A 57,671-nucleotide genomic window follows, 5' to 3' on the forward strand; every position below is an offset into this window, starting at 1 on the left:
CTACTCTTTTTATTATATCATTAATGAAATCACGCTCAATATATAATTTTTTTTTACCTATTTTTAAAGTGGAAAAATGGTCACTTCTTTCAATTTCTTGTTCAATTCTTTGATTATCAGTATTAGTACAAGAGCGAACTCCATTCTTCAGTAGAAAATACACATCTTTTTTATTTTTTATTTCATCATTACTTAAATAATTTAATAGAAATTCATAAGGTAAGACGTTAATTAAAGGTATATTAGACATAACCATCACCGAATCATTCATCATTAATATAGTAATTATGATGCTATATTATTCAAATAGCTTTCAAAAATGATAGTTATAACTACTTTATACATATCAAAAAACACTCGTAATAAAAAATTCCGAGTGTTTTTTTGATAATATAAGTCTCTACTATTTCGTCAAATCCAAAGACCTAATATATTCATCCATTTCAGTTTTTAAATTATCAGACTTAGGGCCAAAAATTGCTTGAATACCGGATCCAACCACCACAACACCAGCCGCTCCCAGTCTTTTCAGCTCATCACGATCGACCTTATCAATCTCTTTTACACCAATACGCAAGCGTGTAATACAAGCATCTAAGCTACTGATATTATCTTTACCACCGAAAGCAGCGACTAAAGATTGTCCCATCGCACTTTTATCCGCTTGTTTCGCGTTTTTATCTTCTACTTCTCGCCCTGGGGTTTTCAGGTTGAGTTTCACGATTAAGAAACGAAAAATAGAGTAATAAGTTATCGCATAAAGTATACCAATAATTGGGAATAGATACAGTTTACTGCTATTGCCACTCAATACGATAAAGTCGATTAAGCCATGAGAAAAACTTGTACCGTCACGCATACCTAACAAGATACAAATAACAAATGCTAAACCGGCAAGAATGGCATGAATAACATAAAGAATAGGTGCTACGAACATAAATGAGAATTCAATTGGCTCTGTGATCCCTGTTAAAAAGGCAGTCAATGCCGCAGAAATCATGATCCCACCAACTTTTACACGGTTTTCAGGGCGTGCTGTATGCCAAATAGCAATGGCTGCCGCGGGTAGACCAAACATTTTAAATAGGAAGCCACCTGATAACATCCCCGCAGTTGGATCACCTGCCATATAACGTGGAATATCACCGTGGAACACTTGTCCTGCGCTATTTACATACTCACCCACTTGCATTTGGAATGGTACATTCCAGATATGATGCAGACCAAATGGCACTAACGCACGCTCAACAACACCATAAATACCAAATGCAACGGCTGGATTTTGATACGCTGCCCACTCAGAAAAACGTTGAATAGCAGTACCAATAGGAGGCCAAATAAAGGATAAAAGAATACCGACAAAAATCGCAATCAGACCAGAAATAATAGGTACAAAACGTTTACCTGCAAAGAAGCCTAAATACTCAGGAAGTTTAATACGATAAAAGCGGTTAAACATTGATGCGGCAATAATACCAGCAATGATCCCACCTAGTACCCCCGTATCAGTTAAACGTTGTATTTCAACACTATCAGGAGATAACCCTAAGACCCAAGGTGCCACCACCAGCATGGTTTTTGACATGATGCCATAGGCAACGACGGACGCAAGAGCTGAGACACCATCATTATTGGTAAAACCTAACGCCACACCAATAGCAAAAATCAGTGGCATATTAGAGAAAACCGAGCCCCCCGCTTCTGCCATCACTTGAGAAACAGAGACAGGGATCCATGATAGTCCCGCAGACCCAACCCCTAGTAAGATACCGGCAATAGGCAGCACAGATACCGGTAACATTAAGGATTTTCCAATTTTTTGTAAAACAACAAATAGGTTTTTAAACATCAAGCAGACTCCCGAATATGGGTTGTATGTGTTATAAGTTTTTTATTTGTTTAAAGTTAAGGTAGGTTTATTCAATTAACTTATCTAATAATAAGCTCTATTTATTTTACATCATAAAATAAATCCATTATTGAATATATGATAGCTGTCACGTTTCAGTTCATATCTTTTATCAATAAAAGTAACTTTTTATATTACAACCAGTTATTGAGGAATAAATATTGCGCAAACTACCAAAACTTAAGTAAATAAGTCTTGATAGTCACGACAGGTAAGCAATATTCAAATATCAGAAAGTACAAAATGGTGAGCTAAATCCTCACCGAATTGCTCTAATTCGGGCTTTAGACCACGCCAGCCAAACTGATTAATCAGATGTTGCCATGGCAGATCCCACTTCGCTGTTAAGTTAAGTGGTTGTTGAGTGATCGGATGAATTAAGTTTAGCTGACTTGCGTGTAACATCAAACGATGTGATTGAAAATGATTTACGACCCCACGATTTTGTCGTAAATCGCCATGGGCTGTATCCCCAATAATAGGGTGACGAATATGAGACATATGACGGCGCAATTGATGCTTACGCCCCGTTTCAGGACGTAATTCCAATAAGCTAAAACGCGATGTTGGATAGCGCCCTATCGCCACTTCTTTTTCCACTTTTGCAAGTGGCACACAATGCGTAATACAGTGTTGAATTTTAGGAGGTTGAGAGGCAAATTTGTCAGCGATTTTGTCATGCTCTTCAACAAGTGGACTATCAATTATCATTGGCCCTTCAACATAGCCACGCACAACTGCATGATACACTTTCTCCATTTGATGTTGTTCAAAACAGACTGAAAGTGTTCTTGCAACCTCGGAAGAGAGCGCCATTAATAGCACTCCGGATGTGGGTCTATCTAAACGATGAACAGGAAAAACATGCTGACCAATTTGATCTCTTAATGTTTGCATCACAAACACGGTTTCATGCCTATCAAGCCAACTGCGGTGAACAAGCCAGCCCGCCGGTTTATTCACCGCCACAAGATATTCATCTTGATAAATAATATCTAGCATCATTGACCTTATTGCTTAAATAACGCATCAAGTTCACGAAGGTGATTGAGTAAATCCACATAATCACGCGTCTCATCGTCCTTAAATGCTTCTTCATAATAAGGTGCGATAGCAAAAGCCGTCGGCAATGCCATACCACTGTCAATAAGAGAAGATAAACGAGGGATCAGAACCCATTGCAACCATTCATGCGCCTCCATTGTATCAATACAAAAAGGCTCTGAGCTTGCAAAAGCCTCATCATTAGGCGCATCCAATTGCCATAACCCTATGTTTTTCATCTCTTCTTCAATTAATAACAGTCTTGCTAAAATGTGTTGTTCTGAGGTCATTGTTTATTCCTTACATAAAAACAGAATAAGCATAACATTGGGGCTGAAAGAGTGAAAAGCAAATAGAAAATAAAGGGGCCGTAGCCCCTTTAGACAAGAAGATATGATTATCTAATATAATACCTGCATCCTAGCAGAACCGTTTTATTGTCATCTGTCATCCATGATGATGAAAGTCTATATCTTGTATTAATGGAAATATCCTATTTCCTACATCCTTGATTACTTTCTTTATCACGGTTACCAAATAATCCCTTAGTTGGCGGAGGTAGAATGCCAATAATTGGTTAGTGAAACAACCCACAAAACAAAGGTAATCAATAAAGAAAAACCATCACGAAAAACAATGTATGATTAATCCATTGAAATTATTTAACAAACAAAAAAAGCATTACGCAATATTTGCATTTAGTAAGCTAAAGATGCTCTTTTTGTAAGATATATCTCACAGAAAAAATAGCTAAATGATTACCTTACTTATCAAAAACAGGGGTTAATTTTGTTAAAAATAGTGATAAATTATCTGCAAGCACTTCCCTTTTCTTTTGACCAAAAGTTTCTAGTATTACTTCACCTGAAAGATTACATACAGAAATAATATCGTTTTCAGACGCTGTTGTACCGATAAACAAAGTCGGGGTAAGCTTCAATCGTTTTTGTGTCACAAGATGTCCGATCATGTTCTCTTGTAGGCGAATAAAATCCTCTTCACTCCAAATTTGAAGCAGAGTAAAGTTGAGCGAATCAAAACGGACTTGCATATCACCAGCATATTGCGTAATAAAATAGTCATGTAATTCAGGGCGAATAATAATTCCCATCGCTTTTTCAACTTTTTCTAATTTATCTCGACCCTTAAAAGGCTGTGGTAACCAATAAACCACATTATCTCCGGTACGAGAAATACAAGGAGAAGGAACACCATAAAGCTCATGGCTGGCAGGAGGAAACCCTGACTCTTGTTGCCATAAATCAACATAATTTTGCGTAAGCTGTTTTAATTCAGTGGAAATATCATTCATCGTTATCATCGTCTGTAGGCATAAAAAAGAGAAATATATCCCTTATGTTACCTGATAATACCGGTAATTTTGAGCGCCAATAATAAAGCGTTCATATACTCTTGATATTTCGCTAGTATAATCACGGCTCTTTCCATTTTTTGATGACATTAGGATATCGATTATGTCTTTATATCAGGGAGATAAGGCTCTCGAAGCACTATCATTAGGCAAAGAAACACAATACCACACACACTATGATGCGAGTCTATTACAAGGTGTACCTCGTCGCTTAAATCGAGATTCACTCTCTTTAACTGCTGACAATCTACCTTTTCATGGTGGTGATATCTGGACAATGTATGAGCTATCTTGGCTCAACAGCCAAGGCTTACCTCAAGTGGCTATTGGCCATGTAGAATTAGATGCAACGACAGAAAATCTCATCGAATCAAAAAGCTTTAAGCTCTATCTCAATAGCTTTAATCAAACTCGTTTTGAAAATTGGCACATTGTTGAAGAAACATTACTCAAAGATTTAACTGCTTGTGCTAAAGGCAGGGTGCATCTAACGCTTTACCCACTTTCCCATTTTACCTCACAGCCTATTGTCGATTTTGTAGGAGAGTGCATTGATAACCAACCTATTGAAATTGATAATTACCAATTCGATAGCCAATGGTTAAACGGATCAACAACAGATACACTGGTTGAGGAGACGCTTGTTAGTCATCTGCTAAAATCAAATTGCCTGATCACGCACCAACCTGATTGGGGATCTGTGATGATCCAATATAAAGGCAAAAAAATCGACCGTGAAAAACTACTACGCTATCTTGTATCCTTTAGACAGCATAATGAATTTCACGAGCAGTGTGTTGAGCGAATATTCCACGATATTATGACATTTTGTTCACCAGACACATTAACGGTTTATGCAAGATACACTCGCCGTGGAGGATTAGATATTAATCCTTGGCGTAGTAATTGTGAGTTTGTTCCAGAAACTGGTCGCTTAGCCAGACAATAACGTGAATAATGCCTGTATGTTAATATGATCTATGTTATACAGAGATCAGTTGCACTTCAGTTTGTTATTTCGGGAGAAAAAGGAGTCCTACGTGATAACTCATGTCAGCCCATTAGGTTCCATGGATCTGCTTTCACAGCTAGAAGTTGATATGCTTAAAAGAACAGCCAGCAGTGATCTTTATCAACTGTTTCGTAACTGTTCACTTGCAGTTCTCAACTCTGGTAGCCTTACTGATAGTAGTAAAGAACTGTTATCTAAATACCAAGATTTTGATATTAACGTACTGCGTCGCGAACGTGGTGTAAAATTAGAGCTAGTTAATCCCCCAGAAGATGCCTTTGTTGATGGAAAAATTATTCGCTCTCTACAAGCAAACCTATTTGCTGTACTGCGCGATATTTTGTTTGTGCATGGGCAAATAACCACGGCAAAACGCGACCTACATTTAAACCTTGAAAACAGCGCCCATATAACAAACACCATTTTCTCTATCTTACGTAATGCAAGAGCGCTACATATCGATGAAGATCCAAATATGATCGTTTGCTGGGGTGGACACTCCATCAATGAAACAGAGTATCTTTACGGTAGAAAAGTCGGTAATGAATTAGGGTTACGCGAACTAAATATCTGTACTGGGTGTGGACCTGGAGCTATGGAAGCTCCCATGAAAGGCGCAGCAGTGGGTCACGCTCAACAACGTTATAGAAATAGCCGTTTTATTGGTGTTACAGAGCCATCAATCATCGCCGCAGAGCCACCAAATCCTCTGGTTAATGAACTTATCATTATGCCAGATATTGAAAAACGTCTGGAAGCTTTTGTTCGTATTGCCCACGGCATTATTATTTTCCCAGGGGGCGTAGGAACCGCAGAAGAGCTACTCTATCTACTTGGTATTCTGATGTCACCAGAAAACCAAGAACAAGTACTGCCACTGATTTTAACGGGTCCTAAAGAGAGTGCAGACTATTTCCGAGTACTCGATGATTTTATTGTTAATACCTTAGGTGAAGATGCACGACGTCATTATCAAATCATCGTCGATGATGCGGCTGAAGTGGCTCGTATTATGAAGAAATACATGCCATTGGTAAAAGATAACCGTCGTAGCACAGGGGATGCTTACAGCTTCAATTGGTCAATAAAAATTAATGCGGACTTACAACATCCTTTCGAGCCAACTCATGAAAATATGGCATCACTTAATTTAAGCACGCATCAATCTCCTGAAAAACTGGCGGCTGATTTACGCCGTGCATTTTCCGGTATTGTCGCAGGTAACGTAAAAGAAGTGGGAATGAAGGCGATAGAAGCTCATGGCCCTTATAAAATTCACGGCGAAAGCGATATTATGCGCCGTATGGATATTTTATTGGCGGGTTTTGTCGAACAACATCGTATGAAACTACCTGGTGGTAGTGCTTATCAACCTTGTTACGAGATCATCAGCTAATTAATTATGGTACATTTGCTGATCATTGATGCATTAAACCTGATCCGCCGTATTCATGCGGCATCAGGTTCTTCATGCCTGACAGTGTGTGAACATAGCGTGAATCAATTGCTTAATCACACACGGCCTACTCACGCGGTTGCTGTTTTTGATGAAGATGATAGGGAAAATAGCTGGCGCCATCAGTTATTGCCGGAATATAAAGCAGGCCGCTCGCCGATGCCCGCTGATCTGCACCAACAGCTTCCAGAAATTAAAGCAATGCTACTTAACTTAGGTATAAAAAGCTGGCATTCAGGAGGCGATGAAGCGGATGATGTGGCCGCAACTTTGGCAACAAAAGTCGCTCAAGCCGGACATAATGTGACCATTATTTCAACAGATAAAGGTTATTGCCAATTACTTTCCCCTGCCATACGTATTCGTGACTATTTCCAAAAACGCTGGCTCGATCTTGAATTTATTAATCAAGAGTTTGGTGTTAAACCGACACAATTAACTGATTATTGGGGATTAACAGGCGTTAGCAGCAGTAAAGTTTCCGGTGTCCCCGGTATTGGCCCTAAAAGTGCAACAGAACTTTTGCAACTTTATCCTAATTTAGAGTCACTGTATCAACACATTGATGAAGTGCCAAAAAAATGGCAAACCAAATTGAGTGATAATAAAGAAGTTGCTTTTATTAGCCGCCAAATCACCACACTTCGTACTGATATTCAGTTAAACGGTAATTTACAACAGTTACGTTTAAAATAGTTTAATCAATAAAAAGGCTAACGCTCTGTAATAGAGAATTAGCCTGTTAATGATTTACTCATCAAAAGATGAACTTAACTCTATGAAGTTAAAACTCGCGATCAGGACGATAAGCAGCCCAGATATTTTGGATATGTACCGTGATCTCTTCTCTGTCATGATACAAATGCTTAGCCTGAATTTTAGCATTAATGCCTTTCTCAGCTAATTCAGCTCTAATTTTATCAAGGATATGCGCAACTTCTTCATAACGCTTTTTCATCGGTAATTTTAAGTTGAATATTGCTTCACGACACCATTCATTAACTATCCACGTTGTCATTAATGCAGCCACTTTGGCAGGCTTCTCAACCATATCACACACCAGCCAAGTAATATTCTTTGACGTCGGCTCAAACTTAAAGCCATCAGCTTGATGGTGGCGCACTTGTCCTGTTTCCATTAAAGAAGGAGCCATAGGACCATTATCAACGGCATGCACCATCATGCTACGTTTAACTAATTGGTAAGTCCATCCTCCGGGACACGCCCCAAGATCAACCGCACTCATCCCACTGGCTAAGCGCTCTTCCCACTCTTCATAAGGAATAAAAACATGGAACGCTTCTTCAAGTTTTAAAGTTGAACGACTTGGTGCATCTGCTGGGAATTTTAAGCGGGGGATCCCCATATAGAATGGCGAATTATTAAAGCTATAGGAATAGCCCACGTAACAACATCCCGGAGCAATAAAAAAGACATGGATCACCGGACGACTATAATTTTCAACTTTTAATAAGATCTTTTCTTTACGTAATTGATTACGCAAAGGAACAGTGAATTTACGGCAAAATTTTAATAACTCTTTGCTTTCATTGGTATCAGCGACTTCAACACGTAATTCACCTGCTTTTTCTGTACTACCTTTTAGCTGGTCAATAATGGGGGTAATACGATCTTCTGGTGGTAAGTTCTTTAATAATTCACCACAAACAAATAATTGGCGTGCAAAGATAAGCCCTCTAAAATCCACATCACGAGCAATTTTATCTGCATCACCTTCTTGATAGCATTCAAAAATGACGTAACCACTTCCCTCTTTCACTCGAGAAAAGCCATAAACACCTATTTGTCCTGCCTTATCCGTTATCTCCGCCGCGCACTCTTTTTCAAAACCAGGGCGACAATATAATGCTACTTTATTCATGGCGAGATGCCGGTGTCCTTAGACGCAAAGCGCCAATAAAAATTAAAATCCAACCAATAAGAAAACTAAATCCACCAATTGGCGTAAAATAAGATAATAACCTAACCTGTGTTAGCGCCATACAATAAAGGCTACCACTGAAAAGTAAAATGCCTAAACCAAAGAAAATACCTGCCCAATAAAGCCATAAAATGGTTTTGCGCATTAATATCGCCGCTAACCCTACAAGTAGTAAAGTATGTACGATTTGATAACGCATAGCTAACTGAATATATTCCCAATGCTGTGGCGATAAATGAGGGGCTAATTTATGGGTAGCGAATGCCCCAAAAGCCACATAAAAAAAACCACTGATTGCGGAAAACATAAGCAATGTACGACTATTCACTGTTTATTCCTTCCTGTTAGGAGCTAATTTACCTAAACAAATATTAAGAAGTTGCCAGTAATCCTAATTTTTCCTGTTCATTTGCCGCTTGAGATAAAATCCATTGACGGAAAGCAGCAATTTTTCCTAATTCAGCCTGACTATCTTGGCAAACTAAATAAAAGGCATTTTTACTGACAAGCACATCTTGAAAAGGCCTAACTAATCGACCTGATTCAATTTCACTGCGAGCCATAACATTATTAACTAATGCAACACCTTGTCCATGTACTGCAGCCTGTATCACCATAGAGCTATGGCTAAAGATAGGCCCTTGTTGCACATTAATCTGGTTTTGGATCTCCAATTGACGAACATAAGCTTGCCAATCACGACGCGATGTATCATGTAACAGTGTATGATAAATCAGATCGGACGGGGTTTTTAGTGGTTTTTCACCTGTCAGCAAAGAAGGAGCACAAACTGGAATTAAATATTCGGCGTAAAGACGATCAGTACGCAATCCAGTCCAGTTCCCGCGGCCATAAAAAATAGCCACATCCACATCATCAGCAAGCTTATCTTCTTCGCGATCAACCGCCTGAATACGAACATCAATCCCCGGATAAGCCTGATTAAACCCTGATAACCTCGGTACTAACCACTGAATAGCAAAACTCGGCGACAAGCTCACTGTTAAAGCCCCTTTTGCGCTTCGCGCAAGTAATTTTCTTGTCGCTTCATTAATTGAAGAGAAAATTTCTTTGATATCAAGATAATAACTTTGACCTTCTTCGGTCAGTAACAAAGAACGATTGCGTCTTCTAAATAATTTTAGTCCAAGAAATTCTTCTAATGTTTTAATTTGATGGCTAACCGCTGCTTGAGTCACGAATAATTCTTCAGCCGCTTTAGTAAAACTTAAATGACGTGCTGCCGAATCAAAAACTCTAAGGGCATTTAGTGGAGGTAAACGTTTAGACATATTCTGTTGTGAAACCCCTATTTTGGCTGTTGGTAAACCCTAACGTTAGTTATTAGTTTTTTTTATGCGAAGCATTATAATTTGTCCCTTGATGATTAGCCAGTAAATACCTATAGTACTCGCACTTCCTAAGCCGGAACGAAAAGTTGTGTAGTAGCAATACTGCAAAACTTTTGGCTTTGTGGTTGTGATGTTGTGTTTGCAAGTTGTCTGGAAATTCCAGACTTTGTAGCTGATGCTACTGTTTTTTTTCACTTCCTGTACATTTACCCTGTCTGTCCATAGTGATTTTATAATGCACCGCCAAGGCGGTGCTTTTTTTATATATAATTTTACTCTAACTTCGTAACGCTGACGGACTGCACATCCTATTTTTATGCTAAATGCGCACCTACTTAGCTATTATTATGCTAAAAAAGTGTAACATCTTTTCCCCATAGGCAATAACAGCGCTGAGTAGATAAACATCTATTCCATTTTCGATGCTATAAACAAGCTCACCTTTATCGTGTTACCATAAAAATCTATCGCAATTCACAGTAAACAAATTAGCAATTTCATTATAAATAAATATTATTAACCGTATAATCTCGCGGTTAGATTTTTACTTACTATAACGGCGTTTTCTAGACTGACTAACACAAGCTCATTATGAAACCATTTTCCCCTACTGTTTTTCGCCAACAATTTCCTGCTATTGAGGAAAATATTGTTTATCTTGATAGTGCGGCTACCGCATTAAAACCTGTAGCTATGATTGAAGCTTCAGATGAATTTTATCGCCATAGCTCAGCGACGGTTCACCGTAGCCAATATCAACAAGCTAAAAAGATGACACAACACTTTGAGCAAGCACGTCAGCAAGTCGCTCAATTACTTAACGTCGCAGATAGCGATACTATTATTTGGACGCAAGGCACCACAGGCTCACTTAATCTTATTGCTCAAGGCTATTTCCGCCCACGATTACAAGCCGGTGATGAAATTATTGTTAGCGAACAAGAGCATCACGCCAATCTTATTCCTTGGTTAATGTTAGCAGAGCAGACTGGGGCCAAAATTATTCGCTGGCCGATTGAAGATAACTTTTTACCTTCAATCGCCACACTGACGACATTACTTACGGCAAGAACAAGAGTAGTGGCAATAAGCCAAATGTCGAATATCACCGGTGCACAAATCGCCTTAGATAAAGTTTCTCAATGTGTACATCAATATGATGACTGTTTACTCGTGGTTGATGGTGCACAAGGCATAGCTCATCATGCAACGGATATCAGCGCCCTTGATATCGATTTTTATGCTTTCTCTGCCCATAAATTATATGGTCCCAATGGCCTTGGCGTATGTTATGGAAAGCGCGAACTTTTAGAAGTGATGTCTGCGTGGCAAGGGGGCGGAAAAATGTTAACCACGGCAAGCTTTAACGGTTTTGTACCCGCGGCTATTCCTCATCGCTTTGAAGCAGGCACCCCTAACATAGCTGCTGTAATTGCTTTTTCAGCAACATTAGATTGGTTACAAACGCAAGATATGGCGCAAGCCAATCAATACGCCTTAACTCTGGCAGATAAAGCACAGGCGCGTCTTGAGCAACTGGAGGGTTTTATCAGCTACCGCGCGCCTCATTCACCGGTACTCGCTTTTAATTTTGAGGGTATTCATCACAGTGATTTAGCGGCATTAATCGCGGAACAAGGTATTGCTTTACGCACAGGGCAACACTGCGCACAACCCTTAATCGATGCTTTAACCATCTCTGGCTGTTTACGCGCTTCTTTTATGCCATATAATCAACTTTCTGATATTGATAGGTTAGTTGATGCGGTTAAATTCGCACTGTCCTTATTAAAAGATGAAGATTAAATATGAGTAATAATACACAACACCCTTTTGGTCATGACATTACCTTAGATGGATTATTTCAAGACTTCCAGAAATCTAAATCATGGGAAGATAAATATCGTCAATTGATCCAACTTTCAAGAAAATTACCCGCATTACCTGATGAATTAAAAACAACAGAAAACGAAATCAAAGGGTGCGAAAATAGAGTATGGCTAGGTGTTGAGTTAAACAATGACGGCAAATACCATATTTATGGTGATAGTGATGGGCGAATTGTAAAAGGCTTACTGGCGGTTATTTTAACAACAGTTGAGAATAAAACAGCACAAGAAATAGCCAATATCGATATATTAGCTATTTTTGAACAATTAGGATTGGCTAATCAAATTAGCCAATCACGCACTGATGGTGTCAATGCCATTATTGCGCGATTAACGTCGCTCACACAGACATCTCAACCCTAACAAGTCAATGTGTACAGCTTGTTGTATGGTGGATCAATACGCTTAAATGCTCCAAAGTGCAACTAGGTGACTAGTGCGATTGAGCACCATCAACATCGCTACAACTTGAAGTATCACGAGTACTATTCTAAATAATTTAAGGTGTAGCTAGGCGACAAGTGAATGAGTCGCTAGGAGCATACATCAGTATGTGACTAGTGCGAATAAACACAGTCAACAACGCGACAACTTGAAGTATCACGAGTACTACTCTAAATAATTTAAGGTGTAGCTAGGCGACAAGTGAATGAGTCGCTAGGAGCATACATCGACTAGTGCGAATAAACACAGTCAACAACGCGACAACTTGAAGTATCACGAGTACTACTCTAAATAATTCAAGGTGTAGCTAGGCGACAAGTGAATGAGTCGCTAGGAGCATACATCAGTATGTGACTAGTGCGAATGAATGCGGTCAACAACGCTACAACTTGAAGTATGACGAGTACGTTGCGCCTTAGCTAACATCTTCTTTAATACATGAGAAACGGCAATAAAACCAAAGGAAGCGGTTACCATTGTCACCGCGCCAAAACCCGCTGAGCAGTCCATACGCTTGACACCATCGGCAGTACTTTTGGCCGCACACACCGTACCATCTCCTTGAGGGTAGACTAATTGCTCGGTTGAAAAAACACAATCTATGCCTAATTTACCTTTGCTATTTTTCACAACATTAAAATCAGATTTTAAACGCTCACGTAATTTAGCGGCTAATGGATCTTGAATGGTTTTCGCTAAATCGACGACTTGGATTTGAGTTGGATCAATCTGTCCGCCTGCGCCACCAGTGGTGATAACAGGAATTTTATAGCGACGACAGTAAGCTAATAATGCGGCCTTTGGTCTAACACTATCAATAGCATCAATCACATAATCAAATGAGTTTTGCATCATTTCTGCCACATTATCAACCGTAACAAAATCATCAATACAAGTAACTTTGCATTCAGGATTAATTTGCAAAATTCGCTGCTTCATCACTTCACATTTAGGCTGGCCGACATGCTCTTTTAGCGCATGAATTTGTCGATTGGTATTGGTGACACACACATCATCCATATCAATTAACGTAATAGCGCCGATCCCACTGCGAGCTAAGGCTTCTGCAGCCCAGCTACCAACGCCACCAATGCCGACAACACAAATATGTGCCTGAGAAAAATAATACAGCGCTTGTTGTCCATAAAGACGGCCAATACCAGAAAAGCGTTGCAGATAGGAGTCTGATAATGAATTTTGCATAATGCGATAACAACCTAGATAGCAGAAATAATCATGGCTATTGTTAATCAATAGCCATGGCGTTTGCTCATTTTACCGTTAATATGACAATATAAATAGTCAATCGTTTTACTGTATGGGGTTCAGTAAGGTGGGTTGCGATTTTTTTAATACCCATACACGTCCATAATGATTATAAAAACCCGCCATTTGTCCGGCTTCTTTACCAATACCATGATAAATATCGAAATGATGTCCTTTAATGGCTCCCCCCACATCCAAAGCAACCATTAAACGCATTTGGTATTGTCCAGTAAACTTACCGGTATTATCTAAAATAGGGATTTCCGCTAATAATACGGTTCCTGCGGGGATAATACTTCTATCAGAAGCCACTGACGCTTTAGCAATCAGCGGAATAGCACTTGCCCCTCTTACTGGCGTAAAAGGTTCAGGTTTAAAGAAAACGAAAGAAGGGTTCTGTTCTAATAATTTTCTGACTTCTTGTTCACTATGCTTATCAGCCCACTCTCTAATTGCCAACATTGACATCGCTTCTTTTTCAACTTCACCATTATCAATCAGCACTTTACCAATACTGCGGTAGGGATGACCATTTTTCCCAGCATAACCAAAGAAGGTTAAAGGTTTACCATCACCATAATCGACATAGCCACTGCCTTGCACTTCCATCATAAAGTTATCCATGATGGAGTTACTATAAGCGGCAATTAAAGTGGGGCTTAAAGCACCGTTATAGATAGCCGCTCGTGAAGGCAATTTACCACGCACTTTGGCTGGCATACGGTAGAGCGGATATTTAAAGTCACCTTGTGGCGTTAAACGTGCTTCTAAAACAGGGGTATAATATCCGGTAAATTTTACATTCCCATAATTATCTTCCCCTTCCATTTGAAAGGCTGCGATATTAAATTGACGTAATTGACGCGTATCTGCCCCTGAGCGTAACCAATTTTCCACTGCTTGATAAGTATCTTGATTACTATTGTATAGACGTGAAGATGTTTGATTTATTTGGTTAATTTGTTCAAGGTAATCTGAGCCATTAATGGGCTTGCCTTGCGTATTTGGCGAGTTAACTTCAATAAGATCTTGCTTAAGCTTACCATCTTTATACTGTTGCCCCTGATCTGTTGGACGATGGCAGCCTGTTAAGGCAAGCGCTAATATCCCCAAAAGCAACGATTTTCGCCAAGTAACCATTTTTTACTTATATTCCTACTTTAAAAAGAGTTGATGACAAGAAAGATACCAAAGCCCAATCAAGAAAGATATCGATACAGAAGTGGTTGCGGTTTTTTTAATTATCGGCTTCACCATTTAGTGTGTTATCTAAAGTATAACTGTCTAAAATTACACCTCTATGTATTATTTCTGACCGTTTTTAAAAGAAAATGGCAAAAATTACATAAAAAACTTGCAAGTTATCAGATCCTGAGTATAGTGCCCCTCTGTGGAGACGCGGGGTGGAGCAGCTTGGTAGCTCGTCGGGCTCATAACCCGAAGGTCGTTGGTTCAAATCCGGCCCCCGCAACCAATTCACAACATACGCAGTAAGTTAAAATTTATAGATTCAGTCGCGGGATGGAGCAGTCTGGTAGCTCGTCGGGCTCATAACCCGAAGGTCGTTGGTTCAAATCCGGCTCCCGCAACCAATTTCTATAAATATTTTCGGACGCGGGGTGGAGCAGTATGGTAGCTCGTCGGGCTCATAACCCGAAGGTCGTTGGTTCAAATCCGGCCCCCGCAACCAATCCTTTCCTAATTTTATTTTCTACAAATTCCCATTAAATACTCTCTTAATCCCTACTCTATTTACAATAACCAATATACTCCCTGTTACTGAGTTATGATTTAACTTATTGGATAAAAAATAATAAGTTGTTACCTCTAGTAGAAAATAACTATTTATTTCCCACTAGAAGTCTCAAAAATAAGTTGTAGTTGTATGTAGTTGTATAGCGAGATCAGCCTCGATCAGCTAATGTCAGTTCCCCACCATTAGCAAAATAGGCTTTAATACCTTTGAAAATAGATTCAGCAACTTGTTGCTGGAATTTAGCCGTTTTGAGCTTTCGCTCTTCTTCAATATTACTAATAAAAGCCGTCTCTACTAAAATAGAAGGGATCTCAGGGGCTTTTAAAACCGCAAATCCGGCTTGATCGACCTTATTTTTATGTAGCTTATTCACGCCACCTAATAATTTTAATACCTCACTACCAAATTTTAGGCTGTCATTAATTGTCGCGGTCTGTACTAAATCAAGCATTGCGTGATCAACATAGCGATCACCACTTCGACTCACCCCACCAATTAAATCCGCTTCATTTTGGGTTTGAGCTAGGTAACGTGCGGTATTACTTGTTGCGCCTGTTTTGGATAGCGCGAAAACAGAAGAGCCTCTAGCCGAGCGATTGGTAAATGCATCTGCATGAATAGAGACAAAGAGATCAGCCTGCATTTTCCGCGCTTTCGCTACTCGCACTTTTAAGGGGATAAACACATCCTCATTACGCGTCATATAAGCTTTCATTTTGGCATCTTTATCAATCAAAGCTCTTAAGCGACGGGCAATTTGTAGTACAACATCTTTCTCACGAGTTTTATATTTCCCCATCGCTCCCGGATCTTCACCACCATGGCCGGGGTCAATCATGATAATAATCGGCCTATCTCGTCCTGCTCTTCCGGGCTTACGCGTATCCGTTTGTTCAGGCACTGCTTGTTGTAAATCCCCTTCGTTATATTCACGCAATAGCGCTAATAGCGGATCATCTTCACTCGTCGCCGCATGGCTTGGATAGAAATCGAGCACTAAGCGATTTTTAAATTCAGCAACGGGTTTTAAAGTAAACATTTGTGGCTGAACGGGGGTTTTAATTTCAAACACTAAACGAACCGTAGTTGGGGTATTTTGACCGACACGAATAAGTTTTAAGTAAGGATCGTTTGTTTGCACTTGACTAGCCATACCTTTCAGAACGCTATTCAGTTGGATACCTTCAAGATCAACCACAATTCTATCTGGTGCTGATAACGCAAACTGGCGATATTTCAAGGGTCTACTTGATTCGATAGTCACACGTGTATAAGTCGATGCAGGCCATACCCTGACGGCAACCACTGATGATGTTGCCGCTAAGCCAACAGGACTAACACTTAATAACAATAACGCGCCAATTCCTTTAATAAGACGACGACGTGTTTGATTATGTTCTGAATGACTCATGAAAATATTCCAAAAAAAACGATTAACATCAAAAAGTGCTAAAACAGACGGTCAAAAAATATCTGAACGAAAAACTTTACCGAATCCACACTTCACTGTCACTTAAAAACAGCACAATTACACACTTTTATACAAATATTCTGCCTTCTGTTAAAACAGTAAGATCGGATTTTACTTGCCATTTCCGCTCAAAAAGAATAAAAATACATTAAATGCGAATAAAAATTCACTTGAGAGGGGCTTTATGAAAGAGCGTAGCACCGAATTGGTCGATGGTTTTCGACACTCGGTTCCGTATATTAATGCACATAGAGGTAAAACATTTGTCATTATGCTAGGGGGAGAAGCAATAGCCCATGAGAACTTTCCCTCTATCATTAACGATATTGGTTTATTGCATAGTTTAGGAATACGGTTAGTGGTGGTTTATGGCGCTAGACCACAAATCGATGTGGCTCTTGAAGAGCAAAAAATTTCTCCGCTCTATCATAAACACACACGAATTACTGATAGTAAAACCCTTGAAGTAGTTAAACAATCTGCCGGTACCTTACAACTCGATATTACTGCTCGTTTATCAATGAGTTTAAGTAATACGCCCTTGCAAGGAGCGCATATTAATGTGGTTAGCGGTAATTTTGTCATTGCACAACCTTTAGGTGTCGATGATGGGGTTGATTATTGCCATAGCGGTAAAATTCGCCGTATTGATGAAGAGGCCATTCATCGTCAGTTGGATAACCATGCCATTGTGTTAATCGGCCCTGTTGCCGTCTCTGTTACAGGGGAAAGTTTTAATTTAACCTCTGAAGAGGTCGCAACCCAGCTAGCTATCAAACTTAAAGCACAAAAGCTTATTGGCTTTTGCTCTTCGCAAGGGGTTGTAGATGCAAGTGGCCAGATTGTGTCTGAACTCTTACCTAATCAAGCAGAAGAACGAATTCAAGCATTACAAACTACAGGCGATTATCACTCAGGTACTGTACGTTTTTTACGAGGTGCGGTAACAGCCTGCCGTCGTGGTGTTGAGCGTAGCCATTTATTAAGCTATCAAGCGGATGGTGCCATTGTTCAAGAGTTATTTTCTCGTGACGGTATTGGTACGCAGATTGTGATGGAAAGTGCCGAGAAAGTCCGTCGCGCCAATATTAATGATATTGGTGGCATATTAGAGCTTATTCGTCCATTAGAGCAACAAGGCATTTTAGTACGTCGCTCAAGAGAGCAACTTGAGATGGAAATTGATCAATTCACTATTATTGAGCGCGATAATCTCACCATTGCTTGTGCTGCCCTCTATCCTTATCAGTCTGAAAAAATAGGTGAAATGGCCTGTGTCGCCGTTCATCCTGATTATCGTAGCTCTTGTCGAGGTGAAGTGTTGTTACAACGCATATCAACCCAAGCTAAACAGATGGGGTTAGATAAATTATTTGTGCTCACGACTCGTAGTATTCATTGGTTCCAAGAAAAAGGCTTTACGCCTGCTGAAATCGATAAATTACCTATTGAAAAACAGGCTCTGTATAATTATCAGCGCCGCTCTAAGATCTTAATTTTAGATCTACATAAAGAGTAGTTTTATTAATAAAGTAAAAAAGACAGGCTCCCCCTCTCAAAGCCTGTCTTTTGCTATTCACTATAATTATATTAATTCGTATTAAATTAAAAAATCACTCAGTAACGCAGTTTTTCAACTAATCCACTGCGGCGTTGAATACGTGTTTGGATCGCCATTTTCACCATATATTCAGAAGAATAAAGTGATAGCTTCTGCTTGGCTCGCGTTATCGCCGTATAGAGTAATTCTCGGCTAACAATAGGAGAAAACTGTGTCGGCAATACCAATGCCGTATGGGTAAATTCCGAACCTTGTGATTTATGCACTGTCATCACATAAGCAGTCTCATGTTGCGGTAAACGACTAGGTTGAATAGCTTTCAATGTGCCATCAGGCAACTGAAAGAAAGCTTTCATTTCCCCTTCATCGTTATTAAGCATAATGCCGATATCACCATTAAATAGCCCCAATGTGCTGTCATTACGCTGGATCATAATTGGTCGCCCAATATACTCCCGCTGATAACTATTTATAGGTCGTCGTATCAAGCGTTGGCGATGTAACAGCATCTCAATACGTTCATTTAGTCCTGTGACACCAAAAGGCCCTTCTCGCAAAGCGCACAATAAACGATATTGATTAAAGCTATGAAGGATAGTCTCTGGTGCTGCTTTTTGCGCGACTAACGATAGATAGTGATGATAAGCCTTAGCAACATCTTGAAGCATCTTCATATAGCTCTCATCGGTGTCTAATGAGATAAATTCGATGTCCTGCGGATCGGTATGTTTTTCTCGCTCAGTGCTCTCTTGTGTTACTGTCGCTTTTTTCAGTAACGTCATAGCACTCTTCACTTGTCCTTGATTAACCGCAAAAGCTAATTGACCAATACCTGAATGTGAGCCAAAACGATAACTTTTACGCAATAAACATAGTGAATCACTGACCACCGAAACTGGCTTAGTAGAAGTCGTCATAGAAGCGGGATCTTTCTGTAATTCACCTTGTGTTAAGCGATCAATCTGCTCAAAACGGCGTTGGCTAAACCCCTGATCCGCAAAACGACAAATATCCCCTAAAACAGCTCCCGCCTCTACCGAAGCGAGCTGATCTTTATCTCCCAGAAAAATAACATGGCAATGTTCCGGTAAAGCCTCAATTAAACGCGCCATCATCGGTAAATCCACCATAGAAGCTTCATCTATAACCAAGATATCAAGTTGTAGCGGATTATCGCGATGATAACGAACTTGCTGACTTTCCGGTTGGGCACCTAATAAGCGATGAATGGTTTGCGCTTGATCGGGCATCCATTTTAACTCTTCTTCACTTAGTGCCAATTGCGCTAATGCTTTACCTAATGATTCGGTCAATCTAGCTGCCGCTTTTCCCGTGGGTGCGGCTAGTTGAATAATGGGTTTTTCATTCGCCGTTAGCATGACAAAAGCAGCTAAAATCTTTGCTACTGTCGTGGTCTTTCCTGTCCCTGGGCCACCCGAAATAATCGAAATAGGGCTTGTAATAGCAACCGCTGCGGCGACTTTTTGCCAGTTAGTTTCAGCATGTGTTTTAACGCTTGGGAAAAGTTGATTTAATACGTTTGTTAATTGATTTTCATCGATATCAACCACCCGTTGCTCTTGGCGAAAAAATTGCGCAACTAGCTCTTCATAACGCCACATTCTTTGTAGATAAAGTAATCCGTTATCGAGAATAATAGGTGAAGGTAGATCACTATGGCCTTGATTAACACACTCGCTCTGATTAAGCTCTGCCAGTATTTCTTTCGCTGATGGTTGCGCCATTTTCTGCCAAATGGCTTGTGAAAGCTCGGTGTGTCGTCCATCAAACAATTTATCTTGTTGTATGATATTTAACGGTAAGCAAACATGGCACGCCCCTGTTTGAGCACTGAGATAGGCAAAAATAAACAGTAGGATAGGATTTTCATCTGCCACCAGCATTTGAGCAAAACGTAAATCTAATGGGCGCAATAGGTTTTGTGCAATTGCTTGTTCTAATAATTTAATCATTTGAATTGTTCTCACCCAGCGCGTTCACTTTACTGCCGTTAACCTCAAGCGCTTCCCCTTTAAATAGCGCATCTAATGCCTCTACAAACTTTTCTTCAGGGAGATAGGTATAGACGCCATTGCCCGGGTAGTCAGCATCAATACCACGTAAGAAGAGATAGCAGATCCCACCAAAATGACGTTGGTAATCATAATCAGGTAAGCGTTGTTGTAAAAATCGATGTAGCGCTAAAGTATAGAGTTGATACTGTAAATCATAACGATGATCGCGCATTGCATTGCTCATCGCCTCTTGCGTGTAATCCTCACTCGATTCACCAAGCCAGTTAGATTTATAGTCAACCACATAATACTTGCCCTCCCAACAAAATACTAAGTCAATAAAACCTTTTAGCATGCCTTGCACTTGCTGAAAATTGAGGGCTGGACATTGCGCAGATAAAGGATCGTATTGACGGGTTAATGCTGTTAACTGTGCCGCCGACATCTCCTTTTCAATAGGCAGATAGAATTGTAGCTCATCGAGTTGATGCTCCTTGGGAATATCAGCTAAACATAAGCCTTGCGTATTTAATGGGGTGTGAAAAAGGGTTTCCATCCAAGCCACCAACAATGGCGTCCATTTTTCCTCAAAACCTTGGGCAATAAGTTGCTCTTGCATCCAACTTTCATCAATAGGCTGTGAAAAATCAAGCTCTTCAAGCAAACTATGTAAAAATGTCCCCGCGACTGCACCACGAGGGAAGTGATGAATAGAGAGTTCATCGCTGTGTTGCGCTGTTTTCTCACCTTTAGCATCGGTATCTAAGCCCGGTGCGATAGATTGTACCAAGGCATCCAAATCAGCACTATCAAATAGATATCCACGAGCAGAGTGTTGTGCCGTTAATCCCGAATAACTGGTGATACGCCAATTATCATTAATTTTTCGCTTAAATATGGCGGCATCTAAAGCAATATCCGTTGTATGTGGAGATTGATATCGATGCGTTGAGGTATCACCTAACGTGATCACTTTTATATTGTCATCAAGCAATTGATTAATGGATTGATGTAATAGCTCACTATTACCCTCTTCCCCATGCTGCAACAGATATCCCAGCGCATTTTTATGCAAATCAGTTAATCCTGACTTACGTTTATTTCCTTTAACCAAAGGCGCAACACCAACATAACAACAAAATTTCGCCCGAGTTAATGCCACATACAACAAGCGTAAATCCTCTGCCAATCGCTCTTCATCAGCAAGACGCACGCTATCAGGTTGATTAAAAATATCTAGTTTTGCGTAAAATTCATCTCTATCATGATAAAGCGCGCCCTTTTGTTCTTGATAATTACAGGCAAAAGGTAGGCAAACAATGGGATATTCCAATCCTTTAGATTTGTGAATGGTACAAATTTGCACTAGATTTTTATCACTTTCCAAACGCATTTGCTGACTTTCCGCTTGTGCATCTGGTCGAGAAATTTGCTGGGCTAACCAACGAATAAGGGCGTGCTCGCTATCAAGCTGTAATGATGTTTCTTGTAGCAACTCACCAATATGCATGATATCGGTTAAACGTCGTTCTCCTGCTTGGCTTGCGAGTAAGTTCTCAGCGATTTGGTTTTCTATCATGACTTTACGTAGCATAGGTAACACACCACGTTTTTGCCACAAGACAAAATAATCAGCGAATTGCTCCACATAGCGGTTCCAACGCTGTTCATCTTGATTAAGTTCGTCAATTTGTTGTGCGTTAAATCCAAACAGTGCACTGGCAAGAGAAGCTCTTAACACCCGTTCTTTTTCAGGGGTTACCACTGCTTGTAGTAACCAAAGTAGATCTTTGGCTTCATTGGTTTCAAACACACTTTCTCTATTGGATAAAAATACTGATTGGATAGATAACAGATCTAATGCATCTCTGATCAATAATGCTTCTCGGCGACTACGCACTAGCACCACAATATCGGCAGATGTAACAGCGCTTTTATTATCTTGTTCGATTAACCAAGCTTGTTGATTGTCACCGGCTGATAACCAGTCACGAATTTGCATCGCACATTGCGAGGCCATTAATTGTTCATAATTACCAGTTGAAAGGCTTTCACCTTCAGCTAACCAAAAATTTAATGGGGCAACCGTTTTTTGCTGGTAAATAAACTTCATATGCTGATTTTTTTCAGCCGAATTGACCTCAATAAAAGGAATATGATCAAACAAAAAAGGGGTTTTAGAACGTAAAAACAGTTTATTAACTGCACTTACCATACCCGGAGCCGAGCGCCAGTTAGTATTCAATGTATAGTGGTGATCGGTTTGTTGCCTTGCCCGAATATAGGTAAAGATATCTGCACCACGAAATGCGTAAATGGCTTGTTTGGGATCACCAATAAATAGCAAACCACTCTCTGTATGCTCACCATAGATAGTATCAAAAATACGATACTGCTGAGGATCGGTATCCTGAAATTCGTCAATCATCGCGACGGGATAACGTTGGCGAATAGCATCTGCTAATGCTTCGCCGCCTTCTCGTTGCAATGCCTTATCGAGACGCGTTAACAGATCATCAAATCCCAACTCACCACGACGCATTTTTTCATTTTCTATCCCTTGGCGTATTTCAGGAATGGCATTGGCAATGATCACATCACGTAACGTTAAACTTTGTTGGCAAAGTAGTTCGATTTCCGCAAATAAAGCGTGCTCAGGCGCAGCACCCTTTGTAGTTTTTTCATGTAGGGTTGCTTGCGAAAAACGACTTAAACAGTCAGGTAACTGATAACTTTTGGTTTCGAGTGGAGTGGCCCATGCGGTGATTTCATCGATCCATTTAGGTAAGAAACGACTACTGTAACTGCGTTTATCAACACCAGATGAAGTTATCCAATCTGCAATTTCATTGCAATGATGACGCCATAGTGCTTTAACTTTATCAATGGCCTCAATGACTGCTTGATGACGCTGTTCAACAGTCTCTTTTTTAGCGTCGAAATCAATACCTTGAATTTCGGGGCATTCACCTTGTAAATAGGGTTGAATTTCATACAGCAGTTGCTCAGGGCCAGACCAAATTTCGCTTACCGCATAGGCAACATCATAAGAAAGGGGATAACAGTGCCTGCGCCAAAAATCAGCGCAGACACGTTTTTTTAACTCATATTCATCTTGGATCAACACCTGTTCAAACAATACACCAGATTCAAAGGCGTTAGTGGCTAACATGCGCTGACAAAAACCATGAATAGTATAAATGGCGGCTTCATCCATTTGACGCTCAGCTTCTAGTAGCCATTGCGCCGCCACCATTTTATTCGGGATTTGATCTAATAATATTTGGTAAGCGTTATTGTCATTTTCTACTTGATGACGGATACAGGCTAGCCTTAACTGATGAATATTTTGACGAATACGGGCGCGTAATTCATCCGTTGCCGCTTCGGTAAAAGTAACGACTAAGATCTCTTCAACACTTAAGGGGCGATGAAATGCTGACTCGCCCCCTAATCCAAGCAGTAATCGTAAATACAATAACCCTATAGTGTATGTTTTCCCTGTTCCCGCAGACGCCTCAATGAGGCGTCTTTGATACAAAGGAAGTGTATAGGGATCTAATACCTGTGCCTGTATCACTTCACTCACTCTTTAATTTCCTCAACAGGTAATGTTTTTTGTAATTCACTCACGGTTGAATAGATTTTCCACTGTTTATTTTGCGCATAATCAGCGTTGTTACCCTCTTTCCCGATTATTTGTGAAACAAACACGAGTCCTGTCGGTTTAATTATCGCTTTTTCATAAAATTCGATCGCTTGTTTTAGCGTTACCTTATTCAGTTGGGCTAAAAACTTCTCACGACCATCATATTTTAAGTTATTACGATAGAAATCATTACGATAAAGAGAAACCTCTTCATAAAATGTTTGCGGTGGTTGTTTTACTTCATCAATAATGGCTTTTTTATATTGATTAAATTCAGCTTCACTTAGCTTTTTCAAGCGATCATAAGCTTGTTGATAAAATGCATGATAGCGCTCATTGAGATAAACTGGTGGTTTAGCATTACTTTGCAGTAAAAAGCCTAAACCGGACTGCTCACCCATTGAAGCTTGGAAAGCAAAGACCGCATAACCTAATTGCTCTTCTGTTCTGAGTTGTTCAAAGAACCAAGGATGCACGATAGAGGATAATACTGATGTAATTGCTTTTCCTTGTAGACGCTCATAGCCAACAGGGATAAACAATTCACCTAGCGCATTATCGGTGCTTTTAGATTTATTTTGGAATGTAACTTGATTTAATTTATCAAAAACTAATGTGTCGCCAATCCAATATTCTGTTCCTTTATTACCTAATAATGCCTGTGCCGATTTAACTATCTCACGGCTCTGCTCTGGCGTTAAATTACCGATAATTAATGCTTGAAGCGCTGCATTTTCAATGACATCACGACGATTATCTTTAATATCTTGTAACGTTATCGACTCTAACGCCTTAAGTTTATCGGCTTCTTCATAATAAGGGATCGTATTTAAGCGACGGGCAGGTAACATTGCAGCATCATACGCTTTAAGGTTATGCGTCACTTCCAGTTGTTCACGATACCAAGATTTAGCTTGATCAAGCTCTTGCTGAGTGGCTTCAAACGTTATATAGCTTTTTAGTGTGGCATTTACTAGCTCTGGTAAATGTTGAGTATAACCATTGACTGAGAAATCGACTCCACGCCCAGAAGAAGAGGAGATATTCATGCCGGCAACAGAAGCTTGATAAGCCAGTTCACTAGACGTTAGATCAGCAAGGTAATTGGTCAATGTTTGTATAACTTGCTGTTTAACTGTGCGATCTGCATTTTTATTCACTAAACTTAACGTCACACTGGCTTTCGGCTCATCAGAAAAATAGTGCGATGGCATATAGAATAACCGAGCATGACTGTCTTGCCATAATAGTTGAGGCTTAGTGATGTTACTATCAGCATCAATAAGTGACAGATTATCAGGAATATAAGGGTTTAGTGTCGGTAATGACAATGAGATGTCGCTGGCTAATTCCTGCCATGAAGCTAATTGCTTCGCAGTAATTTTATCCACTTGATAAGGTGCATGAACAAAATAAGCTTGCTTATTTGAAGGCTCATTAGGGCTAATCACCCAAATACGCGCATTTTCTGGTGTAAGCGATCCTAGACGAGAAAGGATCGCAGAAGGTTGATAGTCATCGGCAATAAAATCTGCATTAAGAATATTTTTAATCGGATAACGCAGCATCATATCGGAGATATCTTCAATATAGTTCATATCTCTAACAATAGAGCCATAGCGGAATGAGAGGTCAAGCACATTGGCTATTTCTTTAAAATAGCGCTCACTGACCCCTTTATTTTGGATCAGTTGAATATAAGAAAATATCGCTGAAATAACTTTATCTTTCTCAGCAAGGCCTTTGTCTGTTAAAGAAACATAAATGGTAAATGAACCTTGATTGCGATCGATATAGGATTCAGATGAAGCACTAATATTCTCTGCTAATCCTTGCTCTTGTAACCAAGTTGCTAGTGTTCCCGTGCTACGATTGCTAATAAGGTAGCCAATATATTCATCTGATTTACTGCGAAAATCGGCAAGATTATTATCAATACCAAATTCGATTTGTAAGGTTTTTTGTGGCTGAGCTGGGACTAAGTGGATCATTATCCCTTTTTCTTTTTCTGTCATCGCAGGCACCGTCGTTACTGGTGCTTGGGTGTTTTTATTAGGAATACGGGAAAAAGTATCAGCCGCTAATTTAGCGAGTTCGTCCAGTGATTTATTACTATAAATCACCCCATTCATTAAGTTACCAGAATAGTATGTTTGATAGAATTTCACTAATTCATCTTGTAATTTACTCTCTGGCTTATCACTTAATGTTTCTAAGTTTCCTCCCATAAAACGAGAGCTTGGATGAGCCGGATTCAAGGTTTCAGCTCTCACTTGCCAAAAACGCATTCCATCGCGGGAGCGAGCCATGGTTAATTCCGCATTAACCGCATTACGTTCACGATCAGCATATTTAGGATCAAGTAATGGCTCCGCTAATGCATCTGCCAAGCGATCAACTGCTTCATTAATGGCACTATTTTCAACTTCTAAATAAAATGCGGTGCGGTAAGTGGTTGTGCTGGCGTTATGAGAGCCACCATTTTTATTTAAAAACTCTGTCAGATCCCCTGATTTTGGGTATTTGGTCGAGCCCATTAACACCATATGTTCTAAATAGTGGGCAAGACCTTGTTGGCTATCTGGATCTTCTAATGCACCGACAGGCAGAGCAACGGCTGTTAATGATTTGACCGCTTTTTTATCTGAAACCAGTAATACGGTCATATCATTAGCTAATTTAATAGCCTGATAATCACGTGGATCACTTTCACTTTTTTCAATGCTATCCGGCAATACTTGCCAAAGTGGATCTGTTGCGAAGCTGTTGATACTGACTAGCATCAATAGCAACATAATCCAAAGTTGCGATAAGTATTTTCTCATCTGATATGAGCTCCCTTATTTTTTTATAAATGGAATGATTGGCTTAAATATGGCTAACGTGGTCTGTTTTACTGCCTCAAGAAAAGGTGCATCAAGCTGATGAAATACACGTTGAATATAGATATCATTCATTTCACCTTCTCGGTTATAGCTATCGGTTAAATATTGCGTTAATACCAATTCTGCCTTGTTTTGTATCTCTTCATCATCAAATAAAAACGTCTGTGTTTTTTTATCGAAGCAAGCTTGTAACCAAGCCCAACCACTGTTGGCGAATAAGGCTAAAGGTGTATTCATACCTGTTTGATAATCTTGGATCAATCTTTCAAGGGTTGAATACGCTATATCCGCAGACACCGGTGATAGACACCATTGCGACTCTTTTCTACCATAAAAACGGCTTTCGCCAGTTCCACCACTTAAGCAGTACACGAGATGTTCTATCCATAATTGCAGTAGATCATTAGCTGTTAATGTGGCGGGTCGCCAACGGAGTAACCCATCGGCTTGTACTTCATTTAAACGACCAATTAATGGGATCGTATTAAATTGGTATTCTATTGTGACAGAATGGGTTGCTAAACGTTCACTTCTGACTTTTTCGGCTAAAGGTTGCAACGTTTCTATTTGTTGCTCCCAATAAATTTGACCAAACGCACTAGCTGGTAATTTTCCAGCAGCTTTAATGCGTTCATAAAGTGCTTCTGTTGATGTCCCTTCGATTAAGGCTTTTAATAACCATTGGTTTAATAGATAACGTTGTAATGCATTAATGACAAAAGGCTCTTCTTCCGGTAGCTCGGTCTCTTCAATAACAAAATTCGTTTTTAGACTTTGCTGGAAAAAAGCACGTACGGGATGGCGATAAAAGCGTGATAGTTCATCTAAAGAGACTTTCTCAATTTTTTTATTTAATGGCGTTGAAAATGCTTGGTGAGCAGTTCCTTTCCCACTTGCTGCCGGTAACCATTCAGCGGCATAAGAGCGATATAGGGCATCCGTTTTAAAGTTTTCTGGCGCAAAAGGCACTCGACTATGTTGGGTTAATAAGTGGCTGATGATACGCTGCGCACTGTCATCAACATTTAATGATGCATCTTCCCTTAAACGGAAATTTTGCCCAATATAATCTTGTAACTCTTTAATCAATACCGAAGGATTACATTCACGATCGTCACGAATAGATTTACCAATATAACTGATATAAAGGTATTTTTCTGCTGAGCTTAATGCTTCTAAAAACAGGTAGCGATCATCATCACGACGTTTTCTATCACCTCGACGACGTTTTTCTGCCATTAAATCAAATCCTAATGGCTGAATATTACGTGGGTAGATCCCATCATTCATTCCCAATAAACAGACTGCTTTAAATGGAATTGAACGCATTGGCATTAAGGTGCAAAAATTAAGGCTTCCGGCTAAAAAGCGTTGGCTAATTTTCTCATCATCAAAACGCACTGTAAGTTCATCGCGGATCAGCACTAATGGAATTTCATGTTGATAGTGCGCCTCTAGACCATTTTTTATCACCTTTTGCCACTGTTGTGTGATAAGCGCCAATACCAGCTCTGTCTCTTCATCAGTGTCAAAAAAAGCATCAACAAGCTGTTGACCGATATCAAGCCACTCTTCTAAGTTGCGAGTTTCGCTTAATCGTGTGCGCCATTCACTTAAGGTATATAGAAAATCTGCTAGATGCCCTGCTAACTCAGCGACTAGGCCACTTGATTCATCGTAAGGCAATACCCCTTGCCACGGCCCTGCCTCACTGTCCATCGCATAACCAAGAAGCATCCTTAATAACCCAAACTCCCACGTATTTTTTCCTGTCACAGGTAATAAAAAGGAGGCCACATTTTCATCATCTAATCCCCAACGTATACCTGACTCTTCAACCCAGCGCCGTAGTAGCTTCAACTCATTTTCAAAAATGGCAAAATGTGCAGCTAAGGCGGGTACTTCAAGTAATGCAAGCACTTGCTCTGCGGTAAAACGGCTTTGAGGTAATTCTAATAAAGTGATAAAAGCTTGTAAGACAGGATGTACTTGGCGAGCTTTTCGGTCTGAAATGGCAAAAGGAATATAACGCTCTGCGGGCGCATTACCAAATACGGCTTGAATATAGGGCGTATAGCTATCAATATCCGCCACCATAACAATAATATCTCGCGGTAATAAATCAGCATCTTGCTCGAGGAGATGCAGTAATTGGTCTTGTAATACCTCGACTTCCCGTTGTGGGCTATGGCTAGCATGAAAGGTCAAAGAGCGATCATCATTGGCGATGATCCGTTTTTTTTCACTACTTTGGTAATCCTCAAGCGTCTGACCTATTTGTGAAAAATCCTCTAAATCGAGTATATCGGCCTGAAGTTGATGTAATAAATTATCTCTTGGTATATCAACAAAAGCATCTAACACATCGCTATATTCAAGCTCAGAAAGAAAATAGAGATTATCTTTACCTAACTTTCCCCAAGACGCTAATAGTGGATTGCCGACATTTTGCTCCCCTTCTTCATTAAATAGTGTCGATGCATTTTGTTCATCTTTAAACCAAGGTAGTTCATGAAGTTGCTGATAATGTCGAGGCTTTCTACTATTTAGACGAGCGAAGAATTTTGGATCTTGAATATCTCCCCAGTAATAGCGGCAAGGATTAGTAAACAATAAATAGATTTCGGTATGTCTGCCGATTGCTTGCAGTGCTTGCAAATAGACTTGTGGCAATGCTGAAATACCACAAATAAAAATACGCGATGGAAAACAGTGCGCAAGCGCCCCTACTGGCGCATCATTCAAAGTAGAAATAAATTGTTGATAAAGATTAGCACGATGCCATTTAGGTTGCGCAAGATCTTCTGTATAGCGTTGCAGTGCCAACCACAGTGTTTTTTGCCAGTATTGATTGTCACTCAAGCCATCAATTAGTTGATCATTTTCCCATGCCGACAACCAATCGGGACGATAAACCAGATATTGGTCAAAGAGATCCGCCACACGCCCCGCTAGTTGATGTAATTTACGTTTGTCTTCATCATCTTTAAGATAATGTAGCAAGGGTTTAAATGCCGGATCATCAAGGTAATTAGGCAATAATGCCATTAGTTTCCATGTCATGGCATCTTTAGAAAACGCACTTTCTTTAGGTATACCTGATAATACCCGAGTAAACATTTCCCAAATAAAAGTAGCGGGTAATGGATAACGGATATTAGCAGCAATACCCAAACTTTCTGCTAATTGGATTTGTAACCACTGCGACATTCCGGGACTTTGCACTAAAATCACTTCTTGCTCAAAAGGCGATGATAGTGGCCGATTTTGCATAAAATGTACCATCAGTGATTTAAGTAGTGATAATTGATTTGAATGGTAAATATGGAACATCAGATCCTCATTTTATTAATCACATGACCAATGGTATAAGCGTGTCACATAACCTGAATGGTGGGTTATCGATCCCTCTATTTTTTGACAGCCTTCCGCTTCAATAAGTGATTGTGTCATTATTTTAAGGTTATCAACAGAGTTGAATGACATTTGCCCATAAAAAGCAAAAAGAGACGCTCCGGCTTGTTGGATAGCCACTAAGCGCTGAAAATCAACTTTTAAGGCTTGGCTATACCCTATAATAGCGACAAAGCTAATATTAAAGAATAGCAATACTGACACCATATTAATTAGCATACTATCTTCTTTTCTTTCATGATTAATTAAGTATTTATTATCAAATACAGCCTTCTTTAACTAGTGGACAGTAGTCTAGCCAACCATTCGGTTGGGCTTCAATATGCAGTTTTTCCTTACCAACCAGATTAATCCATTGATAATGAGATATCTTATCTCCGCTATGACTTTTAGCCTCTCCGAGTAGTAAAGCGCTTGTCTTTCCTCTCAAAGAGAAACAGCTTTTCATATTAGGCTCAGCAGTAAAAGTACGACATTGCCATTGGTAAAGACGAGAAGGCGATAAATCCCATGTTAAGGTCATTCCCCATGACAACGCAGATCCAGCGAATAAAAAGGTCTGCTTTGCTTGTAACTCTTGCATCACCATTAATTGACATTGACGATAATGATAAGCAAAACTTGTCAGTAACGATAAACTTATCACCATAAAACCTACTGCAGCCATCAGACCGATGACACCCTGTTGCTCCTTTATTGTTCCCTGTGTCGTTATCACGAAATATTCCTTAATAGTATTGATGTTTGATAGTGTACTTTTAGGTTAATATTTTGTTTTGCTTGGAATTTTAATGATAATGATAGATAGTTAAATGCACGTTTTTTTATTGGAGAATAGTGTGTATAGGGAGTTAAGATAAATTCTGTCACCTCAATTTCTTCTTTTTCGAAGATCTGTTGCCATCCTGTTGAATCACAATTTTGCACACCACGACGTTGTTCAAGCTGACCGTTTTTTAATCTAAAACCAAAGTAATCACTCTCTTGTTCTTCTGGACTCTCCCAACGGCCGTTATTGTTCATATCGTAAACAAACAAAACACAAGAGCCATGAGGGTGATAAGGATAATGACCTATTTTAAGTGGTACAGGTAAAGAAGCCTTTTTAACAGTGCAATCACCATTGCAGTACCCTGCTCGCCTTAATTGCGTTTCCAGTAACTGCAAACGCTGTTTTAGATAAATCTCTAAACGATATTGTTGATAAGAAGAAGTTAACTCATTGATAATATAAGGATAAGCACGTCCAATACAAACTAATAAAATACTACTTATCGTCATCACAAAGAGGCACTCCATCAACATAAAACCCGCAAAATCATGATGTTGAATAGACAAAGGACGCTTTAGCATACTGAAAATGCCTTTATTGTCTGACTGCACGCTCGAATACGCCCTAATGAAGAGATAATAATTTTGACCTCTTCATCACCATTTGACAGCACAAAATGCATCGGTCGTAATGTTTGGCGTAAGCCACAAAATGTAAAGCGTGTTGCTGTAGAGCGAATAAGCTGATTGTTTAACCCTAATTGAATACTTTCTTTGGTTGTGGGTGTTGTTAACGATTTTGCCTCTAATTTATTAATAGGTGATAGCCACAATACAATTTGCACTTTGCAATTAAAGAGCAGTGAGCGTTGTTGTTGATAAGCTAAAAACGCCATCACTTCTCTTACACTTTGAACTAACTGGCGTTGGCGTAACAACTGATGATATGAGCTCAAGGATAAAGCGCTCAATATTGCTACTATAGCCATAACAATAAGCACCTCGAATAAGCTACTCCCTAAATGTTTAGAGTGGGAATAATGATTGCCTGTCATCCATGCCTCCTACTTGTTTTCCTTGTCATTGTTACTGTTTTATCTCAATAACAATGCAGGCAAAAACCAGATAGGTAAATAAAAGCTCATCAAATTTAAGAGAGGTTACGCAATACGATATTTTTTTAAGTTAATAACAATAAAATGACTATTTTTTGATATCAAAAACCCCCAATAATTAAATTCAACTATTGGGGGTCACTTCAAAGGTTCGGGCTTAGCTGGAGTGCTACATTTCAAATTTTTTTACTGGCTTCGGATCTTTACTTCCATAAATATCTGTTTGGATAGTGACTAGCAGTTCATGAAGAGTAATTTGTAAAAATTCAAGAAAATCTGGGTGAAGGAGAGTTCTATCTACGACAGACACAGGTAAGAATCGCTTCATCTCTCCCTTAAACTTTTCACTCGCAACCAATGCAGGCAAAGACTCAATTCTTGCTTGCAACCATTCCTCAAAATGCTCATTGAGCTTATAATCGGCAACCTTTTTCATTACCAGTTCAGCGTCTGGTTTAACCCCTTTCTGGTGCAACCACACCAAATCCCACATATCTCTATACCGAATACGTGAGGTTGTTGCTGGGAATGAAACCAATTTATCAGCCATGACCTCCGTGAGCTCTTCCACTCTAATAATCAGGTCAGAATAGCCACTAGGAAGCTGCTCATAGTTTTTAACAAGCGTTCGAAGGGTGTTGGTGTATGCAGGAATGTTGGCTATTTCCACTTTGATCTTCTGCTTTGGTAGGTCTTTTTTTCCTGGATTGGTAGTCACTGATATTTGCCACTTATCGACTTTTACATCTGCATAATCAGGTTCTTTTCTTAGCTCTTTTGGCTCTTTAACCACAACCTCCAAGCCATATCGTTCACCAACATATTTCTCAATACACGCTTTAATCTCAAGCAGTTGCGCTGAACAGAAGTCACGACCACCAGCAAAGTCCAGATCTTCACTAAATCTGTTTGATCCATAGCAAAGCCTAAGCGATGTACCGCCCTGAAATGTGATGTGCTTTAAAAGCCCTGTGGCGGAAAGAGCATAAAGAATGTCATAATGTAGCAATTCTTTTTCCACGACAGGCCTGTTCGCGCCGTAATCCTTTTCGATGACAATGCTGTCAACTAGCTCATTAAAATTGACAAAATCAGACATAGTTTAATTCCTCACGTTGGATGAGGTGTGTATTTCTGCCAACCTTCATTAGATCCTTAATGGCAGTCTCCTTTGTTGCAATTCTTAATGGCCCCCTTCCTTCCACCGTAGTATTGAGTATTTCAAGAGGCTTCTTGGCAGTATGGGTAACCTCAATAACGCCCCAAGGCGTTACAAACTCTCCAGACCGGCCTGTGGACATAATCGTAAGTCTGTCGATGGGGATCTGTGAAATTACACCGTACTGAGATAGAGCGGATTCCAAACTAATGTAGTTGTAGTGGCCTCGTCGAATATTTTCGGCCAGACGTTCTAAAGGGTAAGGCCCCAATGAACCTTGAGTATAGATATATACACCTTTTGATGCTCGGCGTAGCACATCATGCGCGATCAGCCGGTCAACTGATTTTTGTAATGTTTTCGGAGACTCATCAGGAAAAAGCATTTTTAAATCTTTGGTGAGGAAGATATTTCTACCTTGCTTACTGAATTTGTTAAAAACATTAATTGCTCTTATTAACTCCATATCAACCTCTACTAAATCACCCCCAACGAGGGGTTATTTTGTATATTTGAGTATAGTACATTACCTTGATATACAAATAAACCCCAATAAAGGGGGTGTTTTGTATATCAAAACCCCCAATAATTAAATTCAACTATTGGGGGTTATTAAGTGTTAAACCAAATCAGTGAGTTAAACTACACCGTAAACGGGTATTTTATCGCCTCGTGACACTGATAACCTTCAACACTAAAGTCATCTGTCGTGACCCAAGTTTCTATATCATCTAATGTCTTAATGTTTGGATTAATATGTAGCTTAGGTAATGGCAATGGCTCTCTTTTTAGTTGAACATCACGCATCAGAGGTAATTGGTTCTCATAAATGTGAGCATTAACTATCTTATGGAATGCTTTACCTGGTTTATGCCCTGTGATTTGAGCCACCAGCGCTAATAATACAAAGCATTGAATTTGATTAAAATTCAACCCTAATGGGACATCACAGCTACGTTGATATGAGGTTAAATAAAGCCTGTCACCGAGCAATGAAAAAGTATGTGTATGCATGCATGGACGTAAACACCCTAACGCTGTTTCTCCGGGATTATAAAAAGTGACTATCTCACCACGATCGTCAATACCGTTAGTTAAGTTATCTACCACTTTACGTAATTGATCAAAGTGCGAGCCATCAGGGCGTTGCCATTGGCGTCCTTGAACACCATAGACTCGGCCCATATCATCTTCACCCTTACGATGCGGATTATTTAACCATGCGCTATTTTCATTAGCATTCGCGTTCCACGTATTACAGCCAATAGCACGAAATTGTGCTGCATTATCATAACCACGTAAGTACCCTAATAGTTCCGCAATCGCGGCTTTGTAAAAACTTTTACGCGTTGTTATGAGTGGAAATTGGTTATTGGCAACATCATATTCCAGATCGGCATTTATCACCGTTAAACAACGGGTTCCTGTCCGTTTATTATCAATCCATTCACCTTCATCGATAATGCGTTGACACAATGCCAGATACTGCTTCATGTAGTCTCTCTTTTTTGTTAGCTAATAATAGTTAGTGTGTTGTTGGCGTCTGTGGAGTGGCTTTATCGCGACGATACGCCCACACCATAAAGATAATGCCTAATATTATCATTGGAATGGAAAGAATTTGCCCCATGCTGATACCGCTAAATAAACCTAATTGCGCATCAGGTTGGCGGAAGAATTCAACAATAATACGGAAAGCACCATAACCAATTAAGAATAACCCCGATACACTGCCCATAGGACGATTTTTGCGCACAAAGATATTCAGAATAATAAATAATACCACGCCTTCTAGGAACATTTCATAGAGTTGCGATGGGTGGCGAGGCAATACGCCGTATTGCTGAATGATAGGTAATAGTGTAGTGGGATCTTGCGCGACAAGCTGTAGATCTTCTGCACGGGAGCCTGGGAATAAAATCGCCCACGGGGTATCTAAGGTGACTCTCCCCCAAAGCTCTCCATTAATAAAGTTACCAATACGTCCTAAACCTAAACCAAATGGAATTAATGGAGCAACAAAGTCTGCGACTTGAAAAAAGTGACGTTTAGTGCGACGAGCAAACCAAATCATGGCGCAGATCACCCCAATTAAGCCACCGTGGAAGGACATTCCGCCATCCCAGACTTTAAATAGGTAAAGTGGATTATCTAAAAATACCGGTAAGTTATAGAATAAAACATATCCTAGACGCCCACCAATAAACACGCCCACAAACCCTACATAAAGTAATGTTTCGACTTCACTTTTTTGCCAACCACTGTTAGGTTTTGCCGCTCTGCGGTTTGCTAGCCATAATGCAAACACAAATCCAATCAAATACATCATGCCGTACCAGTGCAAAGATACTGGCCCGATAGAAAACATAACTGGATCGATTTCTGGAAATTTAAGGTAGTTTATACTCATTCTTCCCTACTTCACTTTATTAATGATCTTCTATCTATGGGTCGATGTGGATAACCCCTTAGACAAAAAGTTTATACGAAGGCCTATCAGATACCTCCGCGAATTAATCCACCTAATCCTTGTCTTTCCATAAAATCAGCAGACAATTTTTTTATCTCTATTGCCGTTTCAGCTTTCAACACCTGTTGCATAAAAGGCTGTAAGATAGCAGGATCTAGATGGCGCAATAAGTATTTTACCCTAGGTAAACTACGGCCACTCATGCTTAACTGACGAAAACCTAGCCCTATTAGTAGCAATGCCCCCATCGGCGTACCCGCCATTTCACCACAAACACTGACTGGTAACTGATAACGTTGGCATTCTAAAGCAATAATATTAAGCGAACGCAGTAATGCAGGATGCAAATTATCATAGAGCAGTGCTACATGGGTATTATTACGATCGACTGCAAGTAAATATTGCGTTAAATCATTGGTACCAATCGAGATAAAATCTACTCGATGTGCTAATTGCGGTAACATAAAGACCAATGAGGGGACTTCAAGCATGATCCCCACAGGTGGTAGAATGCATTCGCATTTCATTTCTCGGCTAACTTCAGCACATGCTCTTAGTAACAATGCTTTCGCTTCTTCAATTTCATCAATACTTGTCACCATCGGCAACAATATTTTCAAATTTTTAAATTCAAGATTAGCTTTTAACATCGCTCGTAGTTGGATCAGAAATATTTCTGGCTGATCAAGTAATATTCTGATCCCCCGCCACCCTAAACAAGGGTTCTCCTCATTTATCGGCATATAAGGAAGCTGTTTATCTGCACCTATATCTAAAGCACGTAGTACGACGGGTTTATTGGGAAAAAATGATAAGATTTCACGATAACGGTTTTTTTGTTCATCTTCGGAAGGAAAACCGCTTTGTAACATAAAAGGGATTTCTGTGCGATAAAGACCGACACCATCTATGCCAACGCTAATACGTTGTTCATATTTAATGCTTAGCCCTGCATTTAATTGCACACTGATGGATTCACCATTTTTTAATACCGCTTGCTGTTCAAGCTGCTCTTCAGCAAGTTGACTCAATACTCTTTCTTCATCAATGATTTGCCGATATTCCTGCATGATAAAGGGTTCTGGCTCAATAAAAATCTCACCACGATAACCATCAAGAATTAGCATCCGGTTGTGAAGTAGCTCCGGTTGAATATCTGCCCCCATAATGGCAGGGATCCCCATTGCTCGCACTAAAATCGCTGAGTGTGAATGAGTCGCACCATCACGAACTATCACCCCTGCCAGTTGTTGTTCTGGCAACTCAGCCAATAGATTGGCACTAAGCTCATCCGCCACAAGAATAAAGCGATCTGGCCATGTATTTGTCGTACTGAGATCATCATCTAAATGAAATAGTAAGCGCTGACCTAATGCTTTTAAATCTGAAGCTCGTTCTCGCATATAACTATCTTTAAGACTTGAGAACTGTGCAGAAAACTTCTCTATCACCACTTTTACTGCCCACTCAGCAACATAGCCTTGTTGTATAACCCCAGTCATTTTTTGTCTTAATTGGGGATCGTTAAGTAAATGCGAATAGAGATCGAAAATAGCCGCACTCTCTTTTTGTGAATTTGCCATAAAGCGCTTACTAAAACGGCGACACTCCGATGTCGCATCTTCTAAGGCGACCGTTAATCGGTTTAATTCACTTTTTATATCCAGTGCGCTGGCTTTAAAAACATGATCTAAGGTTGGCTGAGACATCTCTTGCCAACCATATGCCATCACTACCCCCGTAGAAACGGATAGGGCTTTAATACGGCTTTGACGATATTGTCCAAATAATCCTTTCGTTTGCACTTGCGACAATATCGCCCCTAATTGGGTGGCCAGTGTCACCATAAAAGATTCTTCGCTTTCATTAAATAAGCGTCGCTCTTTTTGCTGAACCACCAACACCCCAAGTAACTGACGACGATAGACAATGGGCACGCCGAGAAAAGCGCGCAGATCATCCTCTTTTACTTGTGGCAGATAGGTAAAATTAGGATGTTCACGAATATCAGCCAGATTAATCAGCTCAGAAAGACGTCCTACTTCACCCACCACCCCCTCATCAAATGAGAGGCTGACGGCACGTCCTTTCGGCTTTTTCAATCCTTTTGTGGCCATTAAATAGAAACAGCGATGGGGAATATCGGCAAGATAAATAGAACACACATCCGTGTGCATAGCTTGACACGTTTCTTTCACTAATAGCTCAAGTGCTTCTGGCAGACTCGCTGCCATAGCCACTTTTTCTACAATTTCCCGCAAACGTGTCAGCATAGTGTTATCTAATACCTTTTACGGCGATATCCATAGGAAGGACGAGACATAGACACTTGTTCTTGTAATGGCATAACTACTGGTGCGAACTCTTTCATCACGCGACGATATACATCTCGTTTAAAAGAGACGACTTGACGAACAGGATACCAATAGCTAACCCAACGCCAACCATCAAACTCTGGCGTTTTGCTCTGCTGAACATTAATGTCCTTGTCGTTACTTGTTAACTGCAAAAGGAACCAACGCTGTTTTTGTCCAATACAAACAGGTTTTGTGTCCCAACGCACCAAACGCTTAGGTAACTTGTAACGTAACCAGTTACGCGTGGAGGCAAGGATTTTAACATCCTTACGACTTAATCCAACTTCTTCGAACAACTCACGATACATGGCTTGTTCTGGTGATTCTCCAGGATTAATTCCCCCTTGAGGAAATTGCCATGAATGTTGTCCATAGCGACGGGCCCAAAGCACTTGCCCTTGCCGATTACAAATTACAATCCCCACATTCGGGCGGTAGCCATCATCATCGATCACCAGACTACCTCAATAACCAAACTTGAAAGATAACTCATTGTTTCATACTACCCACAAACGGTAAACCACTATCAACAGACTTTGCACAACGTGAGTATTTATCTACAATGGGAATGTCTCAACGGGGTGCTTTTTTAAGCTGAGAAAAACTCGTGGAACCTGATCCAGCTAATACTGGCGTAGGGATTTGAGTCAGGATGGCGCAATAATAACTCATTTGCCTCCTCACTCCTCAGATCCTACTTGACTTTTTACTGAGGAAAATAGCGTGTTAATAAATTCTCTTCGTTCAACTCTTTTATTCAGTGCACTAGGTTTGTTCAGTGCTTTTGCCGCAAATGCACAACAAACCAAACCCACACTTACCGTCTATACCTATGACTCTTTTACCGCGGATTGGGGGCCTGGTCCGGCAGTTAAAAAAGCATTTGAACAGCAATGTGATTGTGAGCTAAAACTGGTTGCCCTTTCTGATGGGGTTTCTCTCCTTAATCGTTTACGTATGGAAGGGAGTAAAAGTAAGGCTGACATTATTTTAGGGCTAGATAACAATCTTATTCATGCGGCAAAACAGACCGGACTTTTTGCACCAAGCAATATTGATACATCAAAACTGGCATTACCTGAAAAATGGACTGATGACACTTTTGTGCCTTATGACTACGGTTATTTCGCTTTTATTTACGATAAAAATCGTATTACTCATCCCCCTAAAAGCATGGATGAGCTGTTAAATAGCCAACAGCCGTGGAAAATCCTTTATCAAGATCCACGTACCAGTACCCCCGGCTTAGGCTTAATGTTATGGATGCAATCACTGTATCCAAACAATACCGCTGAGCAGTGGCAAAAATTGGCGAATAAAACACTGACAGTAACCAAAGGCTGGAGTGAGTCCTATGGCTTATTCTTGAAAGGAGAAGGGGATTTTGTGCTTAGTTACACCTCATCTCCGGGCTACCATATTTTGGCAGATAAAAAGGACAATTATGCAGCTGCTATTTTTGATGAAGGACACTATTTACAGGTAGAAGTTGCAGCCAAGCTAAAATCCAGCAAACAGCCAGAATTAGCTCAGCAATTTATGCAATTTATGCTAACCCCCGCTTTCCAAGAAACCATCCCAACCACTAATTGGATGTATCCTGTTATTGATATGCCACTACCTGAGGTCTACTCCGTTATGCCTAAACCGCAAAAGTCATTACAATTTGATGCTGATGTGGTAGCCAAAGAGCGCCAAACATGGACACGTAATTGGCAATCTGCGGTTAGCCGCTAATGGGTAAATGGCTTATCCCGGGGCTATGTGCCTCGGGATTATTACTTACCGTCGCCCTTCTCTCCTTCGGTGCTTTATGGTTTAACGCGCCAAGTGGTGATTTATCGACTATTTTTGCTGATAGTTACCTATGGCATGTGGTGCGCTTTACTTTTTGGCAAGCATTTTTATCCGCGCTATTTTCCATTTTACCGGCAATTTGGTTAGCAAAAGCGCTCTATCGACGCCAGTTTGTTGGCAGAACGCTCTTTTTACGCTTATGTGCAATGAGTTTAGTTCTACCGGTGTTAGTGGCGCTATTTGGCATTTTAACTGTGTATGGTCGCATGGGGTGGCTGGCTCAAATATGCCAATGGTTAGGGATTGATTACCATTTTACGCCTTATGGTTTACAAGGCATTTTACTCGCACATATTTTTTTCAATATGCCACTGGCTACCAGAATGTTGTTACAAGCCTTGGAAAGTATTTCTACCGAGCAACGCCAATTAGCATCACAATTGGGAATGAATGGCTGGCAACGTTTTCGTTTTCTCGAGTGGCCCTATTTATGGCGACAAATCCTGCCTACTGCATCACTGATTTTTATGCTCTGCTTTGCAAGTTTCGCGACTGTATTAGCGCTGGGAGGTGGGCCTGCGGCAACAACTGTTGAATTGGCAATTTATCAAGCATTAAGTTATGACTACGATTTACATCGTGCAGCGCTATTAGCATTAATTCAGCTATTTTGCTGCTTAGGATTAGTACTTGTTAGCCAAAAATTAAAGGGAACACTCTTTGTCGGTAATCATCAAAAACTAAGCTGGCGTGATCCTAGCGACTCATTAATCAATAAAATAACGGATAGTTTAATTATCGTACTTGCTATGCTCTTTTTACTTCCTCCGTTATTAGCGGTGATAAGTGATGGCTTAAACAGTCAATTATTAGGTGTTCTACAACAGCCGGTACTTTGGCAAGCCTTTACAACATCATTAATTATTGCACTTGGCGCTGGGGGACTTTGTGTTATTTTAACGATGATGTTGCTCTGGAGTAGTCGAGAATTACGCTTACGCCATTTTAAAAAGGCCGGACAAGCGCTGGAAATGAGTGGACTCATTATTCTGGCTATGCCGGGCATTGTATTAGCGACGGGCTTTTTTCTATTATTAAACAGCACAACCGGATTACCTGAATCCCCCTATCTTTTAGTGATCCTCACTAATGCGCTTATGGCTATTCCATATGCTTTAAAAGTACTTGAAAACCCAATGAATGATATTGCAGCCCGCTATAATCTATTATGTGCTTCCCTTAATTTGCGAGGTATTAATCGTCTACGTTGGATAGAGCTACGCGCTTTGAAAAAGCCACTATCACAAGCACTGGCTTTTGCTTGTGTCATTTCCATTGGTGATTTTGGTATTGTTGCCTTATTTGGAAATGAAACTTTTAGAACATTACCTTTTTACCTCTATCAGCAAATCGGTGCTTATCACACACAAGATGGCGCTGTCACCGCGATGCTCCTTTTGCTGTTATGTTTCACGCTTTTTAGCCTTATCGAACGCGTTTCAGGAAAATCCTATGATTAAGTTAGAGCAGCTTTCTTATACCTATGAGCACCAACATCTGACCTTTAATTTAACGGTAAAAGCGGGGGAGCGTATTGCTATTTTAGGTCCCAGTGGTGCAGGTAAAAGCTCATTACTCAGCTTAATAGCGGGTTTTCTGCCCTCAGAGTCAGGCTCATTATTTTTAAAAGGGAAAGATCATACCAAAACAGCCCCTGCCCAACGCCCTATCTCGATGTTATTTCAAGATAACAATCTTTTTCCTCATCTCACGGTAAGACAAAATATTGGTTTAGGGCTAGATCCAGGGCTAAAACTCACTGTGGCACAGAAAGCACTATTAGAAAGTCGAGCCAAACAGGTTTCTTTAAGTGATTATCTAGAGCGTTTACCTTCACAACTATCTGGGGGTCAACGTCAACGAGTGGCAATTACCCGTTGTCTGGTACGTGAACAGCCTATTTTATTGTTAGACGAACCTTTTTCCGCCCTTGATCCCGCATTACGTATCGAAATGCTGACATTATTAGAACAAATTTGTGATGAAAAAAATCTCACTTTACTCATGGTGTCTCACAGCTTAGAAGATGCTCATAAAATCGCACCAAGAGCGCTTGTTATTGATAATGGCACCATTGTCTATGATGGAAATACAGCGTCATTAATCAAAGGCGAAGTGGATCAATCACTGCTTTTAGGGATACCTTTTAATTAATCTATTGAAATATAGCGATATCGAAAGAAGCTTATTCCCCCCTACAAGCCTCTTTCGAATATTTCGAATACTTGACTATTTTTCGAATATTTCAGATAATCTAGTTATTAAAAAGGGGGAAATACTAATGAATACGATAAGTGAGAGACTTAGTGCTGAAGATATTGCATTAGCAAAATTAAGTAGCCAAGAGCTATCCGCTGTTATGGATATTAATGGCAAAACGCAGAAGCTATCCATTATAGATAAGACGGGTAATAATCATATTGTACAAATACCAAATAGTGCATTACGCCTAATGATTGAAATTCTTACTCAACTAGGGCAAGGGAATACTGTTAGTATCACACCAATCCATGCTGAGCTAACGACACAGGAAGCGGCTGATATACTCAATATGTCCCGTCCTACATTTGTAAAATTATTAGATACACGAGCGATACCCTACTCTAGAAAAGGAAATCGTAGGAAAGTTGCTTATGCTGATATTGTTGCTTATAAAAATGAATTGGAGCAAAAACGACTTGATGCCCTTGCTGAATTATCGCAATTAGATCAAGAAATGGATATGGGGTATTAATGACAAACTATACTGTTTTGCTTGATGCCTGTGTCATGTATCCAGCCCCTCTTAGAAGTTATTTAATGTATCTTGCTAATACTGGTTTATTTAGAGCACGTTGGAGTAATCAGATCCATGATGAATGGATCACTAATTTATTAGTCAACAATCCAACATTAACAGCTGAGCGACTAATACGAACCAGAGATTTAATGAATGCACATGTTCCTGATTGTTTAGTAGAAGGCTACGAACCGCTTATTTGTGGTTTAAAGCTACCTGATCCTAATGATCGTCATGTGCTAGCAGCAGCAATAAAAGGGCAGGCTCAAGCTATAATTACATTTAACTTAAAAGATTTTCCGCAAAAATACCTTAATTCTTTTGATATTTCAGCTATCCATCCTGATGAATTTTTGAGTGACATGTTTGAATTAAATCCTAGTAGCTGTATTAAAGCGGCGCAACAACATAGACAAAGCCTAAAGAATCCACCAATGACCGTAGAGACCTTTTTAGGCTGTTTACAAAAGCAGAAATTACCCCAGTTTATTTCCCATTTACGGGCATTCCAGATATTATTATAAGTACATCAACCCGTGTAATATCCCATTTCCTATCATAACAAGGCTATGATTAATATTATAATTAATAGTTAACGATCTCTTTTTCAAGCTTCAATATCTCGCTTATTAGGAAATTATGACAATTCACACAGAGCAAGGCTTTATTCTTACCCGCCATTGGAGTGATACCCCACAAGGTATCGCTGTCTCCTATTGGTTGGCGACAGAAAATGGACCGCGTAAAGTCACGGTTGCAAAGCAGTATGCTATTGGTTTTGTTGCCCAACAAAATGAAAGTATATTACGCTCAGTGGTTGGTCATAATCGCGATATTGATATTCGTCCTCTGGCGTTAAAAGACTTTGAAAGACAACCTGTTTTGGGGGTTTATTGTAAACAATACCGCCAACTTACCCAGCTTGAACAGCAATTAAAACAGCATAATATTCGCCTATATGAAGCCGATATCCGCCCACATGAACGCTATATGATGGAGCGTTTTATCACCGCGCCTGTATGGTTTCGTTATCAAAATAGTCATACTGTCACGCTAAAACCTGCCAGTGTTTATCGTCCTACATTACGTACCGTCTCTTTAGATATTGAAACCAGTGAGTTTGGTGAGCTTTATTCTATTGGATTGGCCGGTTGCGGTGATAACGTTGTTTTTATGCTTAGTGACACCCTCCCAGAAGTTCAAGAAAGCCAACAACCTGAAGGCTATCGTCTGTGCTATGTAAGTAGTCGATTACAACTCCTTGAAAAACTAAATGCTTGGATACAAGAGTACGATCCTGATGCGATTATTGGTTGGAATCTTATTCAATTTGATTTGCGTATCTTGCATACCCATGCTCAGCGTTACGGGATCAATTTATTATTAGGACGACAAAATACCCCATTAGAGTGGCGTGAACATGGCTTTAAAGCGGGGCACTTTTTTGCCTCAGCACAAGGGCGTTTAATTATTGATGGTATTGATGCTTTAAAAATGGCGACATGGAATTTTCCCTCTTTTAGCCTAGAGTCAGTTGCTCAAACACTGTTAGGGGAAGGGAAAGCGATTGATACACCTTATGCCAGAATGGACGAAATCAATCGCCGTTTTAAAGAAGATAAGCCCGCCTTAGCGTATTATAACTGGCAAGATTGTGTCTTGGTTAATCGTATCTTTGATACCACACACTTAATGGAATTCTTATTAGAAAGAGCCAGTGTAACAGGACTGGCAGCAGATAGAAGTGGTGGCTCTGTCGCAGCATTTACTCACCTCTATTTACCCTCAATGCATCGTCTTGGTTATATTGCCCCCAATCAGGGTGAAAAACCCGAAGAGCATAGCCCTGGTGGTTTTGTCATGGACTCAACACCGGGTCTCTATGACTCAGTGGTGGTACTGGACTATAAAAGCCTATATCCCTCTATTATTCGTACCTTTTTAATCGATCCGGTGGGTATGATTGAAGGTATGCATCACCCTGATAGCACACATGCCGTTCCCGGTTTTCGTCAAGCGTGGTTTTCACGAGAAAAACACTGTTTACCCACCATTGTTTCACAAATCTGGCATGAACGAGATAATGCTAAACGTCATAACAACGCCCCGCTCTCTCAAGCATTGAAAATTATTATGAATGCTTTTTATGGTGTATTAGGCTCGGTAGGCTGTCGTTTTTTTGATCCTCGATTGGCTTCATCAATTACTTTACGTGGTCATGAAATAATGAAAAAGACCCGTGAATTAATTGAGTCAAAAGGCTATCAAGTGATTTATGGTGATACTGATTCTACTTTTGTTTGGCTTAAAGCCGCTCATAACGAAGTACAAGCAGAGCAGATCGGTCGTCAATTAGCGCAAGATGTTAATCAATGGTGGAAAAGCTATCTGACTGAAACTTACCAGCTTGATAGCCAATTAGAGCTTGAGTACGAAACCCATTATCGCCGATTCTTGATGCCCACTATTCGAGGTATGGAAACCGGAAGTAAAAAACGTTATGCAGGGCTAAGTCATGATAAAATGGTGTTTAAAGGATTGGAAACAGTCAGAACAGACTGGACACCACTGGCGCAAGCGTTTCAAAAAGAGCTTTATACACGCATCTTTAATCAGCAACCTTATCAACAGTTTATTCGTGATTATGTTGCTGATACGCTATTAGGAAAATATGATGATAGACTGGTTTATCGAAAAAGATTGCGACGAAAATTATCAGACTACCAGCACCATATCCCCCCTCACGTCAAAGCAGCTCGATTAGCGGATGACTATAATCAATTACAAAATAGGCCGCAACAATATCAGCAAGGCGGTTGGATTAGTTATATAATTACTCACTTGGGGCCAGAGCCGTTAGAGCATATCACTTCGACACCTGACTATGAACACTACATTAATAAGCAATTAATGCCGATAGCAGATGCTATTTTGCCATTTCTACAAGATGATTTTTCTACCTTGTTAAATGGGCAAATGACGCTCTCTTTTTAAGATGTGTTATTTTGCAGGTGACGGCTTGCTTTGCATCTATTAACATAACGCCCCTTTGGTGATAATCACCTTTTTTCTCATCTTGAGAAAGATACTATTTTTTATCCCGTAGATTGGATGACAACACCGCAATACTGCATTCATTAATAATGATTTTATAAATTATATATTTGAGAGCTGAGTTTATATATATGCCTTTTACTCTTGGTCAACGTTGGATTAGCGATACAGAAAGCGAACTTGGACTAGGTACTGTTGTGGCAATTGATGCCCGTATGGTGACCTTACTTTTTCCTGCATGTGGCGAAAATCGTCTTTATTCCCGCCATGATGCCCCAATAACGCGGGTGATGTTTAATGTGGGGGATACTGTCACCAGTCATGAAGGCTGGAAGCTCGCCATCGACAACGTTGTGGAAGATAATGGCTTACTTATTTATCACGGCGTACGTTTAGATACCGAAGAGCCAGCACAACTGCGTGAAGTATTCTTAGATAACAAACTCACTTTTAATAAGCCACAAGATCGTCTTTTTGCCGGTCAAATAGACCGTATGGATCGTTTTGCTTTACGCTATCGTGCGCGTAAATTTATGAGCGAACAGTTTAAGCAAGCACAAAGTGGTCTACGTGGTATTCGCGCAAGTCTTATTCCTCATCAGCTCTATATTGCTAATGAAGTGGGTAAACGTCATAATCCACGCGTTTTATTAGCGGATGAAGTTGGGCTGGGTAAAACTATCGAAGCGGGTATGATAATCCACCAGCAAATCATGGATGGACGCGCTGAGCGTGTTTTAATTATCGTTCCTGAAAGCTTACAACATCAGTGGTTAGTTGAGATGTTACGTCGTTTCAACCTACGTTTTTCACTGTTTGATGATAGCCGTTATAGCGAATCTTTATTAGATAGCGATAATCCTTTCGAAACAGAGCAGATGATCATTTGCTCATTAGACTTTGTGCGTAAAAACAAACAACGCTTTGAACACCTTGTTGAAGCGACTTGGGATATGTTAGTTGTCGATGAAGCCCACCATCTGGTATGGAGTGAAAAGGCACCAAGCCGAGAATACCAAGTTATCGAAACGCTGGCTGAAGCGATCCCTTCTGTATTGTTATTAACCGCAACACCGGAGCAACTTGGTCAAGAAAGCCATTTTGCCCGCTTACGTTTGCTCGATCCTAATCGTTTCCACGATTACAACGAATTTATTAATGAACAACAAAAATATCGCCCCGTAGCCGATGCGGTAACCATTTTGCTTTCAGAAGATGATTTAAATAACGAACAGCAAAATAGCATCAGTGAGATGATCAGCGAGCAAGATATAGAGCCGTTGCTAAAAGCCTCTAATACCCAAGGTGAAGAGCGTACAAAATCTCGCCAAGCACTTATTCATATGTTGATGGATAGACACGGTACGGGTCGTCTGTTATTTCGCAATACTCGCTCCGGCGTCAAAGGCTTCCCTAACCGACTGTTGCACGCAATAAAAATGCCACTACCAACTCAGTATCAAACCGCCATTAAGGTGGCTGAGATTATGGCAGCGAAAAAGAGCCTCGAAGTACGAGCAAAAGAGATGCTCTATCCTGAACGTATCTACCAAGAGTTTGAAGGTGAAAATGCCACATGGTGGAACTTTGATCCACGCGTTGAATGGCTACTAGGCTTTTTAACCGCCAATCGTCATGAAAAAGTATTAGTCATTTGTGCTCAAGCCGCCACAGCATTGCAATTAGAACAAGTTTTACGTGAACGTGAAGGTATTCGTGCTGCAGTATTCCATGAAGGGATGTCTTTACTTGAACGAGATCGTGCAGCCGCTTATTTCGCCTCAGAAGAGGAAGGCGCACAAGTGTTACTATGTTCTGAAATCGGTTCAGAAGGGCGTAACTTCCAATTTGCTAATCAACTAGTGATGTTTGATCTCCCCTTTAATCCTGATTTATTAGAACAACGTATTGGTCGTCTTGATCGTATCGGTCAAAACCGCGACATTGATATCAGTGTGCCTTATCTTGAAGGAACCGCTCAATCTGTTCTATTACGTTGGTATCACGAAGGGTTAGATGCATTTGAACATACCTGCCCGACGGGTCGTACAATTTATGACAACGAATATGATGCGCTAGTCAATTATCTTGCTCAACCTAATGAACTAGGTGATTTTGATAAGTTTATCGTTTCTTGTCGTAAGCAACATGATGAGATGAAACTCAAACTAGAACAAGGTCGTGACCGTCTATTAGAAATGCACTCTAACGGCGGTGAAGTTGGCGTTGAGTTAGCGAATAAGATTGCAGAGCAAGATAACGATCCCGATCTGGTTAACTTCGCCTTAAACTTATTTGATATTGTGGGCATTAACCAAGAAGATCGTAGTGATAGCTTAATTGTATTAACGCCATCAGATCATATGTTAGTTCCTGACTTCCCTGGATTACCGCAAGATGGTTGTACAATTACCTTTGATAGAGAGCACGCACTCTCTCGTGAAGATACGCAATTTATCAGTTGGGAACATCCTATTATCCGTAATGGTTTAGATTTAGTCTTATCTGGTGATACAGGTAGTTGTGCGGTTTCTTTATTGAAAAACAAAGCATTACCTGTAGGTACGCTATTAGTTGAACTGATTTATGTCGTAGAAGCGCAAGCCCCTAAACATCTTCATTTAACTCGCTTCTTACCGGCAACTCCAGTACGCTTATTACTTGATTTAAAAGGTAATAATCTTGCATCACAAGTTGAATTTGAAAGTTTTAACCGCCAATTAAATGCGGTAAATCGCCACACATCCAGCAAATTGGTCAATGCGGTACAAAATGAAGTTCATCATGTACTAAAAGCATCTGAATCCTTAATGGAAGCGGAAGCGAAAACGCTAATTGAACAAGCGAAGCAAGAAGCTGACAACGCATTAACACATGAGTTATCACGCTTAGAGGCATTACGTGCCGTTAACCCAAATATACGTGATGACGAAGTTGAAGCAATTGAAAATGAGCGTACGCATATTCTTAACCACTTAGATGAAGCGACATGGCGCTTAGATGCGATCCGTTTAATTGTTGTTACCCACCAATAATCACTGTTAAAACGGGGGAAAGCTTTATCTCCCCCGTTATTTTGCTGAGATATCCACTATGATGGAAGTTTATAACCCCCCCACTGATCCTTGGTTACACGTTTTATATCAAGATGAGCATATTATTGTTGTTAATAAACCCAGTGGATTGCTATCTGTACCCGGCAAAGCGCTAGAACATCACGACAGCATTATGTCGCGTATAAAAGCCGATTTTCCTGATGCGGAATCTGTTCATCGCCTTGATATGGCCACGAGTGGTGTGATGGTTGTTGCGCTTAATAAAGCCGCCGAGCGTGAATTAAAACGCCAATTTCGTGAACGAGAGCCGAAAAAAACCTATATTGCCCGTGTCTGGGGAAAGCTTGAAAAACCACAAGGGTTAGTAGATCTGCCGTTGATCTGCGATTGGCCTAATCGACCTAAGCAAAAAGTATGTTATGAAACAGGAAAGTCTGCACAAACTTTTTATGAAGTGTTGGAATATGAAGAAAATGCAACGCGGGTAAAACTATCACCAATAACCGGACGCTCCCATCAGCTACGGGTTCATATGCTAGCATTAGGTCATCCTATTTTAGGGGATCGTTTTTATGCTCATCCGCAGGCAAGAGCACTCGCACCTCGCCTGCAGTTACATGCTCAGGAATTATTTATTACGCATCCGGCCTTTCATTCACCGATACATTTTGAATGCCTGGCAGATTTTTAACCTGTCTTACGACACTAAAACGGTCACCGAACTTAGTGAAGCAAGGAGCAGACAGAGCGCTAATCCTATTACCCCAACAAGAACACGGACGTTTGACATTGATATAGTTCCTTTTATAAGAGAATGAGAGTGAAATAATTAAATTTCACTTATATTTTACCGTGACAAATAATAATCTCAACTAAGACTGAGTTATCTTCATCACGGATTAATTCTCTCTTTTCTCATCTTTATTTACAAGATGTTAACGAAATCCTTTTTCTTTTTTAATCAAATCGTAAGCAACTTGGATAGCTTGTGCTTTTTGTTTTGCAATTTCCATCATCTCCGGTGGTAAACCTTTTGCAACCAATTTATCAGGATGATGTTCTCCCATTAATTTTCGATAAGCTCTTTTTATTGTTTTAACATCATCACCCTCTTTAATACCTAACACTTTATAGGCGTCAGAAAGCGTTGGGCCTTGAGTTTGTGGCTGATAATTTTGCCCTTGTTGATAATGAAAACTTTGCCCCGCCTGCATCATGGCTAATATATGTTCAAAACGGGCGCGAGAAAATCCGAGCTCATCAATAATAATAAACAGCATTTTACGTTCGTTAGGATGTAACTGCCCATCAGCAAATGCGGCTTGTAATTGAATTTCCAGAAACATCTGCAGTAAATCACGGCGACCAGCACAAATTTGGCGAACACGTTGTAAGGTGGCTCTAAGTGGGAAATCAACCTCTTTACCTTCTCGAAACGCCTGTTGTGCTGCTTGACGTGCTGCCCCATGTAAATTCATTCTATCCATTAACGTACTGGCTAATGTGATATCGGTTTGTGTCACTCGTCCTTTGGATTTGGTTAAATGCCCTAAGACTTGGAATGTGGCAGCAAAGAAATAGGCTTGTCTATCACGATTATAGCGCCCACCATAGCTTAATTTACTTCTTTGTACGTCATAAAGGTGTCCTAGAAAAACCCCAATCACAATGCCCCAAAAGCCGATCCCGGCAAAACTACCGATGATAAGGCCTAATAATTTTCCCCAATAGCGCATAGACTCCTCAAATCTTCAATGCCCTGCTCACAATTTTGCATTATCATACTATTCATTTGCTTTCACACCTAACATCAAGCAAGCTCAAATAAACTTTTTCTTAAAATGATGAGGTTTTCGCTAGCTGCTTGCACAGAGATAATGCTGTTTTCGTTTAAATTGTGTTAAAGTAAAATAAGTGACCAAACGAATAACTTTAGCGTTGTTATGCAGCACGAAATACCGCACAAGCGCGGTGTTTTTTTGTTTCTAATAAAGCTATAAACCGATTTCAACATAGAAACATCGAAAAAAGGGAACTGCTCTTTTTTCGGTTACCGTTAGAACAATGTTCAGGACGTTGGGCTAGTGTTGCATAACTCCCTGCGTTAGTTTCTCGCTATTTAGCAGTAGAAGCCACTGATGACGGAAGCACATAAATACTCATGAAAAAAAGTTATCCCACACTGCTGGCCACCTTAGTTTGGGCCACAATTTATGCTCAGCCTGCATATGCTGATCTTGCCTCTCAATGTTTACTGGGAGTCCCTGTTTATAATAAGCCATTAGTCGAAGGCGATCCTAACTCATTACCTGTCACCATTACGGCTAAGGATATGCAAGGGGAATACCCACGCATGATCCAATATAGAGGCAATGTGGACATTAAACAGGGAAATCAAACATTAAGCGCAGATAATGTTGAGTTGACCCAAACAGAAGGTGAAACACCATTAAGAATGGTCACCGCGACAGGTAATGTCTCTTATGATGATCCACAAATCATCTTAAAAGGCCCACGTGCTTGGTCTAATCTAAATAATAAAGATACTGATATCGAAGAAGGTAAATACCAAATGGTGGGCCGACAAGGCCGTGGCTACGCGAATAAAATGCAAATGCGTGGCGAAAACCGCTATACCATTATGGATAAAGGGATGTTTACCTCTTGTCTACCCGGCGACGATAGTTGGAGTGTTGTCGGCTCTGAGGTTATCTTAGATCGTGAAGAGCAAGTAGCAGAAATTTGGAATGCGCGTTTTCGTGTTGCTAACGTCCCAGTTTTCTATAGTCCTTATCTGCAATTACCGATTGGCGATAAACGTCGCTCTGGTTTCTTAATTCCTAATGGTAACTATTCTCGTAGTTCTGGGTTTGACTTCCAACTGCCTTACTATTGGAATATTGCCCCTAATTATGATGCGACTATTACCACGAATTATATTAGTCGCCGTGGTTTAAAGCTCGATAATGAATTTCGTTATTTAACAAAACCGGGTCGCGGTACTATTGCGGTTGATTGGATCCACCACGACAGTCAATACAATAAAGATAAAGCAGACGAAAAAGCGGGTTATCTGGCGCGTGATTCTGCTACACGCTGGTTATTCTATTGGGGTCACAGTGGGGTGATGAACAATGTGTGGCGCTTTAATGTTGACTACACAAAAGTCAGTGATAACAAATATTTCACTGACTTTACTTCGCAATATGGTAATACCACTGATGGTTATGCGACGCAAAAATTCAGTACCGGTTATGCTCAGCAAAATTGGAATGCCACATTAACCACTAAACAGTTCCAAATTTTCTCAGATAATAAAGATGCAAGGGCTTATCGTGCTGAGCCGCAGCTTGATCTTAATTATTATAAAAATGATATTGGCCCATTTGATTTTCGTACTTATGCACAATTTGTCCGCTTTACCAGTGTCGGAGAAAACACCCCTGAAGCGAACCGTTATCATATAGAGCCAACCATTTCCTTACCTGCCTCCACTGGCTGGGCAAGCTTTAATAATGAGTTTAAATTGATGGCGACTCATTATGATCAAGATATTCCTGATGCTTATAAGAAGAAGTATCCACATCAAAAACTTGATGATAGCGTCAACCGCGTACTACCACAATTTAAGTCAGATATGAAAGTGGTATTTGAGCGCCAATATGACACTAACGATATTACGCAAACGTTAGAGCCACGAGTACAATATCTGTATGTACCGTATAAAGATCAGTCTAATATCAATAACTTTGACTCAGCGCTATTACAATCCAACTATAGCGGACTTTTCCGTGACAGAATGTACGGTGGTCTAGATCGCATTGCTTCTGCAAACCAATTAACGGCAGGTGTTACTTCACGTTTTTATGACAGTGAACTGGTTGAACGTTTTAATATTTCTGTTGGTCAAATCTATTTCTTTGAGCGTCCTAAAACAGGTTCATCGAATGAAATTATCAATAGCAAAGATGAAACCGGATCTATGGTATGGGCAGGCGATGCATATTGGCGCATTACTGATACTTTAGGTATGCGTGGTGGTTTACAATATGACCGTCGTTTAGGCAGTGTCTCTATGGGTGATGCGATTATGGAGTATCGCCGTGATAGCGACCATCTCTTACAATTGAGCTATCGTTATGTAGACCGTGATTATATTCAAGCAACACGGGTTCGCCCTTATGATGGCGGGGTCAATCAACTACCAGAATACCAAAAAGGCATTTCTCAAATTGGTGTTGTCGGCAGTTGGCCTTTAGCAGAACGTTGGGGACTGGTCGGCGCTTATTACTTTGATACCAAAGATTCAGAGCCAGTAAGCCAAATGGTTGGCTTACAATATAACACCTGTTGCTGGGCGGTAAACGTTGGTTATGAACGTAAAATTGTTGGCTGGAAAGAAGACCACAGCGATATTGACAACAAATGGTCAATCAATTTGGAACTCAGAGGCCTAAGTAACAATCATAGTTTAGGTAGTCAAAAAATGCTTGAGCGCGGTATCTTACCCTATCAAAGAGCGTTTTGATTAACCCAAACGACAAAATTGGCTGAATGAATATGTCACCCCGCAAAATGCGGAAAACACATAATGGGAAACTTATGAAAAATTGGAAAACGCTGGTTATCGGCTTAATGATCACGGTTGGTGCAGCCACCAGCACAACCACTTTTGCAGCACAAGAACTCAACCGCGTATCGGCTATCGTCAATAACGGTGTCGTTCTGGAAAGCGACGTCAATAGAATGTTACAAACGGTGCAAATGAATGCCAAAAATGCCGGGCAAGAAATGCCTGATGAGCAAGTTTTGCGCCAACAAATCTTAGAGCGCTTGGTGATGGATAACATCATCTTGCAAATGGCTCAACAGATGCAAATTGATATTCCTGAAGCTGCCGTTGAGTCAACCATTCAAGGGATTGCCGCAGAAAACAACCTGACACTAGAGCAGTTAAAAAAACGTCTTGCTGCCGATGGGATTGCCTATAACGATTATCGTCAAGATATTCGTAAAGAAATGATGTTAGCAGAAGTGCGTAATAACGAAGTTCGTCGTCGTATTACGATTTTGCCACAAGAAGTGGACTCATTAGCTAAACAAATTGAAAGCCAAGCAAGCCAAAGTATTGATCTTAATCTTAGCCATATCTTAATTCCATTATCAGAAAATCCATCACCTGCAGAAATTGAAAAAGCACAGCAAGTGGTGAACCGTATTAAGAACCAGCTAAAAAACGGTGCTGATTTCGGAAAATTAGCTGCCACTTATTCTGCCGATCCACAAGCACTTAATGGTGGTAATATGGGATGGGCATCAATTGATGAGTTACCGACAATCTTTGCTAAACAGCTTGCTAATGCACAAAAAGGTGAAATTGTCGGGCCACTGCAATCAGGTGTTGGTCTACATATTATTAAAGTCAATGATATACGTGGTGCTTCAAAAACCGTTTCTGTGACTGAAGTAAAAGCACGCCATATCTTACTAAAAAGCTCGCCTATCATGAATGATGAGCAGGCTTATGCCAAACTACAGAAAATTTCCGCCGATATTCGTAGCGGTAAAATCAGTTTTGCGGATGCGGCTAAAGAGTATTCTGAAGATCCCGGTTCAGCATTACGTGGCGGTGAGTTAGGATGGTCAATGCCTGATATTTATGATCCAGCTTTCCGTGACGCGTTGATGCGTTTAAACAAAAATGAATTAAGCCAACCTGTGCGCTCTAATTTTGGCTGGCACTTAATTGAACTTGAAGATACGCGTAGCGTTGATAAAACAGATGCAGCGAATAAAGAACAAGCTTACCGCTTACTGTTTAACCGCAAGTTTAATGAAGAAGTGCAAAACTGGATGCAAGAGTTGCGTGCAGGCGCTTATGTGAAAATAATGAACGAGAATAATGCAAACTAAGCTAAAAAAACCCCTCGTTATCACCCCCGGCGAACCCGCCGGGGTTGGTCCTGACCTGATTATTTCATTAGCACAGTCACAGTGGGCACTTCCTTGGGTAGTATGCGCTGATCCTCAATTATTACGAGCAAGAGCACAGCAACTCAATCTCCCACTCACTTTAGTTGAATATTCCCCAGATAATCCACCTACAGCACATATCCCTGGCCAAATTTGTGTACTTGCCGTTGAATTAACCGACCCTTCGGTTGTCGCAGGTACACTTAATACTGCCAATGGCCACTATGTGGTACAAACGCTTGCTCGCGCTTGTGATGGATGTTTAAACGGAGAGTTTTCTGCTTTAGTCACAGGGCCGGTACATAAAGGGGTTATTAATGATGCCGGTGTGCCATTTACAGGGCATACAGAGTTCTTTGCCGATCGTAGCCATTGTCAACGAGTGGTGATGATGCTGGCAACGGACACTTTAAGAGTCGCTCTCGCCACCACACACCGGCCCTTAAGAGAAATTGCTGATGCGATTACGGGTGAGTTGCTTAATGAGATCATCACCATTTTAAACCATGATCTAAAAACCAAATTTGGCATCTCATCACCACATATTTACGTATGCGGTCTAAATCCTCATGCTGGAGAAGGCGGTCATATGGGGCGTGAGGAGATCGATATTATTGAACCCGCATTAGAGCAATTACGCCAACAAGGTATTCAACTTCATGGGCCTTACCCTGCGGATACCTTATTCCAGCCTAAATATTTAACACATGCAGATGCTGTGCTTGCGATGTATCACGATCAAGGATTACCTGTGCTAAAATATGAAGGTTTCGGTCGTGCTGTGAATATCACGCTCGGTCTACCTTTTATTCGTACATCTGTTGATCATGGGACCGCCCTTGAACTTGCAGGTACTAAAAGCGCAGATGCTGGCAGTTTTCGCACCGCATTAAATTTAGCCATTAATATGATACAAAATTGTAATGAATAATAGAGTCCATCAGGGGCACTTTGCCCGCAAACGCTTCGGGCAGAACTTTTTAACAGACAGCTATATTATTGAAAGTATTGTTGAATCTATTTATCCACAACCCGGTGAAGCCGTTATTGAAATCGGTCCTGGTTTAGGCGCGCTTACTGAGCCGGTGGGGGAAAGAATGGATAAAATGACGGTCGTCGAAATTGACCGTGATTTAGCTGCACGCTTAGAAGTTCACCCTACATTAAAAGATAAGCTAACCATTATTCAGCAAGATGCGATGACGATTGATTTTGCCCAATTAGCAAAAGAGCGTCAGCAACCTCTGCGGGTTTTTGGTAACCTACCTTATAATATTTCAACGCCATTAATGTTCCATCTATTTAGTTTTGCTGATGCCATTTCTGACATGACTTTTATGTTGCAAAAAGAGGTGGTTAATCGCCTAGTGGCAAGTCATGGTAGTAAAACTTATGGCCGCTTAAGTGTCATGGCACAATACCACTGCCAAGTCATTCCTATTATTGAAGTGCCACCAAGCTCATTTAAGCCAGCCCCGAAAGTAGATTCTGCCGTTGTGCGTCTGATCCCTTATAAGGAAAAACCCTATCCGGTGACAGATATTGCTATGTTAAGCCGTATCACATCACAAGCCTTTAATCAGCGCCGTAAAACGTTACGTAATAGCTTAGGTGGACTACTTACAGCAGAAGATATGCTGGCATTAGATATTGATCCCACTGCACGCGCAGAAAATATTTCTGTTGAGCAATACTGTAAAGTGGCAAACTGGTTATCATCACAACAGCAACACGCTGAGTGAAATAGCGCACACTAGACCTAGGAGGTATTATGTTTACTTCATCCAAAGTGGCGATACAGGTACAAAGCGTTTACATTGAGAGCCAATCTTCGCCAGAAGAACAGCGCTATGTTTTTGCTTATACCATCACCATACATAACTTGAATAAACATGCTATTCGCCTCCTACGTCGCTATTGGTTGATCACCAATGCACAAGGAAATACCACTGAAGTTCAAGGTGAAGGGGTTGTTGGTGAACAACCTCTGATTGAAGCTGGCTCACGGTATCGTTATACCAGTGGCGCAGTTCTTGAAACGCCGATGGGCACCATGGAAGGTCATTATGAAATGATTGACGCACAAGGACGTCTGTTTCAAATTGACATCCCTGTTTTCCGCCTTGCTATCCCTACATTGATAAATTAATTATGGCTACTTATTTAATTGGCGATGTTCACGGCTGTTATCGTGAATTACGCCAACTTCTCAATCAAGTTAATTTCGACGCCAATCAAGATACACTTTGGTTAACGGGGGATCTGGTTGCTCGAGGACCTGATTCACTTGAAGTTTTGCGTTTTGTCAAAAGCTTAGGCTCAGCGTTAAAACTCGTATTAGGGAATCACGATCTGCATCTACTGGGTGTATTTGCAAAGATTAGTCGTAATAAACCCAAAGATAAGCTTAATGAATTACTCAATGCACCAGATGCTGATGAATTAATTAATTGGTTACGACGTCAACCGCTATTACAAGTTGATGAAGAAAAGAAAATCGTTATGGCACACGCAGGTATTACCCCTCAGTGGGATTTAGCAACAGCTAAAAAATGTGCCCGAGAAGTAGAAGCCATATTAAGTAGCGATAGTTACCCCCTTTTCATTAATTCTATGTATGGTGATATGCCCAATAATTGGTCA

The 57,671-nt window shown here is 40.3% G+C and carries 45 protein-coding genes, 3 tRNA genes, 1 pseudogene and 1 riboswitch (1 of these 50 running past the window's edge); of the genes and pseudogenes, 23 read left to right on the forward strand and 26 right to left on the reverse strand.

The genetic code is table 11. The features are described from left to right. From AACU98_RS02575 to syd, 5 genes and pseudogenes are all read right to left on the reverse strand, one after another. Positions 1–250: pseudogene (locus AACU98_RS02575) on the reverse strand (hypothetical protein); the annotation flags it as partial. A gap of 153 nt (positions 251–403) precedes the next feature. Further along, complete coding sequence (gene ptsG, locus AACU98_RS02580) at positions 404–1,849, reverse strand: PTS glucose transporter subunit IIBC (protein WP_004250245.1); 1,446 nt, start codon at positions 1,847–1,849, stop codon at positions 404–406. 282 nt (positions 1,850–2,131) lie between these two features. After that, positions 2,132–2,911: a tRNA pseudouridine(65) synthase TruC gene (gene truC, locus AACU98_RS02585; protein ID WP_049201208.1), complete on the reverse strand. Its 780-nt coding sequence runs from the start codon at positions 2,909–2,911 to the stop codon at positions 2,132–2,134. An 8-nt stretch (positions 2,912–2,919) separates the two neighbouring features. Continuing rightward, positions 2,920–3,243: a YqcC family protein gene (locus AACU98_RS02590; protein ID WP_004245488.1), complete on the reverse strand. Its 324-nt coding sequence runs from the start codon at positions 3,241–3,243 to the stop codon at positions 2,920–2,922. 473 nt (positions 3,244–3,716) lie between these two features. Continuing rightward, positions 3,717–4,265, reverse strand: coding sequence for a SecY-interacting protein (gene syd, locus AACU98_RS02595; RefSeq protein ID WP_161735467.1), 549 nt, complete (start codon positions 4,263–4,265; stop codon positions 3,717–3,719). Positions 4,266–4,428: 163 nt separating this feature from the next. Between syd and queF the strand changes: the two genes are divergently transcribed. The 3 genes from queF to xni all read left to right on the forward strand — a co-directional run bounded on the left by queF (position 4,429) and on the right by xni (position 7,489). Beyond that, the gene (gene queF / locus AACU98_RS02600) at positions 4,429–5,274 is read left to right on the forward strand and encodes an NADPH-dependent 7-cyano-7-deazaguanine reductase QueF (RefSeq protein ID WP_004245492.1); all 846 of its coding nucleotides are present in this window, start codon (positions 4,429–4,431) and stop codon (positions 5,272–5,274) included. A gap of 91 nt (positions 5,275–5,365) precedes the next feature. Then, on the forward strand, positions 5,366–6,733 hold the full coding sequence (ppnN, locus tag AACU98_RS02605; protein ID WP_004249505.1) for a nucleotide 5'-monophosphate nucleosidase PpnN: 1,368 nt from the start codon (positions 5,366–5,368) through the stop codon (positions 6,731–6,733). 6 nt (positions 6,734–6,739) lie between these two features. After that, on the forward strand, positions 6,740–7,489 hold the full coding sequence (xni, locus tag AACU98_RS02610; RefSeq protein ID WP_004245494.1) for a flap endonuclease Xni: 750 nt from the start codon (positions 6,740–6,742) through the stop codon (positions 7,487–7,489). Positions 7,490–7,577: 88 nt separating this feature from the next. Here xni and rlmM read toward each other — a convergent pair whose 3' ends face one another. Genes rlmM through AACU98_RS02625 form a run of 3 tightly spaced genes read right to left on the reverse strand, consistent with a single transcriptional unit; the run spans position 7,578 to position 10,027 of the window. Beyond that, positions 7,578–8,675: a 23S rRNA (cytidine(2498)-2'-O)-methyltransferase RlmM gene (rlmM, locus tag AACU98_RS02615; RefSeq protein ID WP_004245495.1), complete on the reverse strand. Its 1,098-nt coding sequence runs from the start codon at positions 8,673–8,675 to the stop codon at positions 7,578–7,580. Beyond that, positions 8,668–9,063 carry a DUF423 domain-containing protein gene (locus AACU98_RS02620; RefSeq protein ID WP_004245496.1) on the reverse strand — a complete coding sequence of 132 codons (396 nt, stop codon included), beginning with the start codon at positions 9,061–9,063 and terminating at the stop codon, positions 8,668–8,670. Before AACU98_RS02620 ends, rlmM begins: the two co-directional genes overlap by 8 nt. A 43-nt stretch (positions 9,064–9,106) precedes the next feature. Then, a complete protein-coding gene (locus AACU98_RS02625; protein ID WP_004245498.1) occupies positions 9,107–10,027 on the reverse strand; it encodes a transcriptional regulator GcvA in 921 nt (306 codons plus the stop codon). A gap of 651 nt (positions 10,028–10,678) precedes the next feature. Between AACU98_RS02625 and csdA the strand changes: the two genes are divergently transcribed. Both csdA and csdE read left to right on the forward strand, forming a co-directional pair. After that, positions 10,679–11,893: a cysteine desulfurase CsdA gene (gene csdA, locus AACU98_RS02630; protein ID WP_012368309.1), complete on the forward strand. Its 1,215-nt coding sequence runs from the start codon at positions 10,679–10,681 to the stop codon at positions 11,891–11,893. Positions 11,894–11,895: 2 nt separating this feature from the next. After that, a complete protein-coding gene (csdE, locus tag AACU98_RS02635) occupies positions 11,896–12,339 on the forward strand; it encodes a cysteine desulfurase sulfur acceptor subunit CsdE (protein ID WP_004245500.1) in 444 nt (147 codons plus the stop codon). Positions 12,340–12,774: 435 nt separating this feature from the next. Here csdE and tcdA read toward each other — a convergent pair whose 3' ends face one another. Both tcdA and mltA read right to left on the reverse strand, forming a co-directional pair. Next, positions 12,775–13,623 (reverse strand): tRNA cyclic N6-threonylcarbamoyladenosine(37) synthase TcdA, encoded by an 849-nt coding sequence (tcdA, locus tag AACU98_RS02640; protein ID WP_004245501.1) that lies wholly within the window; start codon positions 13,621–13,623, stop codon positions 12,775–12,777. Between the two features lie 108 nt (positions 13,624–13,731). Beyond that, the gene (mltA, locus tag AACU98_RS02645; protein ID WP_004245504.1) at positions 13,732–14,826 is read right to left on the reverse strand and encodes a murein transglycosylase A; all 1,095 of its coding nucleotides are present in this window, start codon (positions 14,824–14,826) and stop codon (positions 13,732–13,734) included. A gap of 257 nt (positions 14,827–15,083) precedes the next feature. Between mltA and AACU98_RS02650 the strand changes: the two genes are divergently transcribed. The 3 genes from AACU98_RS02650 to AACU98_RS02660 all read left to right on the forward strand — a co-directional run bounded on the left by AACU98_RS02650 (position 15,084) and on the right by AACU98_RS02660 (position 15,376). Beyond that, positions 15,084–15,160: transfer RNA gene (locus AACU98_RS02650), tRNA-Met, on the forward strand. Between the two features lie 41 nt (positions 15,161–15,201). Next, positions 15,202–15,278: transfer RNA gene (locus tag AACU98_RS02655), tRNA-Met, on the forward strand. A 21-nt stretch (positions 15,279–15,299) separates the two neighbouring features. After that, positions 15,300–15,376: transfer RNA gene (locus AACU98_RS02660), tRNA-Met, on the forward strand. 214 nt (positions 15,377–15,590) lie between these two features. Here the strand turns inward: AACU98_RS02660 and amiC are convergent. After that, positions 15,591–16,853 carry an N-acetylmuramoyl-L-alanine amidase AmiC gene (gene amiC, locus AACU98_RS02665; protein WP_004245505.1) on the reverse strand — a complete coding sequence of 421 codons (1,263 nt, stop codon included), beginning with the start codon at positions 16,851–16,853 and terminating at the stop codon, positions 15,591–15,593. A gap of 244 nt (positions 16,854–17,097) precedes the next feature. Here amiC and argA point away from each other — a divergent pair, with 244 nt between their 5' ends. Then, positions 17,098–18,432, forward strand: coding sequence for an amino-acid N-acetyltransferase (argA, locus tag AACU98_RS02670; protein WP_004249500.1), 1,335 nt, complete (start codon positions 17,098–17,100; stop codon positions 18,430–18,432). 98 nt (positions 18,433–18,530) lie between these two features. On the opposite strand, the gene recD is transcribed toward argA, so the two are convergent. The 14 genes from recD to rppH form a co-directional block, all read right to left on the reverse strand. Further along, the gene (recD, locus tag AACU98_RS02675; RefSeq protein ID WP_161735469.1) at positions 18,531–20,447 is read right to left on the reverse strand and encodes an exodeoxyribonuclease V subunit alpha; all 1,917 of its coding nucleotides are present in this window, start codon (positions 20,445–20,447) and stop codon (positions 18,531–18,533) included. After that, positions 20,440–24,078, reverse strand: a complete 3,639-nt coding sequence (recB, locus tag AACU98_RS02680; protein ID WP_161735471.1) for an exodeoxyribonuclease V subunit beta — start codon at positions 24,076–24,078, stop codon at positions 20,440–20,442. The genes recD and recB overlap by 8 nt, the downstream gene beginning before the upstream one ends. After that, positions 24,075–26,963 carry a pitrilysin gene (gene ptrA / locus AACU98_RS02685; protein WP_012368315.1) on the reverse strand — a complete coding sequence of 963 codons (2,889 nt, stop codon included), beginning with the start codon at positions 26,961–26,963 and terminating at the stop codon, positions 24,075–24,077. Before ptrA ends, recB begins: the two co-directional genes overlap by 4 nt. Before the next feature lie 15 nt (positions 26,964–26,978). After that, the gene (gene recC, locus AACU98_RS02690) at positions 26,979–30,356 is read right to left on the reverse strand and encodes an exodeoxyribonuclease V subunit gamma (protein WP_161735473.1); all 3,378 of its coding nucleotides are present in this window, start codon (positions 30,354–30,356) and stop codon (positions 26,979–26,981) included. Positions 30,357–30,371: 15 nt separating this feature from the next. Beyond that, the gene (locus AACU98_RS02695) at positions 30,372–30,656 is read right to left on the reverse strand and encodes a hypothetical protein (RefSeq protein WP_004245514.1); all 285 of its coding nucleotides are present in this window, start codon (positions 30,654–30,656) and stop codon (positions 30,372–30,374) included. A gap of 40 nt (positions 30,657–30,696) precedes the next feature. Further along, positions 30,697–31,155, reverse strand: a complete 459-nt coding sequence (locus tag AACU98_RS02700) for a DUF2509 family protein (RefSeq protein ID WP_004245516.1) — start codon at positions 31,153–31,155, stop codon at positions 30,697–30,699. Continuing rightward, positions 31,152–31,790 carry a prepilin peptidase-dependent protein gene (locus AACU98_RS02705; RefSeq protein ID WP_004250231.1) on the reverse strand — a complete coding sequence of 213 codons (639 nt, stop codon included), beginning with the start codon at positions 31,788–31,790 and terminating at the stop codon, positions 31,152–31,154. The genes AACU98_RS02700 and AACU98_RS02705 overlap by 4 nt, the downstream gene beginning before the upstream one ends. Beyond that, positions 31,784–32,263 (reverse strand): prepilin-type N-terminal cleavage/methylation domain-containing protein, encoded by a 480-nt coding sequence (locus tag AACU98_RS02710; protein WP_012368318.1) that lies wholly within the window; start codon positions 32,261–32,263, stop codon positions 31,784–31,786. The genes AACU98_RS02705 and AACU98_RS02710 overlap by 7 nt, the downstream gene beginning before the upstream one ends. Positions 32,264–32,492: 229 nt before the next feature. Further along, positions 32,493–33,422 (reverse strand): nucleotidyl transferase AbiEii/AbiGii toxin family protein, encoded by a 930-nt coding sequence (locus AACU98_RS02715; protein ID WP_004245519.1) that lies wholly within the window; start codon positions 33,420–33,422, stop codon positions 32,493–32,495. Then, positions 33,415–33,948: a type IV toxin-antitoxin system AbiEi family antitoxin gene (gene abiEi, locus AACU98_RS02720; protein ID WP_004245520.1), complete on the reverse strand. Its 534-nt coding sequence runs from the start codon at positions 33,946–33,948 to the stop codon at positions 33,415–33,417. Before abiEi ends, AACU98_RS02715 begins: the two co-directional genes overlap by 8 nt. A 176-nt stretch (positions 33,949–34,124) precedes the next feature. Next, complete coding sequence (locus tag AACU98_RS02725; RefSeq protein ID WP_004245521.1) at positions 34,125–34,976, reverse strand: thymidylate synthase; 852 nt, start codon at positions 34,974–34,976, stop codon at positions 34,125–34,127. Between the two features lie 31 nt (positions 34,977–35,007). Continuing rightward, on the reverse strand, positions 35,008–35,892 hold the full coding sequence (gene lgt / locus AACU98_RS02730; RefSeq protein WP_004245522.1) for a prolipoprotein diacylglyceryl transferase: 885 nt from the start codon (positions 35,890–35,892) through the stop codon (positions 35,008–35,010). A gap of 86 nt (positions 35,893–35,978) precedes the next feature. Then, positions 35,979–38,225 (reverse strand): phosphoenolpyruvate--protein phosphotransferase, encoded by a 2,247-nt coding sequence (gene ptsP, locus AACU98_RS02735; RefSeq protein WP_004249490.1) that lies wholly within the window; start codon positions 38,223–38,225, stop codon positions 35,979–35,981. Positions 38,226–38,233: 8 nt separating this feature from the next. Then, complete coding sequence (gene rppH / locus AACU98_RS02740; protein ID WP_004245524.1) at positions 38,234–38,764, reverse strand: RNA pyrophosphohydrolase; 531 nt, start codon at positions 38,762–38,764, stop codon at positions 38,234–38,236. A gap of 112 nt (positions 38,765–38,876) precedes the next feature. Then, a riboswitch (TPP riboswitch) is annotated at positions 38,877–38,968 on the forward strand. A gap of 64 nt (positions 38,969–39,032) precedes the next feature. Between rppH and thiB the strand changes: the two genes are divergently transcribed. The 8 genes from thiB to rluA all read left to right on the forward strand — a co-directional run bounded on the left by thiB (position 39,033) and on the right by rluA (position 49,746). Next, on the forward strand, positions 39,033–40,046 hold the full coding sequence (gene thiB, locus AACU98_RS02745; RefSeq protein ID WP_087726380.1) for a thiamine ABC transporter substrate binding subunit: 1,014 nt from the start codon (positions 39,033–39,035) through the stop codon (positions 40,044–40,046). After that, positions 40,046–41,626: a thiamine/thiamine pyrophosphate ABC transporter permease ThiP gene (thiP, locus tag AACU98_RS02750; RefSeq protein WP_036970641.1), complete on the forward strand. Its 1,581-nt coding sequence runs from the start codon at positions 40,046–40,048 to the stop codon at positions 41,624–41,626. Before thiB ends, thiP begins: the two co-directional genes overlap by 1 nt. Then, positions 41,619–42,320: a thiamine ABC transporter ATP-binding protein ThiQ gene (gene thiQ, locus AACU98_RS02755; RefSeq protein ID WP_161735475.1), complete on the forward strand. Its 702-nt coding sequence runs from the start codon at positions 41,619–41,621 to the stop codon at positions 42,318–42,320. The genes thiP and thiQ overlap by 8 nt, the downstream gene beginning before the upstream one ends. Before the next feature lie 127 nt (positions 42,321–42,447). After that, the gene (locus AACU98_RS02760) at positions 42,448–42,900 is read left to right on the forward strand and encodes a helix-turn-helix domain-containing protein (RefSeq protein ID WP_004245528.1); all 453 of its coding nucleotides are present in this window, start codon (positions 42,448–42,450) and stop codon (positions 42,898–42,900) included. Further along, positions 42,900–43,469, forward strand: coding sequence for a PIN domain-containing protein (locus AACU98_RS02765; RefSeq protein ID WP_004249488.1), 570 nt, complete (start codon positions 42,900–42,902; stop codon positions 43,467–43,469). The genes AACU98_RS02760 and AACU98_RS02765 overlap by 1 nt, the downstream gene beginning before the upstream one ends. 115 nt (positions 43,470–43,584) lie before the next feature. Next, positions 43,585–45,939 (forward strand): DNA polymerase II, encoded by a 2,355-nt coding sequence (locus AACU98_RS02770; RefSeq protein WP_161735477.1) that lies wholly within the window; start codon positions 43,585–43,587, stop codon positions 45,937–45,939. A gap of 191 nt (positions 45,940–46,130) precedes the next feature. Continuing rightward, complete coding sequence (gene rapA / locus AACU98_RS02775; RefSeq protein ID WP_004249485.1) at positions 46,131–49,034, forward strand: RNA polymerase-associated protein RapA; 2,904 nt, start codon at positions 46,131–46,133, stop codon at positions 49,032–49,034. Positions 49,035–49,092: 58 nt separating this feature from the next. Beyond that, positions 49,093–49,746 (forward strand): bifunctional tRNA pseudouridine(32) synthase/23S rRNA pseudouridine(746) synthase RluA, encoded by a 654-nt coding sequence (gene rluA / locus AACU98_RS02780; RefSeq protein WP_004245532.1) that lies wholly within the window; start codon positions 49,093–49,095, stop codon positions 49,744–49,746. 244 nt (positions 49,747–49,990) lie between these two features. Here rluA and djlA read toward each other — a convergent pair whose 3' ends face one another. Beyond that, the gene (gene djlA, locus AACU98_RS02785) at positions 49,991–50,791 is read right to left on the reverse strand and encodes a co-chaperone DjlA (RefSeq protein WP_004245533.1); all 801 of its coding nucleotides are present in this window, start codon (positions 50,789–50,791) and stop codon (positions 49,991–49,993) included. 425 nt (positions 50,792–51,216) lie between these two features. Between djlA and lptD the strand changes: the two genes are divergently transcribed. The 6 genes in view from lptD to apaH are tightly spaced (at most 47 nt apart) and all read left to right on the forward strand, a layout consistent with a single transcriptional unit that may run on beyond the window. Next, positions 51,217–53,583 (forward strand): LPS assembly protein LptD, encoded by a 2,367-nt coding sequence (lptD, locus tag AACU98_RS02790; protein WP_004249484.1) that lies wholly within the window; start codon positions 51,217–51,219, stop codon positions 53,581–53,583. Between the two features lie 47 nt (positions 53,584–53,630). Beyond that, positions 53,631–54,968: a peptidylprolyl isomerase SurA gene (surA, locus tag AACU98_RS02795; protein WP_004245538.1), complete on the forward strand. Its 1,338-nt coding sequence runs from the start codon at positions 53,631–53,633 to the stop codon at positions 54,966–54,968. Further along, the gene (gene pdxA, locus AACU98_RS02800) at positions 54,958–55,959 is read left to right on the forward strand and encodes a 4-hydroxythreonine-4-phosphate dehydrogenase PdxA (RefSeq protein WP_161735479.1); all 1,002 of its coding nucleotides are present in this window, start codon (positions 54,958–54,960) and stop codon (positions 55,957–55,959) included. Before surA ends, pdxA begins: the two co-directional genes overlap by 11 nt. Then, on the forward strand, positions 55,952–56,770 hold the full coding sequence (rsmA, locus tag AACU98_RS02805; RefSeq protein ID WP_004245541.1) for a 16S rRNA (adenine(1518)-N(6)/adenine(1519)-N(6))-dimethyltransferase RsmA: 819 nt from the start codon (positions 55,952–55,954) through the stop codon (positions 56,768–56,770). Before pdxA ends, rsmA begins: the two co-directional genes overlap by 8 nt. 29 nt (positions 56,771–56,799) lie before the next feature. Continuing rightward, positions 56,800–57,177, forward strand: coding sequence for a Co2+/Mg2+ efflux protein ApaG (gene apaG, locus AACU98_RS02810; protein WP_004245543.1), 378 nt, complete (start codon positions 56,800–56,802; stop codon positions 57,175–57,177). Positions 57,178–57,179: 2 nt separating this feature from the next. Then, positions 57,180–57,671 carry the 5' portion of a bis(5'-nucleosyl)-tetraphosphatase (symmetrical) ApaH gene (gene apaH / locus AACU98_RS02815; RefSeq protein ID WP_004245544.1) on the forward strand. It continues 330 nt past the right edge of the window, so 492 of the gene's 822 nt are visible here — the first part of the coding sequence; its start codon is at positions 57,180–57,182; its stop codon lies off the right edge, out of view.

The sequence above is a fragment of the Proteus sp. G4380 genome, from assembly GCF_963885725.1.
Taxonomy (GTDB): Bacteria; Pseudomonadota; Gammaproteobacteria; order Enterobacterales; family Enterobacteriaceae; genus Proteus; species Proteus mirabilis.

Excerpts from the sequence above, each read along its gene's own strand:
- ptsG (WP_004250245.1), bottom strand. The coding sequence starts at position 1,849 with ATGTTTAAAAACCTATTTGTTGTTTTACAAAAAATTGGAAAATCCTTA.
- truC (WP_049201208.1), bottom strand. The coding sequence starts at position 2,911 with ATGCTAGATATTATTTATCAAGATGAATATCTTGTGGCGGTGAATAAA.
- AACU98_RS02590 (WP_004245488.1), bottom strand. The coding sequence starts at position 3,243 with ATGACCTCAGAACAACACATTTTAGCAAGACTGTTATTAATTGAAGAA.
- syd (WP_161735467.1), bottom strand. The coding sequence starts at position 4,265 with ATGAATGATATTTCCACTGAATTAAAACAGCTTACGCAAAATTATGTT.
- queF (WP_004245492.1), top strand. The coding sequence starts at position 4,429 with ATGTCTTTATATCAGGGAGATAAGGCTCTCGAAGCACTATCATTAGGC.
- xni (WP_004245494.1), top strand. The coding sequence starts at position 6,740 with ATGGTACATTTGCTGATCATTGATGCATTAAACCTGATCCGCCGTATT.
- rlmM (WP_004245495.1), bottom strand. The coding sequence starts at position 8,675 with ATGAATAAAGTAGCATTATATTGTCGCCCTGGTTTTGAAAAAGAGTGC.
- AACU98_RS02625 (WP_004245498.1), bottom strand. The coding sequence starts at position 10,027 with ATGTCTAAACGTTTACCTCCACTAAATGCCCTTAGAGTTTTTGATTCG.
- csdA (WP_012368309.1), top strand. The coding sequence starts at position 10,679 with ATGAAACCATTTTCCCCTACTGTTTTTCGCCAACAATTTCCTGCTATT.
- csdE (WP_004245500.1), top strand. The coding sequence starts at position 11,896 with ATGAGTAATAATACACAACACCCTTTTGGTCATGACATTACCTTAGAT.
- tcdA (WP_004245501.1), bottom strand. The coding sequence starts at position 13,623 with ATGCAAAATTCATTATCAGACTCCTATCTGCAACGCTTTTCTGGTATT.
- mltA (WP_004245504.1), bottom strand. The coding sequence starts at position 14,826 with ATGGTTACTTGGCGAAAATCGTTGCTTTTGGGGATATTAGCGCTTGCC.
- amiC (WP_004245505.1), bottom strand. The coding sequence starts at position 16,853 with ATGAGTCATTCAGAACATAATCAAACACGTCGTCGTCTTATTAAAGGA.
- argA (WP_004249500.1), top strand. The coding sequence starts at position 17,098 with ATGAAAGAGCGTAGCACCGAATTGGTCGATGGTTTTCGACACTCGGTT.
- recD (WP_161735469.1), bottom strand. The coding sequence starts at position 20,447 with ATGATTAAATTATTAGAACAAGCAATTGCACAAAACCTATTGCGCCCA.
- ptrA (WP_012368315.1), bottom strand. The coding sequence starts at position 26,963 with ATGAGAAAATACTTATCGCAACTTTGGATTATGTTGCTATTGATGCTA.
- recC (WP_161735473.1), bottom strand. The coding sequence starts at position 30,356 with ATGTTCCATATTTACCATTCAAATCAATTATCACTACTTAAATCACTG.
- AACU98_RS02695 (WP_004245514.1), bottom strand. The coding sequence starts at position 30,656 with ATGCTAATTAATATGGTGTCAGTATTGCTATTCTTTAATATTAGCTTT.
- AACU98_RS02705 (WP_004250231.1), bottom strand. The coding sequence starts at position 31,790 with ATGCTAAAGCGTCCTTTGTCTATTCAACATCATGATTTTGCGGGTTTT.
- AACU98_RS02710 (WP_012368318.1), bottom strand. The coding sequence starts at position 32,263 with ATGACAGGCAATCATTATTCCCACTCTAAACATTTAGGGAGTAGCTTA.
- AACU98_RS02715 (WP_004245519.1), bottom strand. The coding sequence starts at position 33,422 with ATGTCTGATTTTGTCAATTTTAATGAGCTAGTTGACAGCATTGTCATC.
- abiEi (WP_004245520.1), bottom strand. The coding sequence starts at position 33,948 with ATGGAGTTAATAAGAGCAATTAATGTTTTTAACAAATTCAGTAAGCAA.
- AACU98_RS02725 (WP_004245521.1), bottom strand. The coding sequence starts at position 34,976 with ATGAAGCAGTATCTGGCATTGTGTCAACGCATTATCGATGAAGGTGAA.
- lgt (WP_004245522.1), bottom strand. The coding sequence starts at position 35,892 with ATGAGTATAAACTACCTTAAATTTCCAGAAATCGATCCAGTTATGTTT.
- ptsP (WP_004249490.1), bottom strand. The coding sequence starts at position 38,225 with ATGCTGACACGTTTGCGGGAAATTGTAGAAAAAGTGGCTATGGCAGCG.
- thiP (WP_036970641.1), top strand. The coding sequence starts at position 40,046 with ATGGGTAAATGGCTTATCCCGGGGCTATGTGCCTCGGGATTATTACTT.
- thiQ (WP_161735475.1), top strand. The coding sequence starts at position 41,619 with ATGATTAAGTTAGAGCAGCTTTCTTATACCTATGAGCACCAACATCTG.
- AACU98_RS02760 (WP_004245528.1), top strand. The coding sequence starts at position 42,448 with ATGAATACGATAAGTGAGAGACTTAGTGCTGAAGATATTGCATTAGCA.
- AACU98_RS02765 (WP_004249488.1), top strand. The coding sequence starts at position 42,900 with ATGACAAACTATACTGTTTTGCTTGATGCCTGTGTCATGTATCCAGCC.
- AACU98_RS02770 (WP_161735477.1), top strand. The coding sequence starts at position 43,585 with ATGACAATTCACACAGAGCAAGGCTTTATTCTTACCCGCCATTGGAGT.
- rapA (WP_004249485.1), top strand. The coding sequence starts at position 46,131 with ATGCCTTTTACTCTTGGTCAACGTTGGATTAGCGATACAGAAAGCGAA.
- rluA (WP_004245532.1), top strand. The coding sequence starts at position 49,093 with ATGATGGAAGTTTATAACCCCCCCACTGATCCTTGGTTACACGTTTTA.
- djlA (WP_004245533.1), bottom strand. The coding sequence starts at position 50,791 with ATGCGCTATTGGGGAAAATTATTAGGCCTTATCATCGGTAGTTTTGCC.
- lptD (WP_004249484.1), top strand. The coding sequence starts at position 51,217 with ATGAAAAAAAGTTATCCCACACTGCTGGCCACCTTAGTTTGGGCCACA.
- surA (WP_004245538.1), top strand. The coding sequence starts at position 53,631 with ATGCGGAAAACACATAATGGGAAACTTATGAAAAATTGGAAAACGCTG.
- pdxA (WP_161735479.1), top strand. The coding sequence starts at position 54,958 with ATGCAAACTAAGCTAAAAAAACCCCTCGTTATCACCCCCGGCGAACCC.
- rsmA (WP_004245541.1), top strand. The coding sequence starts at position 55,952 with ATGAATAATAGAGTCCATCAGGGGCACTTTGCCCGCAAACGCTTCGGG.
- apaG (WP_004245543.1), top strand. The coding sequence starts at position 56,800 with ATGTTTACTTCATCCAAAGTGGCGATACAGGTACAAAGCGTTTACATT.